Source organism: Pseudoalteromonas phenolica, from assembly GCF_005876835.1.
GTDB classification, from domain to species: domain Bacteria; phylum Pseudomonadota; class Gammaproteobacteria; order Enterobacterales; family Alteromonadaceae; genus Pseudoalteromonas; species Pseudoalteromonas phenolica_B.
The window spans coordinates 173,014-230,684 of the sequence record NZ_PPSW01000014.1; the positions used below are offsets into that span (position 1 = coordinate 173,014).

51 protein-coding genes and 1 other RNA gene (2 of these 52 only partly in view) are annotated in these 57,671 nt (G+C 40.6%); 25 read left to right on the forward strand and 27 right to left on the reverse strand.

Going from position 1 to position 57,671, the window contains the following annotated elements; translation table 11 throughout:
• Window positions 1-1,167 carry the 3' portion of a sucrose phosphorylase gene (gene gtfA, locus C1E24_RS10240; RefSeq protein WP_138481121.1) on the forward strand. It extends 303 nt beyond the left edge of the window, so the window shows 1,167 of its 1,470 coding nt (coding positions 304-1,470); its start codon lies beyond the left edge, outside the window; it ends in the stop codon at window positions 1,165-1,167.
• A gap of 92 nt (window positions 1,168-1,259) precedes the next feature.
• Here gtfA and C1E24_RS10245 read toward each other — a convergent pair whose 3' ends face one another.
• Complete coding sequence (locus C1E24_RS10245; RefSeq protein ID WP_138481122.1) at window positions 1,260-2,303, reverse strand: LacI family DNA-binding transcriptional regulator; 1,044 nt, start codon at window positions 2,301-2,303, stop codon at window positions 1,260-1,262.
• A 146-nt stretch (window positions 2,304-2,449) separates the two neighbouring features.
• Between C1E24_RS10245 and C1E24_RS10250 the strand changes: the two genes are divergently transcribed.
• Window positions 2,450-3,325: a LysR family transcriptional regulator gene (locus tag C1E24_RS10250; RefSeq protein WP_138481124.1), complete on the forward strand. Its 876-nt coding sequence runs from the start codon at window positions 2,450-2,452 to the stop codon at window positions 3,323-3,325.
• A gap of 54 nt (window positions 3,326-3,379) precedes the next feature.
• Here the strand turns inward: C1E24_RS10250 and C1E24_RS10255 are convergent, their stop codons facing one another.
• Together C1E24_RS10255 and C1E24_RS10260 are read right to left on the reverse strand one after the other, a co-directional pair.
• A complete protein-coding gene (locus C1E24_RS10255; RefSeq protein WP_138481126.1) occupies window positions 3,380-4,546 on the reverse strand; it encodes a DUF1624 domain-containing protein in 1,167 nt (388 codons plus the stop codon).
• Window positions 4,547-4,688: 142 nt separating this feature from the next.
• Window positions 4,689-6,797 carry a TonB-dependent siderophore receptor gene (locus C1E24_RS10260; RefSeq protein WP_138481128.1) on the reverse strand — a complete coding sequence of 703 codons (2,109 nt, stop codon included), beginning with the start codon at window positions 6,795-6,797 and terminating at the stop codon, window positions 4,689-4,691.
• A gap of 427 nt (window positions 6,798-7,224) precedes the next feature.
• On the opposite strand from C1E24_RS10260, the gene C1E24_RS10265 reads away from it, so the two are divergent.
• The 3 genes from C1E24_RS10265 to C1E24_RS10275 all read left to right on the forward strand — a co-directional run bounded on the left by C1E24_RS10265 (window position 7,225) and on the right by C1E24_RS10275 (window position 9,811).
• Window positions 7,225-7,758 (forward strand): endonuclease V, encoded by a 534-nt coding sequence (locus C1E24_RS10265; protein WP_138481130.1) that lies wholly within the window; start codon window positions 7,225-7,227, stop codon window positions 7,756-7,758.
• Window positions 7,755-8,174, forward strand: coding sequence for a GNAT family N-acetyltransferase (locus tag C1E24_RS10270; protein ID WP_138481132.1), 420 nt, complete (start codon window positions 7,755-7,757; stop codon window positions 8,172-8,174). Before C1E24_RS10265 ends, C1E24_RS10270 begins: the two co-directional genes overlap by 4 nt.
• Window positions 8,175-8,350: 176 nt before the next feature.
• Window positions 8,351-9,811 carry an amidase family protein gene (locus C1E24_RS10275; protein ID WP_138481134.1) on the forward strand — a complete coding sequence of 487 codons (1,461 nt, stop codon included), beginning with the start codon at window positions 8,351-8,353 and terminating at the stop codon, window positions 9,809-9,811.
• 197 nt (window positions 9,812-10,008) lie between these two features.
• On the opposite strand, the gene C1E24_RS10280 is transcribed toward C1E24_RS10275, so the two are convergent.
• Window positions 10,009-10,962: a LysR family transcriptional regulator gene (locus C1E24_RS10280; RefSeq protein WP_138481136.1), complete on the reverse strand. Its 954-nt coding sequence runs from the start codon at window positions 10,960-10,962 to the stop codon at window positions 10,009-10,011.
• A gap of 132 nt (window positions 10,963-11,094) precedes the next feature.
• Here C1E24_RS10280 and C1E24_RS10285 point away from each other — a divergent pair, with 132 nt between their 5' ends.
• Window positions 11,095-11,907: an enoyl-CoA hydratase/isomerase family protein gene (locus tag C1E24_RS10285; protein WP_138481138.1), complete on the forward strand. Its 813-nt coding sequence runs from the start codon at window positions 11,095-11,097 to the stop codon at window positions 11,905-11,907.
• 77 nt (window positions 11,908-11,984) lie between these two features.
• Here the strand turns inward: C1E24_RS10285 and C1E24_RS10290 are convergent, their stop codons facing one another.
• Complete coding sequence (locus tag C1E24_RS10290) at window positions 11,985-12,581, reverse strand: OsmC family protein (protein ID WP_138481140.1); 597 nt, start codon at window positions 12,579-12,581, stop codon at window positions 11,985-11,987.
• 138 nt (window positions 12,582-12,719) lie between these two features.
• On the opposite strand from C1E24_RS10290, the gene C1E24_RS10295 reads away from it, so the two are divergent.
• Window positions 12,720-13,184: an Lrp/AsnC family transcriptional regulator gene (locus C1E24_RS10295; protein WP_138481142.1), complete on the forward strand. Its 465-nt coding sequence runs from the start codon at window positions 12,720-12,722 to the stop codon at window positions 13,182-13,184.
• Window positions 13,185-13,203: 19 nt separating this feature from the next.
• Here C1E24_RS10295 and C1E24_RS10300 read toward each other — a convergent pair whose 3' ends face one another.
• Window positions 13,204-13,569 carry a winged helix-turn-helix transcriptional regulator gene (locus tag C1E24_RS10300; protein ID WP_138481144.1) on the reverse strand — a complete coding sequence of 122 codons (366 nt, stop codon included), beginning with the start codon at window positions 13,567-13,569 and terminating at the stop codon, window positions 13,204-13,206.
• A gap of 107 nt (window positions 13,570-13,676) precedes the next feature.
• Between C1E24_RS10300 and C1E24_RS10305 the strand changes: the two genes are divergently transcribed.
• The 3 genes from C1E24_RS10305 to C1E24_RS10315 are packed head-to-tail and all read left to right on the forward strand — an operon-like array spanning window position 13,677 to window position 15,198.
• Entirely contained in the window at window positions 13,677-14,258 is a 582-nt protein-coding gene (locus C1E24_RS10305) for an NAD(P)H-dependent oxidoreductase (RefSeq protein WP_138481146.1), read from the forward strand.
• A gap of 21 nt (window positions 14,259-14,279) precedes the next feature.
• Window positions 14,280-14,822, forward strand: a complete 543-nt coding sequence (locus C1E24_RS10310; protein ID WP_138481148.1) for a redoxin domain-containing protein — start codon at window positions 14,280-14,282, stop codon at window positions 14,820-14,822.
• Window positions 14,823-14,826: 4 nt separating this feature from the next.
• Window positions 14,827-15,198, forward strand: a complete 372-nt coding sequence (locus C1E24_RS10315) for a hypothetical protein (RefSeq protein ID WP_138481150.1) — start codon at window positions 14,827-14,829, stop codon at window positions 15,196-15,198.
• Between the two features lie 86 nt (window positions 15,199-15,284).
• Here the strand turns inward: C1E24_RS10315 and C1E24_RS10320 are convergent, their stop codons facing one another.
• Window positions 15,285-15,896, reverse strand: a complete 612-nt coding sequence (locus C1E24_RS10320) for a TetR/AcrR family transcriptional regulator (RefSeq protein ID WP_138481152.1) — start codon at window positions 15,894-15,896, stop codon at window positions 15,285-15,287.
• A gap of 172 nt (window positions 15,897-16,068) precedes the next feature.
• On the opposite strand from C1E24_RS10320, the gene C1E24_RS10325 reads away from it, so the two are divergent.
• The 3 genes from C1E24_RS10325 (at window position 16,069) to C1E24_RS10335 (ending at window position 22,334) form a co-directional block, all read left to right on the forward strand.
• Window positions 16,069-17,163, forward strand: a complete 1,095-nt coding sequence (locus C1E24_RS10325; protein WP_138481154.1) for an efflux RND transporter periplasmic adaptor subunit — start codon at window positions 16,069-16,071, stop codon at window positions 17,161-17,163.
• A gap of 2 nt (window positions 17,164-17,165) precedes the next feature.
• Complete coding sequence (locus C1E24_RS10330; RefSeq protein WP_138481156.1) at window positions 17,166-20,210, forward strand: efflux RND transporter permease subunit; 3,045 nt, start codon at window positions 17,166-17,168, stop codon at window positions 20,208-20,210.
• Between the two features lie 183 nt (window positions 20,211-20,393).
• On the forward strand, window positions 20,394-22,334 hold the full coding sequence (locus C1E24_RS10335; protein WP_138481158.1) for a tetratricopeptide repeat-containing diguanylate cyclase: 1,941 nt from the start codon (window positions 20,394-20,396) through the stop codon (window positions 22,332-22,334).
• A gap of 49 nt (window positions 22,335-22,383) precedes the next feature.
• Here the strand turns inward: C1E24_RS10335 and C1E24_RS10340 are convergent, their stop codons facing one another.
• Together C1E24_RS10340 and C1E24_RS10345 are read right to left on the reverse strand one after the other, a co-directional pair.
• Window positions 22,384-23,361 carry an MDR family oxidoreductase gene (locus tag C1E24_RS10340; RefSeq protein ID WP_138481160.1) on the reverse strand — a complete coding sequence of 326 codons (978 nt, stop codon included), beginning with the start codon at window positions 23,359-23,361 and terminating at the stop codon, window positions 22,384-22,386.
• A gap of 339 nt (window positions 23,362-23,700) precedes the next feature.
• Entirely contained in the window at window positions 23,701-24,345 is a 645-nt protein-coding gene (locus C1E24_RS10345; RefSeq protein ID WP_138481162.1) for a TetR/AcrR family transcriptional regulator, read from the reverse strand.
• Between the two features lie 119 nt (window positions 24,346-24,464).
• Here C1E24_RS10345 and C1E24_RS10350 point away from each other — a divergent pair, with 119 nt between their 5' ends.
• The gene (locus tag C1E24_RS10350) at window positions 24,465-25,133 is read left to right on the forward strand and encodes a DUF1826 domain-containing protein (protein ID WP_138481164.1); all 669 of its coding nucleotides are present in this window, start codon (window positions 24,465-24,467) and stop codon (window positions 25,131-25,133) included.
• Between the two features lie 145 nt (window positions 25,134-25,278).
• Complete coding sequence (locus C1E24_RS10355) at window positions 25,279-26,700, forward strand: alpha-amylase family protein (protein ID WP_138481166.1); 1,422 nt, start codon at window positions 25,279-25,281, stop codon at window positions 26,698-26,700.
• 76 nt (window positions 26,701-26,776) lie between these two features.
• Here C1E24_RS10355 and C1E24_RS10360 read toward each other — a convergent pair whose 3' ends face one another.
• Window positions 26,777-27,175 (reverse strand): hypothetical protein, encoded by a 399-nt coding sequence (locus tag C1E24_RS10360; protein ID WP_138481167.1) that lies wholly within the window; start codon window positions 27,173-27,175, stop codon window positions 26,777-26,779.
• A 140-nt stretch (window positions 27,176-27,315) separates the two neighbouring features.
• Here C1E24_RS10360 and C1E24_RS10365 point away from each other — a divergent pair, with 140 nt between their 5' ends.
• The gene (locus tag C1E24_RS10365; RefSeq protein WP_138481169.1) at window positions 27,316-28,089 is read left to right on the forward strand and encodes a MipA/OmpV family protein; all 774 of its coding nucleotides are present in this window, start codon (window positions 27,316-27,318) and stop codon (window positions 28,087-28,089) included.
• A gap of 38 nt (window positions 28,090-28,127) precedes the next feature.
• On the opposite strand, the gene C1E24_RS10370 is transcribed toward C1E24_RS10365, so the two are convergent.
• Complete coding sequence (locus C1E24_RS10370; RefSeq protein WP_240721985.1) at window positions 28,128-28,526, reverse strand: hypothetical protein; 399 nt, start codon at window positions 28,524-28,526, stop codon at window positions 28,128-28,130.
• Between the two features lie 158 nt (window positions 28,527-28,684).
• Window positions 28,685-28,900, reverse strand: coding sequence for a hypothetical protein (locus tag C1E24_RS10375; RefSeq protein WP_058030433.1), 216 nt, complete (start codon window positions 28,898-28,900; stop codon window positions 28,685-28,687).
• 459 nt (window positions 28,901-29,359) lie between these two features.
• On the opposite strand from C1E24_RS10375, the gene C1E24_RS10380 reads away from it, so the two are divergent.
• The 3 genes from C1E24_RS10380 (at window position 29,360) to C1E24_RS10390 (ending at window position 33,238) form a co-directional block, all read left to right on the forward strand.
• Window positions 29,360-30,568, forward strand: a complete 1,209-nt coding sequence (locus C1E24_RS10380) for a YncE family protein (RefSeq protein WP_138481173.1) — start codon at window positions 29,360-29,362, stop codon at window positions 30,566-30,568.
• Between the two features lie 202 nt (window positions 30,569-30,770).
• The gene (locus tag C1E24_RS10385) at window positions 30,771-31,154 is read left to right on the forward strand and encodes a hypothetical protein (protein ID WP_138481175.1); all 384 of its coding nucleotides are present in this window, start codon (window positions 30,771-30,773) and stop codon (window positions 31,152-31,154) included.
• Between the two features lie 104 nt (window positions 31,155-31,258).
• Window positions 31,259-33,238, forward strand: a complete 1,980-nt coding sequence (locus tag C1E24_RS10390) for a TonB-dependent receptor plug domain-containing protein (RefSeq protein WP_138481177.1) — start codon at window positions 31,259-31,261, stop codon at window positions 33,236-33,238.
• Between the two features lie 89 nt (window positions 33,239-33,327).
• Here the strand turns inward: C1E24_RS10390 and C1E24_RS10395 are convergent, their stop codons facing one another.
• The 3 genes from C1E24_RS10395 to C1E24_RS10405 form a co-directional block, all read right to left on the reverse strand.
• Entirely contained in the window at window positions 33,328-34,131 is an 804-nt protein-coding gene (locus C1E24_RS10395) for a DODA-type extradiol aromatic ring-opening family dioxygenase (protein ID WP_138481179.1), read from the reverse strand.
• Window positions 34,132-34,223: 92 nt separating this feature from the next.
• Window positions 34,224-34,787: a YceI family protein gene (locus C1E24_RS10400; protein WP_138481181.1), complete on the reverse strand. Its 564-nt coding sequence runs from the start codon at window positions 34,785-34,787 to the stop codon at window positions 34,224-34,226.
• A gap of 88 nt (window positions 34,788-34,875) precedes the next feature.
• Entirely contained in the window at window positions 34,876-35,403 is a 528-nt protein-coding gene (locus C1E24_RS10405; RefSeq protein WP_138481183.1) for a cytochrome b, read from the reverse strand.
• Window positions 35,404-35,554: 151 nt separating this feature from the next.
• On the opposite strand from C1E24_RS10405, the gene C1E24_RS10410 reads away from it, so the two are divergent.
• Window positions 35,555-36,463: a LysR family transcriptional regulator gene (locus tag C1E24_RS10410; RefSeq protein WP_138481185.1), complete on the forward strand. Its 909-nt coding sequence runs from the start codon at window positions 35,555-35,557 to the stop codon at window positions 36,461-36,463.
• A gap of 24 nt (window positions 36,464-36,487) precedes the next feature.
• Here C1E24_RS10410 and C1E24_RS10415 read toward each other — a convergent pair whose 3' ends face one another.
• Together C1E24_RS10415 and C1E24_RS21090 are read right to left on the reverse strand one after the other, a co-directional pair.
• The gene (locus tag C1E24_RS10415) at window positions 36,488-36,994 is read right to left on the reverse strand and encodes a GrpB family protein (RefSeq protein WP_138481187.1); all 507 of its coding nucleotides are present in this window, start codon (window positions 36,992-36,994) and stop codon (window positions 36,488-36,490) included.
• A gap of 39 nt (window positions 36,995-37,033) precedes the next feature.
• Window positions 37,034-37,942, reverse strand: a complete 909-nt coding sequence (locus C1E24_RS21090) for a hypothetical protein (RefSeq protein ID WP_240721986.1) — start codon at window positions 37,940-37,942, stop codon at window positions 37,034-37,036.
• A gap of 223 nt (window positions 37,943-38,165) precedes the next feature.
• Between C1E24_RS21090 and C1E24_RS10425 the strand changes: the two genes are divergently transcribed.
• Together C1E24_RS10425 and C1E24_RS10430 are read left to right on the forward strand one after the other, a co-directional pair.
• Complete coding sequence (locus tag C1E24_RS10425; RefSeq protein ID WP_138481189.1) at window positions 38,166-39,167, forward strand: helix-turn-helix domain-containing protein; 1,002 nt, start codon at window positions 38,166-38,168, stop codon at window positions 39,165-39,167.
• A 123-nt stretch (window positions 39,168-39,290) separates the two neighbouring features.
• A complete protein-coding gene (locus C1E24_RS10430; RefSeq protein ID WP_138481191.1) occupies window positions 39,291-40,061 on the forward strand; it encodes a DsbC family protein in 771 nt (256 codons plus the stop codon).
• Between the two features lie 198 nt (window positions 40,062-40,259).
• On the opposite strand, the gene C1E24_RS10435 is transcribed toward C1E24_RS10430, so the two are convergent.
• From C1E24_RS10435 to C1E24_RS10445, 3 genes are all read right to left on the reverse strand, one after another.
• Entirely contained in the window at window positions 40,260-40,871 is a 612-nt protein-coding gene (locus C1E24_RS10435) for an SLATT domain-containing protein (protein ID WP_138481193.1), read from the reverse strand.
• A 142-nt stretch (window positions 40,872-41,013) separates the two neighbouring features.
• On the reverse strand, window positions 41,014-41,727 hold the full coding sequence (locus tag C1E24_RS10440; RefSeq protein WP_138481195.1) for a hypothetical protein: 714 nt from the start codon (window positions 41,725-41,727) through the stop codon (window positions 41,014-41,016).
• Entirely contained in the window at window positions 41,724-43,349 is a 1,626-nt protein-coding gene (locus tag C1E24_RS10445; RefSeq protein WP_138481197.1) for an RNA-directed DNA polymerase, read from the reverse strand. Before C1E24_RS10445 ends, C1E24_RS10440 begins: the two co-directional genes overlap by 4 nt.
• Window positions 43,350-44,156: 807 nt before the next feature.
• Here C1E24_RS10445 and C1E24_RS21095 point away from each other — a divergent pair.
• Window positions 44,157-45,896, forward strand: a complete 1,740-nt coding sequence (locus tag C1E24_RS21095; RefSeq protein ID WP_240721987.1) for an alpha/beta hydrolase family protein — start codon at window positions 44,157-44,159, stop codon at window positions 45,894-45,896.
• A 312-nt stretch (window positions 45,897-46,208) separates the two neighbouring features.
• On the opposite strand, the gene ffs is transcribed toward C1E24_RS21095, so the two are convergent.
• Window positions 46,209-46,305, reverse strand: an RNA gene (ffs, locus tag C1E24_RS10455) — signal recognition particle sRNA small type.
• Between the two features lie 130 nt (window positions 46,306-46,435).
• Complete coding sequence (locus C1E24_RS10460) at window positions 46,436-47,326, reverse strand: DUF3014 domain-containing protein (protein ID WP_138481199.1); 891 nt, start codon at window positions 47,324-47,326, stop codon at window positions 46,436-46,438.
• A gap of 151 nt (window positions 47,327-47,477) precedes the next feature.
• On the opposite strand from C1E24_RS10460, the gene C1E24_RS10465 reads away from it, so the two are divergent.
• Window positions 47,478-48,629, forward strand: a complete 1,152-nt coding sequence (locus C1E24_RS10465; protein WP_138481201.1) for a patatin-like phospholipase family protein — start codon at window positions 47,478-47,480, stop codon at window positions 48,627-48,629.
• A 50-nt stretch (window positions 48,630-48,679) separates the two neighbouring features.
• Here the strand turns inward: C1E24_RS10465 and C1E24_RS10470 are convergent, their stop codons facing one another.
• Window positions 48,680-50,653, reverse strand: a complete 1,974-nt coding sequence (locus C1E24_RS10470) for a cation:proton antiporter (protein WP_138481203.1) — start codon at window positions 50,651-50,653, stop codon at window positions 48,680-48,682.
• Between the two features lie 144 nt (window positions 50,654-50,797).
• On the opposite strand from C1E24_RS10470, the gene C1E24_RS10475 reads away from it, so the two are divergent.
• On the forward strand, window positions 50,798-51,694 hold the full coding sequence (locus tag C1E24_RS10475) for a GGDEF domain-containing protein (RefSeq protein ID WP_138481205.1): 897 nt from the start codon (window positions 50,798-50,800) through the stop codon (window positions 51,692-51,694).
• Between the two features lie 49 nt (window positions 51,695-51,743).
• Here C1E24_RS10475 and C1E24_RS10480 read toward each other — a convergent pair whose 3' ends face one another.
• The 4 genes from C1E24_RS10480 to dnaE all read right to left on the reverse strand — a co-directional run.
• Window positions 51,744-52,085 carry a hypothetical protein gene (locus C1E24_RS10480; protein ID WP_138481207.1) on the reverse strand — a complete coding sequence of 114 codons (342 nt, stop codon included), beginning with the start codon at window positions 52,083-52,085 and terminating at the stop codon, window positions 51,744-51,746.
• Window position 52,086: 1 nt separating this feature from the next.
• Window positions 52,087-53,412: a tRNA lysidine(34) synthetase TilS gene (gene tilS / locus C1E24_RS10485; RefSeq protein ID WP_138481209.1), complete on the reverse strand. Its 1,326-nt coding sequence runs from the start codon at window positions 53,410-53,412 to the stop codon at window positions 52,087-52,089.
• 216 nt (window positions 53,413-53,628) lie between these two features.
• Window positions 53,629-54,585: an acetyl-CoA carboxylase carboxyl transferase subunit alpha gene (accA, locus tag C1E24_RS10495; protein WP_130257115.1), complete on the reverse strand. Its 957-nt coding sequence runs from the start codon at window positions 54,583-54,585 to the stop codon at window positions 53,629-53,631.
• A 14-nt stretch (window positions 54,586-54,599) separates the two neighbouring features.
• Window positions 54,600-57,671 carry the 3' portion of a DNA polymerase III subunit alpha gene (dnaE, locus tag C1E24_RS10500; protein WP_138481211.1) on the reverse strand. 420 nt of this gene lie beyond the right edge of the window, so the window shows 3,072 of its 3,492 coding nt (coding positions 421-3,492); its start codon lies off the right edge, out of view; the stop codon is at window positions 54,600-54,602.

The following is a 57,671-nucleotide window of genomic DNA, read 5'->3' on the forward strand; positions in this document are numbered from 1 at the left end:
AATGGCACGGCATCTAAGTATTGGAATATGTTTTTAAAAGAGCAAGATGTGTTTCCAAATGGCATCACAGACGAAGAAGCCGCCGCTATTTTTAGACCTCGACCCACCAGCTGTTTTACACCAAAAACATTGGCTTCAGGCGAAGTTGTTAATTTCTGGACGACCTTTACCGATAACCAAATTGATATAAATGTTGAAACCGAAGCGGGTAAAAATTACTTACATAAAGTACTCGACTTATTTGCCAACAATGGCGTGAAGATCATTCGTTTAGATGCAGCAGGTTTTGCCATTAAGCGTGCAGGCACCAGTTGTTTTATGACCGATGAAGCCTTTGCTTTTATTAAACAACTCTCAAAACAAGCCAATGAGATGGGCATGGAAACCATTGCCGAAATTCACAGCCATTATCAGACCCAAATTGCGGTTGCAGAAAAAGTTGACCGAGTCTACGACTTTGCGCTGCCACCACTCATCTTACACACTTTGTTTACGCAAAATGTGGATGCCTTGGTGTCTTGGTTGACCATTGCCCCACGTAACTGCTTGACTGTGCTCGACACCCACGATGGTATTGGCATTGTTGATGCAGGTCCTGAAGGTGAAAAACCGGGTTTGCTCAATGCAGCACAAGTCGACAACTTAGTTGAACAGATCCATGAAAATAGCAATTCACAAAGTCGTCAAGCGACCGGCGCAGCAGCCAGTAACGTCGACTTATACCAAGTAAACTGCACCTATTATGATGCCCTCGCCCGCAATGACTTAGACTACCTAACAGCAAGAGCTATTCAGTTCTTCTCACCGGGTGTACCGCAGGTTTATTACGGTGGTTTACTTGCACTGCATAATGACATGGCATTACTTGATAATACCAATGTTGGCCGCGATATTAACCGCAGCTACTTAACGCCAGAAAAGGTCGATATTCAATTACAAAAACCTGTAGTGAAAGCACTGTCAAAACTCATTAAATTGCGTAATGAAAGCCAAGCTTTTAATGGTGCATTCTCTTTGCAAGGCGCTGATAGTTTATTGATCATGGAGTGGGAAAATCAGCAACACATAGCATGTTTGAAGGTTGATTTTGAAACACACTTAATTGAAATGACCTTTGCTGATGAAAAAGGCACTAAGCGTTTTAATATCGCGGATTTACTTAAGTAACCTGAGCTCTGGATAAGTAACCTGAACTCAGGATACTTATCTCATAATCGAAGCTCAGACTACTTGGTATCTGTGAAATTACGCTAAAAATGTTAGGTCGACTGACCTAACTTAAGATTGAAAGGCAGCATAACTTGCTGCTTTTCTTTATTTATAAACAGCTCAGCAGCTTGTTGCCCTTTATTCTCACTGTTTTGATGAATGGTGGTAATGGCAGGTTGAAAAAGCTCTGCTTCATCAATACCGTCAAAGCCTACTATTTTTAGCTCTTCGGGGATCTTAATGCCCTGTGCTTGGGCTTCTCTCGCTGCGGCGAGTGCAATTAAATCACTCATACATAACAACACATTGGGTCGAGGCGATGTATTTAATGCTTCTTTGGCAGCAATGCGCGCATAACGTTCGCTACTCTCAGGTATATTCCAAGTTTTATCATCAGCAATAACGACACCCAACTCATTGATAGCCTGGCGAAATCCAGCCAGACGTTGATGTGCAATCGAAGTATTAAGTTCAGGCAAATGATGGTCATACACACGACAGATAAGCTCAGTATCAAGTAAGCGTAAGCCTAAAATAGCTGCCTCAATGTTATCACTTGTCGTTTCAGAACCTGTAAATGCTTGTTTCGCGACAGTGTAAGCGGCCTCATGATTATTGATATTCACACTGGCTTTGTTGTCTAACTCAAAGTCGACTGTCACTACATGCTTGCTGAGCGCTTCAAGGTGGGTAATTAATTTGGTATTACGAGGGCGACCATAGCAAATAAAGCCATCAACAAAATCGACAATGTCATTGACGCTTTCAGCATTACCCGAGAAAAGTAGTAAATTAATGCCTTGAGGCTCAAGCACTTTGGCAACACCGCGCATAAAGCTGCTCGCCACCGGATCTGACACCATGTATTCAACGCTGTCAGGTAGCACAAGCGCGACAATGTTGAACGTGCCTTTTCGCAACGAACGTGCCGCTTTATTTGGCCCAAAGTAACCGAGTTCATGGCACGCAGCGAGGATTTCTTCACGCTTGGCTTTCGACAGCTGATCTGGTCGATTAAAAGCATTTGAAACAGTGGCATTCGATACCCCTAAGTGGGCAGCGATACTCTTTAGCGTCCATTTTCTGTCGGTCATTAACGTTGAAACCCTGAGCAAATAATACTTGTAAGTGAAGATAGTAATAAATTTAACTATTAAAAGACAGCCAATCTTCTTTGCTATTTAGGGTAAGTGATTGTTAAATAACACCTGTAAATATTTACCACATAGGCAAAGTAGTGATGGACAGTTTTGAAGGCATTTTTGAGTTTGTGGCTGTTGCCGAAAGCGGTGGCTTTTCGGCGGCTGCAAAAAAGTTAAACTGCTCCACCAGCCATGTCAGCCGACAGATTTCTCGCTTAGAAGAACGCTTAGGCTCGCGCTTATTAGCACGTACCACTCGCCAAATTAGCCTGACTGAAAATGGCGAGTTTTACTACCAACAGTGCAAGCAACTCGTCACTGGCTTACAACAAGCCAACGAACAATTAAGCCAGCAGCAATATCAGTTATCTGGCACACTTAGAGTCAGTGCTGCAGGTGGCTTTGCCGAAAGTTACATCGCCCCTGCTCTTATGGAATTTGCCAAACAGCACCCCGAGCTCAATATTGAAATAGACTTTAATTCTCGACTGGTTAATTTTGTTGAAGATGGTATCGACTTTGCTATTCGCTATGGCGAATTGAATGATTCAAACCTCATCGCTCGTAAGTTAATTAGCCGCTCTATGATGGTGGTTGCCAGCCCTGAGTACCTCAAAACCTATGGTACACCAAACCACCCCAACCAATTAAAAAGCCATCGCTGTATTATCGCCAATAACGACCACTGGGCGTTTAATATCGACGGTACTAAACAAAGTGTGAAAGTCACTGGTAACTGGCGTAGCAATAACGCCAATGTGGTACTTGAGGCCTGCGAACAAGGTCTAGGTATCGCCTATATGCCCGAAAGCACCTTCACAGAATCAATCGAACAGCAAAAGCTGGTACCGCTTTTAGACTCATATTGCATTAAAGGCGCAACCAGTTGGATTGTCTATCAAAACAAGCAATTTATGCCGCTCAGGGCACGCCTAGCCATAGACTTTTTATTAGAGCGGTTTGCAAAATGGTAAATGACTTTGTAGAAATGAGGGCAATTATTCAATTGCCCTGAATAAATTGAACTACTAAAAATACTTAACCCAGCGCGCTGATGTTTTGCGCTTATAACTCGCAAACCATTTGCAGAGTGGGTATAAAATTACACTTAAACAGATCGCAAAAAGCCACACTTGCCAGACGTGATAAAAGCCAAAATATGCAGTCTGATCACTGCCATAATGCATATTTGTGCCAAATAGCCACTGTGCCACTATGCTAGTAACAAGCAGTGCGTATAAATGCGTGATATAGAAAAACATAGGGGCAGAACCCAATATTCTTACTGGCTCTAACACCTTGAATACGCTCGTTTCTAACACGGCTAACACAAAGGCGCCAACTCCCAATGTTAGTAGAATAAAATCAAGAGACGGTGGATACTTGGTGAAATTAAAGAAGTCCATCACCGTCAAAAGCGCGATTGCCTGTTGAGACCAACCAAGGGTTTCGCCGTAAATGTTTAGCCCTCTTAACATTAATAACCCTAATAAAAGCGCGGCGCCACTTTGCATCAAAATCGTTTTACGCTTTTTCGAAGGTATCGAGCTTGAAAATAAAGGCCCCACCGCATAGCCACACAAAATAACACCGATCCAAGGTAAAACTGGGTAAGAGGCTTTTACCTTAATGAAAGCATCTGTGACTAAATATCCTCGGTCATGCAAAATCGTCCATAGCGAATAACCCAACTCATTTGGCGCAAATTCAATGGGCGATAATAAGTTATGACCTGCGACTATGCTGATACCTAATATGGCGATAATGCTTCGAGGTAAAGCGACCACAATGGCTAAAGCCACCATGCTCACCCCTATGGCCCAGATGACTTGCAAGTACAATGTTTGATAAGCGCCAAACCAAGAGAAATTGACTAATGTCATTTCAAGCAGAATTAAAAATAAGCCACGTTTTAGCAAAAATGATTGAGCTGAACGCTTTGCACCGTTTGCGGGGTTTTCATATAACCACGCTGATAGACCGGTCAAAAACACAAAAATTGGCGCACAAAAGTGAGCACTTAAACGGGTAAAATAAAGATCAGGACTCGTCGTTTGAATGTCCATTGGATCAAGCACTTGAGCATGTAAGAAAAAACGCTCTCTGACATGATCAACCAACATGAATAACATCACGATGCCACGAAGTATATCGATGGACGGCAAGCGCGTTTTACTGTTTTGAAGATGATTCATTACACTCTTTCTCGTGTTAAAAACGAAAAAACAGCCTAAATAATCACTTAACCAAGGTTTGGTTAAGTGCGATTACTCAGGCTGCTATTTTTTAATTACAAAATGACTTAGAACACATTAAGACATTAACTAACAGTGAAGATCAGAACTGATATTTAATCGTTGCACTGTAAGTTGTCGGTGAGCCCGGCATAGTCCAAAGTTTGTGGTAAGAATTTTCAAAGTAAGCTTTATCAAACAGATTGTTGATATCGAACTTCATACTTACCTTGTCATTTACCTCAATCGACGCTGACAAGTTAACGAGCGTGTATGATGGCAAAATAAAGTTTGCATCTGTTGTTTCGCCCAAACGATCACCTACATAATTCACAGTTGCACCAAGGTAAGATGCTTTACCTAACAATGTGGTGTAATGCTTTATTGAAACATGGCCGATATGATCAGCAATATTAATTAAGCGCGAGCCTTTTGGAATTGGTACACCCCAATCGGCATTAATCACATCATTTGCTGTTTTTGCATCTGTATAAGCGTAAGCAAGTTCAAGTACGGTGTTATCTGTCAGCTCAGTGGTTAGCTGAAAATCCACACCTTGGCTTTCAACTTCGCCTAATGTTGCTGATAACCCCGTATCTGGCTCAGCAGTGAGCATATTAGTTTTTTGCGCATCAAAAAGGGCTATGCTACCCGAGAAACGCCCAGCAATACTTTGCCACTTTGCGCCAATTTCGAATGACTTAGTTTCTTCTGGTTCGAACGCATTGCGGTTTGAATCAAGACCCGGATTTGGCCTAAAACCTTCGGCATAACTCGTATAAAGATTAACTTGATCATTCGCACTATAAATAAAGCCTAAGCGCGGGGTAAATTCGGTTTGCTCTTGGCTTTGCGCTTCATCGCTGCGTAAGTTAAGAATGTCTTGTTCAAATTTATCAACACGCACACCCACTAATACTTTTGACTTTTCAGTCAGTTCAATCAGATTCTGGGCATAAAGACCTAAACCTTTTTGATTCTCTTCAGTCAGCGTTTTTTGTACTGGCTCAGGTTGAGCTTGAGTGTAGTCTGGATTGTTAGGGTCAATGGTATAAGTCGTATCGCCTGAACCCCAAGCTGTGCGCCATACTTTGTAGTCGGTATCAATATCAAAATTATAGTGATCCACACCCACTAAAATATTATGCGTTAGACCGCCCTGCTCAACTTCACCACTTAATTCAAAACGGGCTGAAACATCAAGCGCTTGATAATCACGAACACGTCGTTGGCGAGACAGTAGATTTTCGTCGGTGTACACAAGCTGTCTACCACCTGATAATTCAGTATCAGAAGATACACCTTTAAACGAAGAATCTCGGTAAGCAAAGCCTGTCAGTAAATGCCAATCGTCGTTTAACTTATGATTTAACACTAGCTGATGACCAAGCGCTTCAACTTGATGCGCGCCATCACGGATATCCCCGTAAAAAGCATCAGCTTTCACACCGTCAAAGTCATTATTCAGAATGTATACACCCCTATCTAAAGGCTTTTTCTGATCTAGCACTTCCATTTCGTAGCTCAGGCTGGTGTCATCAGAAATGTTCCACAATACCGATGGCGATAAATGTAAGCTTTCGATTGAAACATGATCTCTATGTGTATCTGAGTCTTCATACGAACCATTTAGTCGATATGCGGCCTCTTTATTCAGTGCGTTAGAGTAATCAAATTCAAACTGCTTTTTACTGTAATTACCAAGCGTTGCTTGAACATAACCTTGCTCATTAAACTGCGGCTTTTTAGTGATGATATTAATAGTACCACCCGGCTCACCTTGCCCATAAAGTGCAGAGCCAGGGCCTTTCATCACTTCAATACTTTCGATATTTGCGGTATTTCTATTGCCGTTATAACCGCGAGAGTTAAAGCCATTCACAAGGTAACCCGATGGATTATTTTCGTCTCCCGAGAAACCACGAATAGCAAAGCTATCGAACATACCACCTGAATTATTCTGCCTAACTATACTCGGTGAAAGCTCGAGCGCTTCAATAAAGCGGGTGATACTTTCGCTTTCAAGCACATCAGCACTAATCGTGTCGACTGCTTGCGGGGTTTGAACTAAAGGAACATTACCACGGTAAGGTTGCCATACACGCTTAACTTCAATGTGTTCTATGTCTTCGTTTGAGTTAGATTTAACTGTTTCTTGCGCAATGACACCATTCGATGCCACCAAAAGTGAGAGTAGTAATTTCTTTTTCACACAAATCTCTATTGTTAGGAATGATAATTCCGATACACTATAACATATCACTTTAAATTATTGTCATTTCATAAAGAGTGAGTTAACTCAGTTTTTATGCGCTTAATCGAAAATTTTAGAGTATTTAAAGTTGCTATAAGTAGCTGCAGGAACGCGATTTGTTTATTTGAATAAACATGACTGTTTTCAGTCACCAAAACAGTCATCATAAAAATCTATAAATAATAAACGATATAAATTAAACGTAGCTTTTCAGCCCATGTAAGCAGGATAGCCCACAAAACACTGACTTTTCGGCTAAAGACCTTCATAAACTCTAGCTCTTTTAAACCATTAACTTTGAACCTAACGCATATATACCTGCTATTGATTCTTGAAATTGCTCAGAGGTGTACCTATTAAAAAGTTTTAAATGTAGGATACCTTTATGATCGTCGCCATTGATGTGCAATACACTAACGATAAAGCATTTGTAGCTTGTGTGGCCTTTAATGCTTGGCAAGCTGAGTCTCCATTCAAGGAATACACAACGGTTGTAAACCATGTCGAAGAGTACGAACCCGGTGCTTTTTACAAAAGAGAGTTGCCTTGCATCCTAAAAGTGCTGTCTGACCATGCTCTTAAACCAGATACCATTGTTGTTGACGGGTATGTGTATTTAGATACTCATCAAAAGCCCGGCTTAGGTAAGCATGTGTTTGATGCCCTTTGTGGTGAATCGTCTGTTGTAGGAGTCGCGAAAAAGCCCTTTTCAGATATTGGTGATGAACATGCTATATATCGAGGAGAAAGTATTAACCCCCTCTATGTGACCAGCACTGACTCAACACAAGTCGCAAAACAGCATATTTTACATATGCATGGTAAACATCGAATTCCAACGTTATTGAAACGTGCTGATCAACTTTGCCGTGAGTTTGCCAAAAGTAGCCAGAATTTTAGCGAAGAGTTTAATGTATGAATAAAGCCATTTTCAGACTTGCAGTAATTGATGATGCAGAAGAGATAAACTCTGTATCAACACATCTAGGGTATCAAAAATTGTCTGAAAATCAGGCCTCAGAAAAGTTGCTGTCACTACTGAATTCTGAAGCTGATCAGATTTTTGTAGCCGAACTAAAAGGTAAAATAATCGGTTGGATACATCTATTTTATGCACGCCGACTAGCATCGAATGACTTTTATGAAATTGGTGGGTTGGTCGTAAATCCTGAGTATAGAGGTCAGGGTATTGGTAAAAACTTAGTTAAGTTTGCGACATCTCAAGTAACTAAGGAAGTTCGTGTTAGGTGCAATGAAACTCGACTAGAAAGCCACCTTTTTTATAAACTGCAAGGCTTTAAAAGTACTAAGTCTCAACGTGTATTTGTAAAATAAAAACTCGGCTTAGCGCAAAACAGTAGCTAAAAACCTATTACTTAGCTTTTACTGTCATCCAAAGTTATTTATTTACAAAATATATTGGCCTAATACATTTATTAAATTTTCTAGAACAATTGCAGTTTAAAAATCCATCAGATACCATCGAATAAATACCTAAAAGGAATACATTCATGATAAAAAACTGCATGGTCGTGCTGTCTTTATTAATTTCAACCTCAGCGCTATCACAACCAAAAGACTTTTCTGAGCTGACAATTAACCAGCTTCATCAGGGGGTAAAAGCAGGTCAGTTTACTTTTGCCGAAGTTACCCAGTATTACTTAAGCAACATACAAAAAAATAACCCTCAACTAAACGCAGTGATAACTGTCAATCCCGACGCCTACCAGCAAGCTTTGAACAAAGACAAACGCTACAAAGAAAATGGAAAACAAGGCATTTTATTTGGTGTCCCCGTTTTACTAAAAGACAACATAGATACCAAGATAATGGCAACCACTGCCGGGGCGCTCGCGTTGCAAAATCATTACCCAAGCAAAAATGCACCTATTGTTGAGAAGTTGCTTTCAGAAGGCGCAATCATTTTAGGAAAAGCAAATTTAAGTGAATGGGCAAACTTTAAATCTTCACCTAGCTCGAGTGGTTATAGCCATGTCGGTGGTCAAGTAAAAAACCCTTACGATCTGACGATGACTCCTTGCGGCTCTAGCTCTGGTTCTGCTGTAGCAGTTTCTAGTAACCTAGCACTGGTCAGTATTGGTACAGAAACCGATGGTTCAATTCACTGCCCAAGCGCGCTTAATGGTGTTGTTGGTTTTAAGCCGAGTATTCATCATATCTCCCAAACAGGGATCATTCCGATCGCACATTCTCAAGATACAGCAGGCCCTATTACAAGAACCGTGACTGATGCTCAGCTTACTTATTTAGCAATCTCGGAGTATGCTCACAAAGAGTCACCTTTAACTCATTCATTGCAAGGTAAACGCATTGGAGTTATCCCGGGCATAAACCAGTTTAATCAAGCTTATAAAGCTGAATTCGAAGACACCTTAAAACGCTTGGGTTCAGCGGGTGTAACTATCGTTAACGATATCCAGTTCAACAATATGGACAAAATATTTCCTGCTGAATTTGATGTACTGTTATACGAGTTTAATCATGGTGTAACTGCTTATTTAGCAAATACTGGCGATGGTGTCAGTGTTAAATCACTCGCTGAATTAATTGAATACAACAAAAAATTGAACGATCAAAAACAAGAGCTCTTACTTGCCTCACTTCAAGCAAATGATGAAGCTAAATACAAGCAAGCCGTCGCTGCGATAAACAAATACGCTAAGCAACAATTAAAGGAAATATTCAAACAACATAAACTCGATGCCATCATTGCACCGAGTGTTGGCTCTGCATGGAAAATAGATCCGATCAATGGAGACAAATTTACAGGTAGCAGCTCAACACTTGCCGCTGTCACTGGCTCACCAAGCATCACTATCCCTATGGGGTTAAAAGACGGGATGCCGTTTGCTGTAAGTATTATTGGTGACTTAGACCAAGATATGAAAGTCCTTGAAATCGCAAAGTTGCTTGAGCAATTAACTCAGGGGCGAGTCGCACCTAAGCTATAAAATGGAAAAGCATAGTGCTAAGCAAGAATCTTAAAGATTTTTTTAAATTAACTGATCTTTTCTAATAGCAGCTGCGTTTAACATATTGAAGGGTCGAAACGGTGTTGCATTCACCAATAACTAGTCCTTGCATTTAGTAAACCCCTTCACCATTCGCAGAAATTAAGCGCACTACCCTACAGTGCGCTTTTTCTGTTTTAAGGCTCATCAAAACCATACATTTTATTAAAGCCTGGAATTCTACTTTCCCAAACCGGTGTTGCCGCTCCAACAATATCAGTGAGTATATCTAGAAATAGCTGAGTCTTTAATGCCAAATCTCTATGTGGATAAACAGCAAAGAAGTTACCGTAATTACTGAGCTCTATACCTGTCATTATTGGGATCAGTTCACCGTTTTTAACTTCGTCCCCGAGCATTTGCGCGGTTGCTGCTGTCAGCATACGACCATTCAAAGCTGTTTTAATCAGTAACTCGGCTTCATTCACTTTATAAGCCGTATTCAAATGAAGAAACGCTTGTTTACCGCTTTCATCTATATACTTAATTTTATCTATGACTAAGCCGGGGGCGCAATAAACCACTGCGGGCAGTTGTTCTAATTCTGCAATACTTTCTGGCTCACCAAATTTTGCTAGGTACGCGGGAGAAGCCAACAGCAGTAAGCGATTTCGTGCAATTTTTCTAGCGATCAGATTTGACTCTAAAGGCTCTCCCATCCTAATACCCAAATCAAACCCTTCACCGATCACATCAACCAGCCTGTCTTCAAGCAAAAGCTCAATCGTGACATCAGGATATTTCTCTTGGTAAATCGTTACGGCTTGCTGAACATATTGGCGACCAAACAAGGTTGGGCTGGCTATTTTTAACTCCCCTCTTGGCTCGGTATGATAATTCTGTGCTAAACGTTTAGAGTTACTTAATACAGTGCGAAGTTGCTTCGCTTGATTTAGCATCTCAACCCCTGCAGCGGTAAAAGAAATCGCCCTTGTTGAGCGATTTAATAAGTGTACCTCAAGCTCTTCTTCAAGCTTCGTTATTTGCTTTGAAATCGCGGAACGATTGACATTACGGTATTCCGCGACTTTAGCAAAACTGCCCAACTCAGACACTTCCAACAGTAATAATAATCGACTTGCCAGATCCATAACCCACCCAATTGATTCCTTTTTGGAATCATTATAGTTCAATTTAGCTTGTTTTTAGATAACAAATTAAACCTTAAAGTGTGCTCAACAACACGGCAAATTGCCACTTAATACACGTAAGAGGGCCATCTCATGTCTAAACTCGCAATTACAAAACAAGCTGGTGTCGCAACTGTTTTAATTCAGAATCCGCCAATCAATATATTAACCAGTGATTTAATAAACGAAATCAATGCATTCGTGCTGTCTTTAAAAGATGACAGAGATACCAAAGTGGTTGTTTTTAAGTCTTTTCATGACACTTTTTTTATCGCCCATTTAGATTTACACGTCATTAATGGCACACAAGGTGGCCAAGCGGCATCAATCGAATTTAATCATATGATTGAAAACATCAAAGCGATGAAGCAATTGTCTATTGCAGTAGTTGATGGCGTGGCTAGAGGGGGTGGCAATGAGTTTGTAATGGCCTGTGACTTGGCCTATGGCACTGAAAATGCGGCATTTGCGCAACCAGAGCTTTACATTAACATACCTACAGGTGGTCAAGGTGCGGTTCAATTCGCAAGACGTTTAGGTAAAGGCAAAGCACTGCAAGCGTTACTCACAGGTGCTGATTTTACTGCTCAACAAGCGGAAGCGCTGAACATCATTACTCAATTTGTACCAAAGTGTGATCTCGATGAATTTTTAGCACCTTTACTCGCACTAGTTAGTCACTGGGAGTTGCGAGATATTGCCATGTATAAAGACATCATCAACACGTCAATCATTGATGAAAATGCGGGTGCAGAATTAGAATTGAGATACTTTTTAGACCGCGCCAAAGAACAAAAAACGCAAACTATCATCAAAGCATTTTTAAAGCATGGTGGCCAAACTGAACGCGAAGCACATGACATTCAGGGGATATTTCAAGATACAGCGGCAGAATTAAATCAATAAATGCATAGAGGCTAATCGAGGTTAGCCTCTTAATTCACTAGCCTATTCATTGGCTGATGTTCTGTCGTAAATCAAGATTATTCACCTGAACGACTGATCGCTTCTTTACCGTTATAAACTAGGCGTGTCGACCAAGGAATAGGGTTGCGAAGCGCAAAGTGTGCCATACAGCCATTTTCAGCTTCATCCAGTAGATCTTTGATTTTCTCTTCAGGCTCTGGGCTTTCGATGATCACATGAGTCTCGACTACATCACAGCCGCCATCTGTCATGTAGCCATGTTCGCGCATGTGGCCCAAGTTAGTACGAAATACGATACGCTGCTCTAGCTTTAAACTATCTACCTGAATTTTTCGTGCCGTCAAAATATCGGTTAAATGCGTCATTAAGCAAAAACCAATGCCTGCAGAGAAAAAAGCCAGTGGCGGTGGTGCAGTATCTTCACCCACAGGCGGTTGTTCGTCACAATATAATTTTACCGGGCTAAAACCTGGAATATTCACAGAAACCACACCGGTTTTACTTTGCATATTGCCTGCTTCTGCACTTAGGTTGACTTCAAAGCGGTACGGTTCTGGATGCTTTGCTTTTGCAAATTTTGAAGGTTGATACTGGGTTGTTGCAGGTTGCTCAGGGCTTCTCTCACCTACGTGATAAAACTTTTGTTCTGTCATAATGATCTCTTTAAACGTGTTTTTTGTTTAAAAATAGCTTATGCCATTTTGTATGCAGGGTGCCGTCAAAATAGCCTGAAATTGAATCCAGTTTGGTGCTATCCTTCACCTCAAACATCAAATATGACGGAAACCACCATGCTTGAGAAACAAGACAAAAATATCCTTTCACAGCTGCAGAGTAACGGCCGCATGTCTATGGTCGATTTAGCCAAAGAAACCCATATGTCTGAATCAACTTGTTTGCGTCGCACTAAAGCACTTGAAGAGAAAGGCGTCATTAAAGGCTACAGTGCTGTACTCGATGCCGAAGAAGCTGGCTTTGGGGTATTAGCCTTTGTGCAGGTGAGCATTGACCAGAAAAATGAAGCGGCATTTGATAAATTCAAACTGGCTGTAATTGAACACCCGCTGATATTAGAATGCTATTCGCTTTCCGGTGCCTATGACCACTTAATGAAAGTCGTTGCGCGGTCAAACAAAGCGCTCTCTCGTTTTATACTCAAAGAATTAAGAAGCTTTCCTGAGATCAAAGAAGCACAAACCCTGTTTGTACTCGATCAGGTTAAACACACCACTGCCTTACCTGTAGAAGTAGATTAAAGTATTGTCTTTTTACACGTTAACTCAATTCAATATCGTGAGATTCTGACCACTGTCGCAATACTTCTAAAATACTCAAGGCTGAGCGCCCAAACTCTGTGAGCTCATAGGTCACAGCAACAGGGCGTTCACTGATTACTTTGCGCAACACCATGCCTTCTTGCTCTAACTCTTTGAGCCGTTGGTCGACCATTTTCTTGGTGGCGCCGCCTAACATACGTGACAAATCATTGAATCTCACTGGCTCATCTTTTAAGTGATAAATAATCGAGCCCTTCCACTTACCACCAATTAAACGCATGCCTTTTTCTATAGCACAGGGTTCAGTACAGGCATCTAAAACTTTTTTTCGCCCTTTACTATCTGTTTTTAATCGACTTTTCATTTTTTGACGCTCATTTTTACTAGGTTACTAAAAGTATACTAATTGATTAAGGTGAATAGGTTCCTAAAATATACCACAAGTTAATTGCAAACACACTGGAGCAAAACATGAGCAATATTTTAATCATCAATGGTCATCAGTATTACCCGTTCTCTGAAGGTAAGTTAAACGCAACCTTGGTAGACAAAGCTGTCAGCATTTTTCAAAGCAAGGGTCATTCAACTCGCGTTGTGACGATGCAAGACAACATCGACGTCGAAAAAGAGCTTGAAAACCACCAATGGGCTGACTATGTATTCTTACAAACACCGGTCAATTGGATGGGCGTAACTTGGTCTTTCAAAAAGTATATGGATGAAGTTTACACAGCAGGTATGGGCGGTGCACTGTGCTTAGGTGACGGTCGAAATGAACAAGCACCTAAAGCCAACTATGGCAAAGGCGGAACAATGACGGGCACTAAATACATGCTTTCACTGACATTTAATGCACCTGAAGAATCATTTAACGACACTAATGACTTTTTTGAAGGTAAGTCAGTTGATGACTTAATGTTCCCTATGCATATGAATTTTAAGTTTTTTGATATGCAACCTATGGCCACATTTGCCTGCTTCGATGTGATGAAAAACGCCGATATTGAGAACGATTTAAAACGCTTTGAAGCACATTTAAACGCACATTTTTAAGATTCACTCTAGGATAATAAAATGAACTCAGATTACACGACTAAACTTCATGCGGGCGCTGTTTTTCCTGACATCACTGCCACTTTACTCAGTGGTGAGTCAGTCAATCTTGCAAAGCCAAAGGCTGGTTTTGATTGGAAACTTGTGCTGGTGTATCGTGGTAAGCATTGCCCTTTATGTACTCGCTATCTCAACCAGCTAGAGCAGTTTAAAGGCGCCCTAGCAGACATTGGCGTCGATATTATTGCCGCCTCTGGTGATAGTAAAACTCAGCTAGAGGCGCACAGTGAGCAATTAGAAGTAAGCTATGACATAAGTTATGGATTAAGCGTTGAGCAAATGAAAACGCTTGGGTTATACATCTCTGATCCACGCTCAGAACAAGAAACTGATCACCCATTTGCAGAGCCTGGTCTGTTCGTAATAAACGCTGAAGGTCATATTCAAGTGGTCGACATTTCAAATAACCCGTTTGTACGTCCTAAACTGCAAGCACTCGTAAATGGCTTAGCTTGGATCAGAAACCCAGACAATAACTACCCTATTCGTGGTATGCACAGGTAAGTTTATGTTTAATAAATTAACTGGATTTTGCTTTCTTTGTTTATTGTTGGTGTTCAATGTACAAGCCAAGCCTGTTTATGAACATGCGCATCTTGCTTCACCTGAGCACTACAGCGTTTTGCTTGAAAACGAACAGGTACTGGTACTCAAAATGGTACTTAAACCCGGTGAGAGTGATCGTTTTCATAAGCACAATGCCAAAACCGTGTATTTTCAACAAGGTGGCCGTGCTGTGATAAAAACTGAAAATGCATCACTCAACATCGATATCCCTGATGGCCACACTATGTGGCACGATCAATGGGTACATCAAGTCAGTAATGTTGGCGACACCGAAATTATTGCGATTATTGTGGAGTCAAAGCAGACAAACTAAGATGTGATTTTAGGCAACAAATTGAATACCAAAACAAAAACGCCTTTTAGTGCGAGCGCTAAAAGGCGTTTTTAATATTTATCAGCCTAAACTTCGTAGTAGGCCAAGAAGAAGTCGATGGTATCTTCAGCCAATTTAGTGATCTCTTGCTCAGTCAATGACTCTGCTTGATGCAAAATTTGCGGCCAAAATGCTTGGCCTTTTAATAAGCTCACCAACTGCTCGTGCGCTAAACGTGGCTCAGCCTCTTTTATTTTGCCATCCTGCATGGCCGACTTTAACCATCGGATTGTTGTCGTTTCTTGTTCGAAAAACTCACCAATGTTATCGACAAATTTGTCTGGATTGAATAAACACACACCCATTGCAACGCGAATAAGCTCGTGCATTTTTTTGTCATTCATGAACTGAATTTCTTTCACCACCAGCTCATGAAGTTGCGCTTTTACAGGGGTCGTCGCATCGTAAGGAAAGTCGTGGTTTACGAAGTTTTGGCTCCAAATATCTTTAATTATTTCAGTAACTAAAGTTTCTTTATTTTGGAAATGATTGTACACGGTACGCTTCGACACGCCAGCAGTTTCGGCCACTTTGTCCATGCTGGTATCGCTCACACCATATTTTTGAAACGCTTCGACTGCACCATTCACTATGGCTTCGCGCTTAAGCTCACTTCGTGTTTTTTTAACTTCGCTCATAACTCACTCTCAGATATCTGATTGAGTTATTTTTACACTAATTAGTTTACTTTTCAAATTTCACCAGTAAACTACACCGTACAGTTTACTTGCAACTTTACTGTTTCTGCTTGAGATCCAGCAACAAGCAAGTCGAAAAAATTAATTTAACTTATTGGCGAGCCTATACAGTATGAAACTTAATGCTTTAGTTAATCTTACGACTCTCAAAGTCACGACTGCATTTATTATGACAATCGCTATGACGTCTGCCCTCACCGCTTGCGCGCCTGCCAACGAGCAACAAACAGACACGCAAGTTGTTCAAACGGTAAAACTTGCCCCTGTTATGACCAACGCGAAGCAATATACCCGCACTTTTCCTGCTGAAGTTGCGGCAGTTAAAACCATAGATTTAAGTTTTGAAGTGTCAGGTCGTCTTATTAATACCAAGCTGCAAACTGGATCTGTGGCGAATGAAGGTGAGATTTTGGCGCAAATCGACCCAACTCTTTTCAAACAAAGAGTACAAGAAGCCCAAACGCGATTGAACCAAGCCGCAAGAGATTTAAAGCGTATTGAAGCGACAGCTAAAAATGGTTTGGCCTCTCAAAGCCAATTAGACAATGCGAAAACTAACTTTGAATTGGCTGAAATCGCCCTGAGTAAAGCCGAGCAAGACTTAAGTTACACCACGCTTTCGGCGCCATTTAATGCACAAGTATCTGAACGCTTAGTCGAAAACGGTAACTATGTAAAAGCTGGCGACATCATCGCCAAATTGCAAGATGTTTCGCTATTTTACTTCAACGTGAATGTGCCTGAGCGCCTGCTTAGTAGCTACCAACAAGGTAGTTTAGTCAAAACTGAAGCCCATATTATTTCTACTCCAGAAAAGAAGTATGAACTTACTTACATAGAGCATGCCACACAGCCTGATCCCATTACACAAACATACAAAGTCGTATTTGCTGCACAGGTCAGCGACAACAGTTTAACACCCGGTGCTCGCGCCATTGTTAAAGTCAGCCTCGAAGACAATGAAAACGATGATGTGATGTTAGTGCCTTTTAATGCACTGCAAGGTAGTAACGCTGACGGCTTTCATGTTTGGGCATACGACAAAGCCAATTCAACCGTGCAAAAACGCAGCGTCGAGGTACTTAAAGTTGATGCCAATATGGCTGCCATTGCTAAAGGTTTAAATAAAGATGATTTAGTGGTTGCAGCCGGCGCACCGAAGATGCGTGAAGGTTTAGCGGTAAAACCGTATAAAGCGGAGCTATAACCATGGATATCGCACGTTATGCCATAAAAAATCCAGTCAATATCTGGTTACTGGTAATAGTCTTTTTAGTCGGTGGTGCCGTTGCCCTTGGTAAAATTGGTCGCTTAGAAGATCCCGCCTTTACCATTAAACAAGTGCAAGTCGTCACCCAGTTTCCCGGTGCCAGTGCCGAGAAAGTAGAGCGCGAAATCACAGAGCCTTTAGAAATTGCATTACAACAAATGCCGCAATTAAAGCGGTTAACCTCAATTTCTAAACCGGGCATTTCTGAAATTTCAGTCGAAGTGCAATCACATTTTGATTCTGATGTACTCCCCCAAATATGGGATGAACTCAGAAAGCGCTTAAGAGATGCAGCAAAACAATTGCCTACCGGCAGCCACGCACCCAATGTGTATGATGATTTTGGTGATGTATACGGCATGTATTACGCACTCAGTGCCCCTGATTTTTCGCTTCACGAATTACGTGAATTTGCCCGCGTTATTCGCCGTGAACTGTTAGTAACTGAAGGCGTTGCAAAAGTGCAAGTTAGCGGTGTTCAGCAAGAGCAGTTAGTGGCTTATATCAACCCTTTTCAACTATCGGGTTTAGGGATCTCTTTTCCTGATTTAACCAGACTATTGCAAGAAAACCTGCAGCCATTTAACGGCGGCCGCGTTGAAGTGCAAGGTCGTCAACTTCGCTTAGTTGTTGAAAACCCGGTTGACCATATTGAAGAAATTTATAACCTCACCTTAGTCGTACCAGGAACGAATCAGTCAATTAAAGTTCGTGACATCGCCACTTTAAAGTTTGAGCCAGTCGACATTCAACCTGTGCTTATTCGTTATCAAGGTCACGATGCCATTACTCTGGCTGTTTCTGCCATTAATGATGTGAACATTGTTGAAGTAGGCCAACGTGTTAACGATAAAGCCAATGAATTACTGACAAAATTACCCGCAGGGATCACCCTCACGCCTATTTATGACCAAGCAGCCATTGTCGATGAGTCAGTAAAAGGCTTTATTAATAACTTGGTGCTATCGGTTGTGGTTGTAACATTAACCTTGATGCTATTTATGGGCTGGCGCTCAGGCGTGGTGGTTGGCTCTGTGCTATTAGTGACCGTGATGGGCACGGTGTTAATCATGTGGTTAATGGGATTACAGTTAGAACGTATCTCGTTAGGCGCGATGGTTATCGCGATGGGTATGCTGGTTGACAATGCCATCGTGGTTGCCGAAGGTATGATGCTGCGCATGAAGCAAGGTAAAAAAGCTGCTGAAGCTGCAAGCTTTATTGTTAAAAGAACACAGTGGCCATTACTGGGCGCAACCATTATAGGGATCGCAGCATTCTCTGGTATTGGTTTATCTGACGATGCGACCGGTGAATTTCTGTATTCTTTATTCGCCGTTGTTTTAGTGTCTTTAATGCTGAGCTGGGTGCTCGCCATCACAGTCGTGCCGCTGTTTGGTAAGTACTTTTACAAAGTTGAACAAAACCAAGCTGACCAACAACAGCATAGTGCATTTTACCGTGGCTATGAAAAAGTACTTCGTGGTGCGCTTAAGTTCCGCTGGCTCACCGTCGCTGGCTTATTCGCAATCACAGTTGTGGCATATGGCAGTTTTGGCTTAGTCAAACAAGGGTTCTTTCCGCCATCAAATGCGCCATTGTTCTTTGTGCATTATTGGGGCCCGCAAGGCCAAGATATTCGCGAGACCACCCGTAAAGTCGCGCTTACCGAAGCACTTATTTTAGAGCATGATGAAGTCGAGTCTGTAACGAGTTTTGTTGGTCGAGGGGCCGATAGATTCACCCTAACTTATGCGCCACAGCAACCAAATGAAAGCTATGGCTACTTCTTGGTACGCACGCACAATCGCGATGAAATCGATGGTCTGATCCAAAAGCTCAATAGCAGTATGCCTGCGCTCGATTTAAATGCCGATTTTTATACTGAGCGTATGCAATTTGGCCCAGGAGGAAGCGCAAAACTCGCGGTTAGATTCTCAGGTCCAGATGCCGAGGTACTGCGAGAACTTGCCGAACAAGCCGAACTGTTGATGATAAATGATGGTCAAATTCGAGATATTCGTCATAACTGGCGTGAAAAAGGGCTTGTGCTGAATGCCCATTACGACTCTGTCAGCGCAGGTATTGCTGCTGTATCTCGTAACGATTTCGCACAAGCCATTCAATACGCATCAAATGGACTTGAGTTAGGTAAGTTACAAAATGGTGATTACAGCTACTCAATCAAAGCCAAAGTGGCAGGTGTTGAGCAAAACGATATCGAAGCCATTGAAAACAGCCAAGTTTGGAGTTCATCACAGCGCACTTATATTCCCTTTAAACAGGTTTCAAAGGGAGTTGAATTAGAAAATGAAGAAACCCTAATTCATCGTCGAGATCGTGTTAGAACCATTACCATTTCGGCAGAGCCAGGCTTTAACGAAACCGCTGGTAAAGCGTTTGCACGCATTAAGCCACAAATTGAAGCCCTACCACTGCCTGATGGCTACAAAATTGAATGGGGTGGCGAGTACGAATCATCAAGAGATGCGCAAGAAGCCCTAGGAACAGGTCTACCAGCTGGTTTCTTAGTCATGTTACTCGTGTCTATTTTGCTATTTGGTCGCGTACGTCAGCCGCTCATTATCTGGCTTGTGGTGCCAATGGCCGCAGTAGGTGTGGTAACAGGCCTGCTCGTCACTGATATGCCGTTTGGCTTTATGTCACTGCTCGGATTTTTAAGTCTATTTGGCATGTTGATTAAGAACGCCATTGTGTTACTTGAAGAAATTGACCTGCAAATTGCCGAAGGCATCGAGCCAAGAGAAGCGATTGTTTCAGCAAGTAGCTCGCGTTTGCGCCCTGTTGCACTGGCTGCAATTACTACTATTTTAGGTATGGCACCACTATTGAGCGATGCGTTCTTTGCGGATATGTCAGTGACCATTATGGGCGGTTTAGCATTTGCAACCATCTTAACCTTGATAGCAGTCCCTGTGTTTTACAGTCTGTTTTATCGATTAAGTTATCGTAAAACCGCTTAACAACTCCGCCTTCCCCAGCCACAGTGGGCTAACGATATTTGTTAGCCCATTTTTATTTAAAAATGCCAAATATGAAGCCTCATCAACACTGTTGAAAAATACTCAACAGAAACAACTCTAGTGCGTAATATAAAATAATGTTTTTTGGTATATACTTTATTAAAATAGTTTCAATCATTCGGCATGTTAAAAAAATACTTTTTTGCACTGTTTCTCTTGCTTATCACATTGTTGCTGATTGCCACCTTAGAAACCTTTTTACCCAATCAACAAACTCCTAATAGCCCACACAATAACACCACTTTGTCACCGGAAGTCCAGTTGCAAGAAATCAGTAAGCGGCATCCTCTGCTGAACTTATATCAACTTGCTAAAAGTGAACCTGAAGCCGCTTTAATCGCTCTGAAAAGTTGGCAATCTAAGAACCAGAAAGCGCATAAAATAGAGTTGATATATGCCTTAAAGATAAAAAGAAGAGTTTCAATATATGCGCCAAAAGCTGTCTCTAAAAAACAAATAGAAATTGAAATTAAAGAGTTTTCTCAACAACATGATCTAAATTGGTTAGGAGCTTGGTTGACACATTTACAAGCAAAATCACAAATAAGAGAAGGAAACTTAAATGACGCGAAGAAAGGCATAGATGAAGCTCTAAATATCGCAGAACAAGAAAACCTAGAATTTTTATTAGTAGATTTTTATGTCACTGCAGGGGTCATTTATAATGCAGATAATCAACTAGCCCAAGCACAACAGTATTTTGACCTTGGCCTGTCCATTGCTGAAAAGCAAAACGACATATATAGACAATCAGTATATAACAATAATTTAGGCCTACTTTATGTGCATCTTGAACAGTGGCAGAATGCATTAGACTACCTCATCAAAGCTGAATCACTTTACAGTAAAATCGATAGTCCTGACCTGAATTTTCATTTAATTATTTTATTTAATCAATCGTTTGCACATATACAAGCCGGGGAAATAGAAACCGCTTGGGAAAAACATAACAAAGCAATGTCACGCTTAGCGCAAAATAAGCGCCCTTACCCTTATATTATTTCTCTAAAGAACCTTGCACGTTTATATTATTCACAAGAAAACTATAAAGAATCAGTGCTCGCTGCCTCAAATTGCTTAGCGCACGAAAATATAGAGAAATATAAAAAACAACATGCAATCTGTGCTTTTGAACATGCAAAGGCACTATATGCAATGCAACGATTATCCGAAGCAGAAGCATCTTTATCACTGTCTATTAAACTCTTTGAAGATATAAAACATGACCGCTTTTTAACAAAAAGCCTTTTGCTTCACGCAAAAATCAATGAGCAAGGTGCTAATATTGAAAAAGCATATACATTATATAAGCAATATTACAGCAATGAACGCGCATTTTTAATTGAAGATCTCAGGCTACTTGGTAATGTATTACAGCTTCAAAAAGTGACACAAGAACGAGATTTACTTGCCTCTCAAAATGCGCTTTCAGCGTTAAACAAACAAGTCGATGAACAAAAAGTAAAAATGCTCTGGCTTTGGCTGTTAGTTATTCTTTTCGCTTTAACATGGCTAATTTGGCATTTTTACAAAGTCAAAGACGACAATAAACAATTATATCAATTGAGCTTTAAGGACCCTCTCACTAAAGCATCAAATCGGCGTCATTATCATCAAGAATTAGAGAACCCTCAGATCTTAAATACTGAACAACTTTATCGATTAGTTGTTATTGATCTTGACCATTTTAAGCAAATAAATGATGAATATGGCCATGACTCGGGTGACCTTGTTTTAAAGGCCACTGCGAAGTTACTTTTAAACACACTTGAGAGTGATGAGTTATTTGTTAGATGGGGCGGTGAAGAGTTTTTAATGATATTAAAAGATACAAGTAACTTCTCTGAGCGAGTTTGCTCTTTTATATCACTCATTGCTGATACACCTATTGATGTTGCTAATAAGACCATCAATGTAACGACATCTTTGGGCTGTAGTAACGCAGTATTAATCAGTGATTTAAAATCATCTGATAAAGCATTCAAACTCGCTGATAAATGCCTTTATCAAGCTAAAAGAGATGGCCGAAATCGTGTTGTTATGCCTGAAGCACTCGTTAATTAGCTGCAAATACCATAACCATTTGCAGCTATAAGAACTATAATCTAAGACTCTATAGCGTCACCACGACACGCCCTCTAACTTTGCCTTCTAATAGTTTCGAAGCGGTTTCAACGACTTCGTTTAAACCTATATCAGCCGCAACGGCCTCAAACATGTCTGGTTCAATAATATCTGCTAAACGTGACCAAGCTTCTATTCTGTCTTCAAGCGGACGCATTACACTGTCGATACCCGCTAGCGTCACACCTCTTAAAATGAAAGGCGCTACAGTTGCAGGAAACTCCATGCTTTGCGCCAAACCACATGCAGCCACAACGCCACCATATTTAATACCTGCACACACATTAGCTAAAGTATGACCCCCCACAGAATCAATTGCCGCAGCCCATCGCTCTTTGCCAAGTGGCCTACCCGGCTCAGATAATGTATTTCGATCAATCACGTCACTTGCGCCTAATTTGGTCAAGTAATCTGATTCGTCCATGCGACCCGTTGAAGCAACCACTTTGTAACCCAACTTAGCCAATATGGCGATAGCAAAACTGCCAACACCACCATTTGCTCCTGTAACAAGAATATCGCCTTTTTCAGGCGTAATACCCTGCTTTTCAAGAGCTAAAACACATAACATAGCGGTATAACCCGCTGTGCCAATTGCCATGGCTTGTTTCGCAGATAAAGACTCAGGCAAAGGGATCAACCACTCACTTTTGAGTCTAGCTTTTTCAGCTAGCCCACCGCAGTGTGCTTCACCAACACCAAAGCCATTGAGTAATACTTTGTCACCAACTTTGAATTTGTCAGAATCTGATTGCTCAACCTCGCCAACTAAATCGATACCAGGGATCATCGGAAAAGTACGAACGACGGGCGCTTTACCTGTTATTGCCAATGCATCTTTGTAGTTCAACGTGCTGTGAGACACGCTTACAGTGACATCTCCTTCAGGTAAGACCTTGTCATCAATATCAGTAATTGACGCCTGATAACCTTGTTCATCTTTATTGATCAAAATACCTTTAAACATCGTTCGCTCCTAATTTAGACCGCTCGTCTATAAGGGCCTGTGATCCTTTTCCGTCCGAGTTTTGCTCTCTCTGAGCGAGCTTTGAACGCGACGCTCGGTTTGATGCTTAGCGAGCTAAGTACAAATCGAGCAACAATGTGCAAAGTTTGCTCAGAAGAGCCCTTTGGGCAGTGTTTGACTGGCATTTCTACTGCGTTATCGCAAGACTCACATGGAATAACCATGCTACGCTTGCTCCGCCTTGTATAAAAACCAGTCAAACTTCTGCAAAAACGAACTTAAAAGGTTAACAGGCCCTCAGTTAAAAATTTTACTTTTTTCTTTTGAAAGTGGACCTTACTAACTTTGAGATGCGGTAGGTAACCCCATAACAAAACACTTAAAATAATTATCGAGTGGTTTCACCGAAGCCTCTAAACGAGCACGGCTAACAGCGCCTTCCCAGCCAATCCAGAAATACTCAGCAAGCAGCGCGCAATCTGCATTTTGGCTCACTTGCCCTTGTTTTTTTGCCTCTTCTAAACACGCCGCGACTTCACATTGCCAAGTTTCAAATATTGCCACCAGCTCTTTTCTGAAACTGAGGGGTAATAAATCAACTTCTTGCCCCAAATTACCGACCAAGCAACCGCGTTTAAAATTATGCTTTTGTATACCTGACTTGGCATCTTCGACGAAATTACTCAGCCTAGACAGAGGCGCTTCATCACTTTGCGCTAAATGCCTTTTTAGCTTTTTCAAAAAATACGCGGCATAACTTTCAAGTACGGCCAAACCAAAGGCCTCTTTGCTACTGAAATAATGATAAAACGAGCCCTTTGGTACACCCACTCGCTTTAATATTTGTTCAATACCTGAAGCGGCAAAGCCAGATTCTGTTAGCTGCTCAAGTCCAGCTCGAATTAGCTCGGCTCTTGTATCTTGATTTTCACGCGCCACTTTGGGTGGGCGACCTCGTCGAGGCTTTGCTGTTTTTTCGATCATGAAACGATATTAGACCGACTGTCTAATAAAAGCAATTCTCATTTTTCAACTACCAAAACTTTAAATGAGAATTATTTAATGTTAGTTTTGTTATATTGTATCAATCAAACAAAGTTAACATGAGTCATAACACTGCGGCCCCACTTGAATACTCTGAACTAAACCAAACAGCTAGTTGCCAAATAAGCGCCTCTGCGAATGTTTTAAGCAATATTTACAATAAGGAAGTCACACTGACTTGCTTCTCAAATAAATCCAGTTGGGCGATATCACATGCAGCACAGTTATTTGCCAAGCAAAATCTAGGTACTGTGCTCCAATATCAGGGTGAGATAAATAAAGACTTATTTGAAGAGATTCTATTTAAGCTTGAGGGCAGTACGCATGCATCGTTACTAGCACAACATATTGAACTCATGCTAGAAATGTTTCAGGTATTATTCGAGCCTAAAGAAATCGGGTTAAGACTGATTGCCTGCGATACCTCTTTAAGCCCTCATTTCCATCAACCGCAGAACCTTGTAAGAATGGTTTCTACATTAGGCGGCCTAGGTGAGAGATGGGTTGCTCCCGATGAAGTTAAGTTTTTACCATTAGAACCAAACCAATTAAAGCCCGAAATTAAAGCGCCTTTACCTCATCATGTTTCTCAATTACAAGATGGTGATATTGCACTTATGAAAGGCTCTCAATGGGTTGATCATGAACAAAGCGCAATTACGTGTGCCTCTCCTGCATTTTATAATAACGAGTTCAAACTTTGTATATACATTGATTTTATTGAATAAAATCTGTGCAAACTCTTCTGAAGTTTTGATTATTGAGAAAAGACTTTTAATGAATACGTATGCATAACATTTCATTAACTTAGTTTATATGTGAGTTTTATGTTTCCTATTTCAACACGCAAGGAATGCGATAAAAGGTAAACACATGACAACACATATAAAATCAAATAAACAACTTAAAATTGCAGCGCTTGTACTTGGTGCTGTTAGCTTCCAAAGCAGCGCAGATGTTATTTTACATGCATTTAACTGGCGCTATGATGACGTTGCGAGCAAGGCTCAAGAGATTGCTGAACTTGGGTATAAAAAAGTACTCGTCTCTCCTGCTTATAAATCGACTGGAGATGCATGGTGGTCTCGTTATCAGCCACAAGATCTTCGTGTCATCGATAACCCTTTGGGCGATACCAATGATTTTAAGGCCATGGTGCAAGCGCTTAAAGCGCAAGGTGTAGAGACATATGCCGACATTGTTTTTAATCATATGGCAAACGAGCAATGGAAACGCGCTGATCTTAACTATCCAGGAAGCGAAATTTTAGCCGACTACGCCGCTGATATTAACTATTACAACGACATTACTTTATTCGGTGATGTTCAAAATGGTTTATTCGGGGCTGGCGATTTTCATGGTACATATGACCAAGGAGGTCCAAAATGTATCAGTAATTACAATGACGTTGGCGATGTACAATACAACCGACTGTGTGGCGCTGCCCCCGATCCAGGCCTCCCCGATTTAGACCCTAACAATTGGGTTATCACTCAACAAAAAGCGTATTTAAATGCGTTAAAACAAATTGGCGTAACGGGCTTTAGAGTTGATGCCGCAAAACATATGACCAACTACCATATTAATGCCGTGTTCGATGCCAACATTAAAAAAGGTACGCATGTATTTGGTGAAATTATAACGACAGGTGGTTCAGGTAGCGGTGATTACGATAACTTTTTAGTGCCTTACTTGGCACAAACAGGCCACTCAGCTTATGACTTTCCTTTATTTGCACAGATCAGAGGCGCATTTAATTTTGGCGGTTCAATGAGTCAACTTGTTGACCCTGCAGCCTATGGCCAAGCATTGGCCGGTAACAAAGCCATTACGTTTAGCGTTACTCATGATATCCCATTAAATGATGGCTTTAGATATCAAATTCTGGATGCCACCGACGAAAAACTTGCGAATGCATTTGTTTTGGGCAGAGATGGTGGCGTACCACTGGTGTATTCGGATAATAACGAAAGTGGTGATAACCGCTGGAATGACCTTTACCGCCGTGAAGATATCAAAGGCATGCTTAAATTCCACAATGCCACACAAGGCAGTAGCATGCAGGTGCTAAGCCACAATAGTTGTATTTTATTATTTAAACGCGAGCACAAAGGCGTGGTTGGTATCAATAAGTGTGGCACTGGCCAAGATATCTGGGTAGATACACAAGCCGATAATTTATGGTGGCACCGCAACTACCGAGATACATTAAGCAACGATGTGCAAAATATCTCGAGTCAGTGGCATAAGTTTTACCTACCAGCGAGAACAGCAAGAATGTGGTTGATGGAATAACCCTCAAACTCTATTGCTTTCAGATTAACTCCCTAGAAGTAACCTAAGGTCGCATTTATGCGGCCTTTTTTTGCTTTCATTTTAAAAGATCAAACAATATATCGAGACCATTAATTCTATCTGCGGTATCTAGAACTCGAATATCTTTCGCATCTCTGAAATTATGTAAGAAACCTTTTAACTCACCTTGCTTAAACCACGCACCAAAGCAGCTATGACAGTAACTAAAATGACTATTTTCGAAAAAATGTCGATGCAATTTACCACAGCCTGATGGACAAGTTAATTCTGTTGTTTCTTTCACTTGGCTTTGTACTTGACCAACAAATGCCATGTAATCGAACTCTTTGACGGTGCCGATTGCTTTTAGAAATTTCGCTGGTAACCAAGCTCCATGACATGCTGAGCAGCCATAACCTGTGTGAATTTCGGTTAAGTCATATTCAAGTTTTGCATTACATTGGTAACACTGCATACGTTACTTCCTTATAAACTCTTAATACCAATCTGATAATACATAAAACCTAAAAAGGTACAAACATAAAAAATGTCATAACACTGATCTAAAATGATTTTTCATCCATACTGATAGTCTGACAACAAAAGGACCTCAAAATGCTCAGAATTATAAAAGCCTTAGCCATTGCTTCATTACCCGTAATTTTTTCTTCAAATGTCTCTGCTGATGAACGAGGTGATGTGCGTGCTCAACTTGAACCAAAAGGTTACTTGTATGGCATTGGTCTTGGCTTAAGCCAAGAGATTTATAAAGGTTATGGTAATCGAGTAACACCTTTGCCTATTTTAGGTTATCGCGGTGACAAATTATCGGTATATGGTCCTTTTGTAAGTTATGAACTTTTAGAGTTAGGTGATATCGAATTCGAAGTGCAAGCTTCTCCTCGTTTTCAAGGCTTTGACGAATCAGACAGTGATGTCTTTATCGGCATGGAAGAAAGAGACTTTTCAATGGATTTAGGCGCAAATTTTAAATATGAGCGAGATAACTGGAAATTAAGCATTGGCTTTTTACACGATATTTTCAATAAATCTGACGGCTATGAAGTAAAAGCCAAAATTGGGAAAGCGTATCGATTTGGTCCTGTCTTCTTTGAACCAAATTTATCAATAAACCATTTAGATAAAAATCATGTCGATTATTATTATGGTGTAAGAGACTTCGAAGTCTCTCAAAACAGAGCATTTTATAAAGGTGATAGCGCTATAAACCAATCAATCGGTTTTTCAGTGTCGACCCCTATTTTCTTCGGTGGCTTCACTCAACTTGCAGTTGATTACACCATGTATGACAGCAGTATCACCGACAGTCCGTTAGTTGAGCGCGATAATAATTTAAGCATGAGATTGTTATTTAGTAAGTTTTTCTAGTCAAATAGATACTTGCTACAATAAAGCAGTAGCTTAACTTACTGCTTTTTTGTTTTAGGCATAAAATACTGTTCTAGTTTAACGTTTCGAGCTGCATTCTCGACTTCTTGACGCTCACTTTCTGACAACACTTTATATCCTCGCGGATATGGCCAACCATAGCCCCAGCGAAAAGGTGTTGGTAAGTAAGGGCTCCCGCCGACTCTAACTCCTGCCAACATCATGCTAGCGATAATAGGCTCGCCAACCTCTTTAACACATTGTTTTAATCGCGCGTCAGATTGTTCTCGTTGCATTACTGTACCACCCTGCCAATAATCAAAGTCATGGGCTACACAACAAGCTAACCATAATTTTTGCTGGTTAAAGGTACCGTCGGGAAACAAACTACATCCATCACTTTTAAATGGCTTTAATTCATTTGCATTTAAAGACATAGCACAGATAGAAAGTGTTAAATATAAAAGCCCTTTATTTAGCATAATATTAAGAAGTTAGATTAAAACAGGAAGGAGTTTAAATGAATTGACGCCATTAGTCTCATAACAGACACTTCCTTGGCGAAGATTAAAAAGATAGTTCAACTGAACAGCATTTATCCTTTGAAGTGGCTATAAGCAGCACCCACAGTAAAATGACCGCTTTCCAATCGTTTTACTAATTGTTGTGCTTCAAGTTCACTAAGTACTTGGTATAAACCATCACCATAAGTGTTGATACTATCTGCAGACAGTAAATCTACCGGTTCAGGAAAATGTTGGCTTACATCACTTAACACCATTCGAACCATTAGTTTCTCTACTCTATCCATATACTTACCCTCGATTAAAAAGATAATGTGTTTAAAGTAAAAATTATTTACTAACCGAAACGCAACAAAGCGCTATGGTTTAAGTTATGTCAACTTAGCGAAGTACGTTTAAAAAAGGAAGAAAAAATAGACAACTTTTTACAATAAATAAGCACAACAAGCGCCCTTTTTATAACCAAACGAATGCGTGTTATTGGCGACATCTAAAATGATAACAACTTATAAAACAACCTAAATTAGGGTCGCCGGACTGCTACATTGTGGATTTTATACTTAAAGTAAAACATCAAAACTTATAGCTCGTTATCTCTTTTAGTGCTTTATTGCATTGCAGTTTGCAAATGCACGTTAATTGAAAATTTCTAAGTTGATTAAGCCACTGTAAGTATTGAAAATAAGAAAATGAACTTTCGGTTTGATTTTTGCATAGTTTATAATGAATTAATCAGGATAATCATTATGACTTTAAGATCTTTGTTCAGCACCAATAAACTTATTGCTTTAGCACTTACTTTAACTTCCTCTTACGTGAGTGCAAATGATGCTTGTTTAGAAGGGCTATTTGCGGTCGACAGATACGCAGAACAAGGAAAAAATTCGCTATATCACATAGATTTAGAAAATAAATCTTATAGCAGAATGCCAGGCGCTTCTCTTCCTGTTAGCAACCTAGCTGCAACAAACAATCAATTGATTATGATGCAGCGATTAAATAAAGAAACGAATGCGTCAAAAATTTATCAGTACGACTTATCTTCTGGTGAGACGACTGAAATCGCAGATACAACAAGCTATCCAATAAAGCGTTCTGTTGTTTCACCTGGTGGCAGTTTTTTACTCGCCACCAGCCAAACTTATATGTATCAATTTGACTTAGAAACGGGCGACAAAACTGTACTAGGTAAAATGCAAACAAACGATGCAAGTTGGGATGATTTCGCCCATGGTGACATCACTTATTCAATTGATGGTAATACCGTCTATGTTCTAAATGCCAAGTCACTTTACATCCTTGATGAAAGCAACATGCAACTAGATAAAATTGGTGAACATAACTTAAATTGGCCATCTGGCATTGCGGCAGCAAACGATGGTCAACTATACGTTTCTGCAAGAAATAGTGGCGAAAATGCCAAAATCTACAAAATAAACCCGCAAACAGCTGAAGCAGAGCTTGTGATGGAAGGACCAGAGCATATTGCGGATCTAACTTATGTGTCTGAATGTGGTAACCCGCTGCTTACTATTGCCGATGAGTTTCAACAAGAAGTAAATGCGGCTAAAGCATTTTGGGAAGAGCAAAATATTGGCGGTGCGGCTGCAAACGTCACCTCATTTAAGGACGGCTCTTTTAACTTTAACGAAAGTGGCTATTTAGTTGAGAGTAAAGACAGGCTAAACAAACACAACAAAAATACCAAAAAGCCGAACTCAAACCGCTGTGCCAGACTTTGGAATAACTTGCTAGATCATAAATATACTCTAAACCGCTCTGGCGCAGGCCGTAAGAAATCTAATGGCGATACTAAATGGTATCACTCTACTGCAGATGGCGCTTTCAAAGTATCTAAAGCCAAAAAAGGGGTATGTACTTATACTCTCAATGACAACGACAACCTTAAATTAAACTATGACTCTAATACTGGCCTAGTGAGCATAGCTAAGTAAATTTATGACTTTAAAGCCCCAAAGTTAACGCGATATTTTTCGTTCAATTTTGGGGTTTTAAATTTAAGCTTGGCTATCAGTTTTTATAAGAAACCTGTTTAATGGGTTACTTTCGATATAAGTGCCCTACTCTTCAACGCTTAAATATTCACATCTAGATTAAATTCAATTAAAGTAGCGCTGTCTAACCATTGAGAACTTTATGTTTAAGCCACTTTCAAAAGTCTTCGTGACACTTGTTATTTTGATTGCCTTTATTGGGCAAGCATCGGCTTATAGCTTTATGCCCTCATTTGAGATCTCATCAATACATTCAGCACAATCACAATCAAGCAATTCAATTGATAGCGTCTCGAATTTATCTCTAAGCTCAAACAGTGACACTGAAGATGATTGCTGCGAAGTAGACTGCTGCGAATCCGAATGTATTTGCCCTGCAAATGCCTGTGCTGCCTTTATATTTGTCAGTAGCCTTGGCTACTCTCAGCCAATGATGCGTTTTACAGAGTCTATTGTGAACTCGCATTTAAATATGCCAAATAATATTGTCGAGTCGTTATACCGCCCCCCCATTTTTACCTCTTAGGGCAGATCCGCCCAAAACACTCCTATTCAGAATAATACCAATCCGCAATAACACTTAATCAATGACAGCTGAACATACTGTCATGTGTACACTTTGAGGTAAAAATGCAATTTAAACTTTCTAAACTGGCTTTGTCTGTATTTCTATTTTCACCCCTTTCTTCATATGCTGGCGGGCATGAAGAACATGAGCACGACCATCATGGTCATGAAAAAAAAGCCATAGAAAAAATTCAGGTCACCGCATCAAGACTAGGTCGCATAGTCACAGAATCGGCAACTCGTACCGAAGTCATTATTGGTGAAGAAGTTCAAGAAAAGGCGTTAATGCGCCCTGGTAATATTTCTATGCTCGTCGCTGAAACCGGTGGTGTACGAGTCCAAAATACCTCTCCAGCACTGGGCAGTGCTAACATTCGCTTGCAAGGTTTATATGGTCGCTATACTCAGTTACTGAGTGATGGCCTGCCACTTTATGGCGGACAAACCGCTTCTATCGGGCTACTGCAGATCCCCCCTACCGACTTAGCCAGTGTTGAAATTATCAAAGGTTCTGCATCGTCTATGTATGGCGGCTCTGCACTGGGTGGTGTGATTAATCTGATCTCTCGTACGCCTTCGGATGAATTCGAGGGTGAAGTATTATTAAATGCAACATCAAAAAATGGTCAAGATGTTACCGCCTATTTAGCCGCGCCTGTTTCTGAGTCAATGGGCGCTTCAATTACCGCAGGTGCACATCATCAAGAAGAACAGGACTTAGACGATGACGGCTGGCTCGATATGGCCTATTACGAAAGAGCAACAGTGCGACCACGTATATATTGGTCAGGTGAAAATGGCGCTAATTTGTATATGACCATGGGCGCCATGAAAGAGCGCAGAAATGGGGGGACCGCTGAAGGAGCACTTATGCCAGACGGTCAACCATTTGTGCAAAATCAGGATTCTTTGCGTCTCGATGGCGGTTTGATATTCGAGCAACCTTTAAATGACACTCTAAACTTAAATGTGCGTGGTTCATTGATGCAACAAGAGCATGAACACCAATATGGACGTGTGTTGGAAGATGACAAGCATAACAGCTACTTAGTTGAATCTTCAGTCACAGGCTTCACCAACAAGACAGCCTGGATTGTGGGTCTTGCGTATCAACAAGAGCAATTCGAGTCAGAACAGTACAATGAATTCGATTATACATTCGAAGTGACTGGTTTATTCTCACAGCTTGATTATGACGCGACTGACGAATTGGCGTTGTCTCTAAGCGCCAGAACAGATTGGCACAGCGAATATGGCACTCAATTTAGCCCGAGAGTCTCAGCACTATATAAACCAGAAAATTGGTCCGTGCGTGGCTCTTTCGGTCAAGGTTACTATGCGCCAACACCTTTCATCGAGGATATTGAAGACGCAGGTCTGTCACGATTAGCACCACTAGACAACCTAGAAGAAGAAACAGCCACCACTGCGTCTGTTGATTTTAGCTATACCGTCGATAGCATTGAAACAAGCCTGACACTGTTTGCGTCTGACATCGATAATGTCACTGAATTAGAAGAAATGAACTGTATCGGCTGTGACAAAACAGTACGCATTGTCAACGCAGCTGGCCAAAGTGAAATCAGAGGTGCCGAACTACTTCTTCGCTTCCGTTGGCATGATATTAAATTCACTACCAGCTATTTATACACAGATGCGAGCACGCAAGATGATACAACCGGTTCAATCTCACCTATCGCGCTAACACCCAGACATTCTGCGGGCGCAGTGATCATGTGGGAAGAGCATGGTAGTCATCTACTTGGTTTTGAAGCTTACTACACCGGCACGCAACAGCTCGAAAACAACCCATATCGCGCACAGAGTGACGCCTACTGGCACTTGGGGCTGTTAGGGCAGATTACATTTGGCAATGTAAGCTGGTTTGTAAATGCTGAGAACCTACTGAATGTTCGTCAAACAAAAGACGACCCTCTGGTTTTACCTGAGCAATCAGCAAGTGGGCGCTGGACAACCGATATTTGGTCTCGTAATGATGGCTTTACCGTCAATGCAGGTGTTCGAATTCAATTTGGCCATTAATACTCGCCTTCACTAATGCTTAGTCAAAAGGCTTAGTCAAAAGTCTAGGTAACGCATTACTCGATATAAAGTCAATTCGGGTAATGCGTTCATTTGTACCATGCAAACATGGTCGAGTTTCGATTCAAAATCTTAACGTCTAACTGCTCATCAGCAGCACTATAAGCTAACCCATAACACACATGCAGTGGCATCAAATGCTCTTCGCGAGGATGACAAAACCTTGCATGAGGTGCATTTGCCCAATCTAAGAGTCGGCTTGCTCGATTACTTTCATCAAGTGTTTTATTACTTACTGTGTCTCTGAGCCAAGTCTCAAATGCCAAATTTTTTTCATCAACTTCTCTGTCACCTTGCGAGAAAAAAGCACGCATATTATGAAAAGAGAACCCAGAACCAATCACTAATAAATTGTCATACTCTAGTGACTGTAGTGCTTTACCAATATTGAGGTGTAAGCTCGGCTCTAAACTCTTCGCCAATGATAGCTGCACACAGGGAATGTCACCCTCTGGAAACATGATTTTCAAGGGGATAAACATGCCATGGTCAAAGCCGCGTTGCGCATCGAGTTGATGTTCAATACCCGCTTGCGCTAGCGCCTTTGCCACTTCAGATGCTAACTTAGGCGAGCCAGCACATGGATACTGAATGTTATATGCCGCTTCAGGAAAACCAGTGTAGTCATAAATGAGCTCTGGTAACTCTGAAGAGGTAATTGTCGGCACAGCCTCTTCCCAGTGGGCGCTTATCAACAAAATAGCACTTGGCTTTTCAATACTTTTCGCCAGTTTCTCTAGTGTATTTACCATTTCTGTGTGGCTAGGGTCGCCCAATAAAGGCATCGGTCCCCCGCCGTGAGAGATAAAAAATGCATTGTGTTTTGTCGTCATAGCGCACCACCAAGATTAATAACTAAGCACTAACAGTAAAGTGCGTTTTATATCAATCCTCTTAATTAACTGATCAATTTTGAGGATGGGTATTACTTACGAATACCTTCAACATGCAAGTCGAGCATCACGGTTGTTGGACCTAGCACTTCTTTCATACCATAGTCTGCTAAACGAATTTCAGTGGTACCAGAGAAACCAGCTCGGTAACCGCCCCAAGGATCTTTACCTTCACCAATTTTTTGCGCATCAATGACAATATTCTTAGTCGTTCCATGCAATGTGAATGCGCCCTTAACTTCTAGTTTGCCATTACCTTTATCGATAATTTTGCTGCTTACAAATTTCGCAGTTGGGAATTTCCCAACATTTAAAAAGTCACCACCTCGAAGGTGTTTATCACGCTCAGCATGATTTGAATCGATACTCGTAGTATCAATATTCACTTCAATTTGTGCGTTGTCATAACTTTTACCATCGTAGTTAAAAGAACCTTCAAATGTGTTAAAACGACCCGTTAACCAAGACACACCTAAATGCGATGTTTTAAAGTTAATAAAGGCATGTGCTCCTTTGGTATCAATCTCGTATTCAGCAGCACTTGCCGTTGTTGATAACGCACCTAGAAACGCTGCAGTTAAAATAAGCTTTTTCATTGTAATCTCCTGTTTAGAAGCCAAAATATTTAATAAGTTAAGGTGAAGGCACCTACTTGTTTTAAAACACTTACTTTTGTGAAGTGTCTTAAAGCATGCGCTTCAATGTATTGTCTTTATCTATGAAATGATGTTTGAGTGCAGCTAGTGCGTGTAAAAGAACTAACCCCATCAAACCATAAGCACTGAATTTATGAATGAGTCCGGAGGTATCTGCTTGTTGCACAAATAACTCACCAAAGCTTGGCAACACAAACCAATTAAACACTTCAATGCCGCGACCGTCTGCTGTCGAGATTAAGTAGCCACTGACACAAATCACAACAATCAGCAGGTATAAAACGGTATGCGCAGCTTTTGCCATAAATTGCTCAAATGCGTTACCCACAGCATCTGGACTCATGTTATTTGCTTTCCAACATAGCCTTAACAGGGTCAATAGCAGTAAAAGTACACCGACACTTTTATGAATAAATGGTGCTGTTCTGTACCAATCACTGTAATAATTCAGCTCTACCATCCACCAGCCGGACGCAAACATGCCTATGACGACCACTGCAGAAACCCAGTGCAGGCTTTTAGCTATCCAACCATAGTTTTGTGTCGTGTTTTTCATTCAAAACCTCATTCGTTTGTTAACTCAATCAACAAACCTCTTTTTCAATGCTCGCTATATTACTATTACGATTTTTTATGATTAAGTAGAGCTATGTTGTATTATTTACAACGTTTCGTTGATAGTGGGTTGTTATTTGAGGGTTGTGATAATGATTAAAATTGAATTGCTCAAAGTGTTTTTAAGCGTTGCAGATGAAGGCAGTTTTACCAAAGCGGCTGAAAAATTAGAGATGTCGAATCAACTGGTAAGCAAATACATTTCGAAGCTTGAAACACACCTTAATGCCCGCCTGTTCAATCGAACGACCCGTAAAGTAAGCCTCACGGAAGCGGGCGAAAAGTGCCGCCAACATGCGAAACAAATATTAGAAAATGTAGATAACTTAGAAGCACAATTTGGTGAGCTGCAAACAACAGTCACAGGTACTTTGAATATCAGTGCGCCCGTTTCATTTTCGACTTTACATCTATCAAAATTCATCAGTGTATTTAGAAAAAAGTACCCTGAAATAGAGCTCAACATTCAGCTTAACGACCGTAAAGTTGATGTGATCGAAGAAGGTTTTGACGTTGCGCTACGAATTGGTCAATTGCAAAGCTCTTCTTTGGTTGCGAAGAAAATAGCGCCTGTACGCTTGGTCTTATGCGCTTCTCCTGAATACTTAATACATAATGGCACGCCTTCGCACCCGAGCGAGCTCAACCCTAAGCACTTTTTGCATTACAGTTACTCTAGCTATGACAAAACCGACAACCTACTTTTAAATACCCTAAAATCAATAAGCCAAAACAAACACCCCACTATTATCTCGAATAACGGTGAGCTGCTGATGGCCGCCGCCATCGCCGGAGAAGGCTATTTGGTGCAACCCACGTTCATCGCAGGTCACGCACTCAAAAAAGGAGATTTGCAAATATTCTTAGAAAACTATGAACCTGAGCCCATTGCGTTATATGCAGTTTATCCGCACCGTAAACTGCTCTCTTCGAAAGTAAGAGTCTTTATTGACGAGCTCAGTGATTTTTTTGGTGAAAAGCCGTATTGGGACGAGTTTTAAAACATTAATACACTTAGCTGCTTGCTAAATGTATTTACGCAATACTTCTTTGATAAACGGCCACTTTTCTCTTGTATAACGTTCTCTGTCTTCATGGTGAGCTTCTGCGAGCTTAAACTTTAACGCTTGGTAGGCTTTTGCGATGTCAGGGTTATTTCGCAAACTATCTCGAAATTGAATACGCTCTTTCCAAAGAGGGCTTTGAAATGGGATCAAATGTAAGTGATGAGTGCGCACTTCGGGCGTAGGTTTGCAAAACCAATGCATCACATCTGCTTTATAAGGGTAATAGCAATAACCAGATTGCTCTAATTCTTTTATCGCCGGCTGCGAAGCGTCTAACGATTTAACCCCAACCATAATATCAATAATGGGTTTAGCCGCTAACCCTTCAACAGACGTGCTACCAACATGCTCTATTGAGCCATGTAGCCAAGGTGAAATAACTGATTGTAACAACGCTTTTTCAGCTTCAAACATCTCGAACCAGTGTGGACTAAACTCAACTATCTCTATCTTTGCATCAGCCATCTATATTCTTAATCATATTCTGTTGTAACACTAACTTACTTAATCTTGGCTTGCTTCAAACATAAGCTTCAACCATCTTATGTCTTCAGGTCCAAGCTCTGCTTGTTTATGTAAATGTGGTGCCGCCACAACCTCTTTGTAAACGTGCGTAATGGCAACTTGAGTGAGCTCACGCCAATGCTCATTCTTTAAAGCTGGGATCGATAAGGTCGATAAGTCAAAATCTAAAAGAGGATCATGCTCACTTTCAGTTGTCTCAAGCGCAAGTTCCAGCTCTTGCAAAATAGGGTTAATAACTTGAATTGCACTCGATTCTTCAAATTGTTTAATCACATTTTTTTGCGCTTCTTCAATCTCTTTATTCAGTTGATAAGCCGATAATTTTTCACCCGTTAAACGTAATCCATATTTGCTTAGCAGCCCTGTCACGCTAGGTAGCATTGCTTTGGCAGCAATACCAGCGCCAACAAGTGGATTCACTAAAGCAGCAAGCCCACCAACCAATAACATGCCATAAGTTAGCTTTTTGTCTAACGCATCAATTTCATTTGCAAGAGACTCTAAAGAATGCGGAGTTTCTAAGCTGCGCTCTCGAACAATATCACCAACACTGCTTAACATATATTCGCGTAACTGATGCTCTGCATGTTCATTTGGAAAGTGAAATACCCGCCTTTTTGGTAAATTATTCACTTCCGGCACACCCTTCGGTAAGCATCTCATGGTGTGAAGTGCAAACTGATGCTCTGACAATTTAAATGGAATAACAAAATAGTGCTTTTCGTCGTAATCAATGTGAACATCACTGTCTGTTCTTTCTAATGAGACCCAAATCGGCAGACCATTAATTTTGTCTTTAACTATCGAAAAACCTGAAGCTATGTCATCTGAAATTTTTGCAGAGGCGGACTTTAGCGTTTCTAATCCTTTATTTAAAACATCTTTCATACTGTCATATTCTTACTGTCGGGTTCGTTAAATTGAACAGAAAACCTCAAAAAAACAATAGATTTATTTCATTGTAATTGAAATACATAAATGAGAACCTGCGCATAATTACATATGGTAAATGCAAAGCCCAATTTAAATGACTTTTAGAAGCTCTACCAACTTGCTCACACATAAATTAAGCATTATAAAGGTCATCTAACTTGCGAAAAAAGGATAACCCGTGGCAACTTTTAAATTTTTAAAATTCACCTTTTGTGATCAAAGCTACCAGTTACGCCACTCAGGTAAACCCATAAATATCCGACCTAAGACAGCGCAAGCAATAGAGCTGTTTGTTAATAACCCTCAGACTCTAATCACCAAAGGTGAAATGCATACTGCTTTATGGGGCACTCCGCAACACCAAGATTATCGCCTTTTTCAGGTGATCAGTGAAATACGCAAGCTTGCGCCCAATAATGACCTTATTCGCACTCAACCTAACCATGGCTATTACTGGTTAGCTCCTACTGAAAAATTAACAGTAAAAAAATCAAATAAAGTGACACACTATGCCATTGCTGCATGCCTAGCCATTAGTTGTATCACTGCAACAAGCTTGTTAATTAAAGAAAACAATACGTTTGAGCCTGCTTTACCACCCACTTTTAGCAGTTATACAAATGCAGTAGACGCTTATCGTTCACAAGACTATGCGACAGCTCAAAAATGGCTTGAGTTCAGCCTAAAAGAAAACCCATATTCTCAAGAAGCCAAGCTGCTGTTAGCTGAAATAAAATTCAGTCAACAACAGCTAGCCCATGCTAAGCAATTAGCACATGAACTCGTGCTAGAAAATGAATCACAAAGCTATTATCGAGGACAAGCGTTTTCGTTGTTGAGTAGGATCGCCGCAATTCAGAATAACTTTAATGATGCGCTAGATTTTGCAATTCAAGGCAAAGAGTCCGCAGAAGCTGGTTTTGCAAGCTGCAGTGCACACATGTTCGAACAGCAAATCGCCGCCTTAGTCAATAAACAGCAAGATACACCGCTTAACTCAAAGGCACGACTGCAAATCGACAGTGAACAGGCACTTTCAAATAGCTCTGAAAACACAATAGAAAAAAGCGAACATGCGCAACTTTGTAAAGAACTAAAATACTCTGTGACATCAAAACGAGAGTGTAAAAATGTTGAATATACAGCCCAATTAATAGGCTTTAGACAATTCATAGCCTAGGCATAAGTTAATGATAATAATGCTAATATATATAATTATAGAAACTTAGAGGCATTTATACTGACATAAAATGCGCAGCTCACTTTATAAAGGTATTCACTTATCTAATCTTGTGAGCAGCCAATGAAAGCATTTAATAAATTATCAATCTTAGCAATTGCCACTTTATCCTTTATCAGCCCTAACGCCCTATCTGAAGAGGTACCTGACAATCAATCACCCAGTTATTCAAACTCAGCTCTAAGTGCAAAACTACATCGATTGCTTGGTCCTAAGGCAAGCTTTGAAATCACATCATTTAATGACTATTTCGAGCGCGTCACAATCGACAATCAAATCTTACTTGCTAGCAAAGATGGGCAGCATTTGTTTTGGGGTAAAGTGATCAACACCTCTACAAGCGAAGACCTGATTGAAAAAGCAAACCAACAACATAGACAAACATTATTCAAATCTATTCCTCGGGAGAAACTACTCACCTACTCAGCAAAAGAAGAACGACATCAAATAACTATTTTTACCGATATCGACTGCCCATTTTGCAGAAAACTCCACACTCAAATAAAAGACTTAAACCAGCTAGGTATCAGTGTCGATTATGTCATGTTGCCGAGAGGAAATGCTGGTAGCAAAGCCTTCAATAAAACCGTGAATGCGCTTTGCGCCACAAACCCGCGAGCCGCGATGGACTCCGCAATGCATAGGGGGCGTTTTGAAACGAATAATCAAGTAACTTCAGAATGCATCAACAACCTCAACATTCAAAAAGCTTTGGCACAAAAATTTGGTTTTAGTGCTACCCCTACTATTTTATTTGCCAATGGAGAAACAGTACCAGGCTTTATAAGTACAGAAGACATTTCGAAAATCATTCAGAAAATAGAATCTATTTAAGAAGGTTACTTTGCTGTACAGAGAGTAAATATATAACCCCGAGAGAAATACTACCAAGAATGAAATTTATCATAGTTATAAATTACCGCTTATACTGCTTACCCTATAACGTTTACCGTAAAGGGCAAAAAATAGCTGGCTAAAATTAGCGATGAAAGAGCACAAGCCTGCTGTTCCGTTTTTGGTTTAACGGCTTTGTTAGCTACCTATTGCAGTAATTGTTGCACTATAAGTTTGGAAGCATGCCCATGATAAAAGAGAAATAGCGATAAGCATTGTTAGTATGTAACCTAAAAACTCTGTGATAAATAATTTAATCGAATAATATTTATGTTCAACTCCTTCACTACTAGATACGTAATAATCAATTTGGTCATGAACTAAATTTCTGTTCAAAATTTGGGAGTATTTACTACTGTTGCATTCATAAAGATCTTGTTTACTTGCTAGGTCATCTTCTTTATCAATCAAATGCTTAAATGATAAACGAAGCTCATTAATTTCCATTGCTTGCCTTCTAAATTTATCAGCCTTTAAAGAGAAATTACTTTTCTGAACAACAACAGCAATAACCATTGCAAATATTGATATAGAAGTGATAGAAAAGCCTAGGAAGCGACTATATTCAACGATAAAACTATTGTGTGCGTACAACTGAGTTAGAAGAGAAATAACAATAAGGCTGAAAGCTAAGATAGTGAGCGACCACAATGATAAAGTATTATGCCTTTCAAGTCTTCTATTTGCTTGAAAGCAACTTTCTTTCGTTATCCCTGCTCTCCTATATAAATTTTCAAGTTGTGATTTCACAAATAACTCCTATATATCCTTGAGATAAAATTTCGGTGTGAGTAGCAAAAGCCTTACTAATAGGCGAAAAATGCTTGGCTATAATTAGCGACGAAGGAGCGCAAGCCAAGCGTTTTGCGTCCTTTTAAGTAACTTGTTAGCTTTACCTAAAATCGTCAGGTGAATCAAAAAAATTAATGAGTTCATTGAAGCAGTCAACTGTTGATTGACCTGATGCTAATTCAATAGCGTCTTTAACTGAAAGAACAATGTAATTTCCTAACCTAGGATTAATTAGGCCTATTTGATTAATACTATTTTGGTGTAAGGAATAGTTTAAAGTTAAATAAATCAGAATTTGCTTTAAATCTGCAATTCTAAAATCTCTTTCTCCAGACTTTACTTCATAAAGCGTAGTACCAGCTAAAATATCTCCATAGCAATCAGATACTAAGCCACAGCCTGAGAAATGTGGAGATATCGTAATTGACTTACCTTTCTCGTAGTAAAAGAAATAGTGAAACAGATTTCCTGCGATTAATTTAGACTCATTAATTTCTTCTTCGCTCAAAGGAGCTAACTGTTCAGGATTAAAATCTAAATTTTTAATGTAAGAGAAGGCTGTATTTGCAACCTCTGTTATGACTTCTTGAGTTAAATCATTAGTTTTATTAATTTGGCTTTCCATCATTTTTTTATATAGATAGAAACCTGTTTCATTTATTAGCGCACGTCTAGTTGGTTCCGATGTAGAAAAAATACCATCATCAAATGTTTCTTTTTGAAGATTACATTTTTTAACTAATCTATTCAAAAATGGAAAGGTTTTTCTCCATGTTGATGGGTAGTTTCTAGACAACTGGGTAACAGTAATCATAAAAGTGTTCCCCAACCATTACTATTAAAGCGTTCACTAAACCACTTAATCAATAACGTATCTATATCAGGAAGTTCACCTTTTACTTTATCGCGCCAGTGCTGTCCTTCGTCGCCCAAAATATAAGAAGATATTAAAAGCGAACGTTTTTCCCACCTACTAAGTGAAGAAAATGATTTGAGTTTATCCGAAATCCAATAATCTGAATCATGTTGTGCCATAGCAAGTATGATTTCAGAGGTAATAACTGGGTTTACTTGGTTCTTATACGCTTTTATAAGTGCAAAATCCGCTTCTTCTGACTTGTCATGGGCTAGAATTCTAACGGCATACATGAGGTTTATTGGGACCTTAGTAATATATGACTCGTTATTTAACAAATTTCGGAGATCTTCAAAGATTAGTTCTCGTGAGTCATTATCAAGATCGCTAATAATTGAGCGGCAAAGCAACATCACTGATGGAAAAACAGGATATAAAACGTCAAGATTGGATTTAGCTTCATCTCGTTGGCCGAATAAGGAATAAATAGCTGCTTTTCGCTGTTGCGGACTAAGGTATTTAATTGAGTTTATAAGCCTTCTCGTTAAAGCTTGATTAATACGGCTTTTACTAATTTCTTTACCTAGCATACCTACAATATCAAACTTTTCTAGCTCACTTTTCAAGTCATCATAATCGGTATCCGCAGTTGGAGAATAAGGGTCATAAAACAGTCTTAGTTTTAAAAAGTTGTCAGCTTGAATATTATCTTCATTGGAGTCATTTGGATTTCCAAATTCTGATAGAGACAAAAACTCACTCGAAGTCATTATTTGAGTTTTTGATTTTTGGATCGCTAAGCCTTCATTCTCGGTTAACTTTTCGCATAAATATATAAGGTTACCATATGCTTCTTCAACAGAATCAGTGAAGATTATATAATCATCTGCATACCTACAGAACTCTATCCCTTCAGATAGTAGTAATCGATCTACTCTATTTAACAGTAGTTCGCTTAATATTCGAGCAGCTGGTCCACCAACAGGAAGACCATAAGAAACTCCTTTAGAAATCTTTGAAAGCAGCTTAACTATGCGTTTTACAGATTCAGTGTTTGTTGTTGCTTTACGCAAAGCATTTTCAATTCTATGGTGATAAACGCTAGGATAAAAATTTGAAATGTCGCATTTTAAAACAACAGGTTTTTGCTTAGCCAATTCTATGGCTCTTTTGTTAAATTCAGACCAATTATATTCACGGTCGAAGAGATATTTTTTATCCTTGTCGTAGCTATATCGATAGGAGAAAACCTTCTTTTTAGATGTAGGTATTCTCGCAGTTTCAATCTCGTCAGAGATGGATATAACTAAAGCTAAGAAATATGCGTTCCATAATGGGTCTATTTGAGTACCATATCTGAAGCCATGGTAACCCACAGCTTGCAATGCCTTTTCATGTAAAACAGGATACTCAGATAAATAGTCTTCAAACGAAGAGTGAACCTTTTCTAATAAATCTATAGTTTCAGTTTGCTTATCATTAAACAGAAGGTTCTCAATAGGAAAAGGGAAAATATCCGTATCTCCATGGGCAATGATATTTTCCACAGATTTCTTTAAGTATTGTCTAAATTTGCTCATCACGTTCCTTATGTTGCGGATGTAAACTAGGTAAAGCTAACAGCCTTTTCAAAGAAAAAACACCTGATTTTATCGGCACAAAATCGGGAATCCTTTCTATTTTTTCGCTAACATTACATTGCTAATCTATAAGGATCAACAACTTGTTGACTCCACTTGAAATAGTCAGGCATTGTAAATATCGAAAATCAGGAATAGTTAAAAAATTTGGATTTTTATCAAAAGTCCCATTTTACTGAAGCTCTGAACTGTAAAGACTATATTTAACACTCTAGCCTTATCTACACGAGTTAATGTTTGTCTAGGGTTTGAGCAGTAAAAGCTATCTGCACTTATTATTCTTCCTCCCAAGATAATTTTAAAGCTAGCCTAAACCGTTCTTTCTTGGGTCAAAATGAAAACAACCACCCAGTGTTTTGGGCAATTCAACGAGTAGGCTATGTAGTTTTTAAGGTTTTATTACCAATGATGTTTGAAGCTAAAAGTGATTTATTTAAGAGGCTTTCTCTGAATTGGCACCATGTCAGAAGCGGATTTTGGTACTAACTTGTTTCCTCAGTAATGTATGTGACCACAAACATGCAAAGGCCAGCTTTGAGCGAGAAACAGAAGTTGTAGGCCATAAGCGCTGTATTAGTGTTTTACTTTAAGTGCAACCTTCAGGCTTTTATTCAAACACTAATTTAAACCTTTTTTGAGCAACTTGCGTCTCAGAGAGCATAATTATAAAAAACTGTATTTTTTTATAGCAAGATCAATTTGATATACAATACCGCGTGCTGAATTTTGACATTAGGGACAATTTTGATGCTTACTCGTTTTTCGTGTTTTTTTGCCATCCTATCCATAGTTACTGCCTCTTTTTCGACATTCGCTTCAGATGTTTTAGAGTGTGTTATTGAAAGATATAGTCAGCCAAATAGTTCGTTTACAGGTTTACCTAATCCTGCTGAACTGGGCGAACATAAATACAAAATAATGAACTATGGCGAACAACCCTTTTTATTTGCTATCTCAAAACCTGATGTCATTGCTCCAAATGTGAGCCTACCGAGCTTTCTTTCAGACTATTCTCGCAACCAAGGATATGAAGACAATGCTTACCACGAATTTAAAAGTGGTAATTTACCTTTGCAGGCTAAAGTTTGGCTTCCGTTGGGAGCCCAGCCACTGCCGTTAGTGTTATTAGTCCATGGAAATTCTGCGCCTGGGTTTGATTATCTGGGTGAGTTACTCGCCAGCCGTGGGCATTTTGTGGTGCAAGTAGATCAAACGTATTTGAATGGTTTATGGGGTGAAAATGGTGCCCGTGGTTGGATACTACTTGAACATATCAAACTGCTACAAAAATGGAATGCAGAGCAAGTCCATGCTTTTTATAACAAGCTAGATTTAGAGAATATCGCTTTAATAGGCATGTCTAGAGGGGGTGAGGCTGTTGCTTTAGCTGCATCATTTAATCAATGGAAAACTTTACCTGATAGTGCTGAATCAACAGGGTTTGGTTTCAACATTAAATCCGTTGTCGCATTAGCCCCAATGGACGGGCAATATCAACATGCCGATGGCAGAAATATCCTGAAAAATGTTAACTATTTAGTGTTACAAGGAGGCCATGATGCAGATGTTTATCAGTTTCTTGGTAGCCAACAATGGCATCGCACTCACTTCGATGCTGATAAAGATTTATTAAAGCAGTCCATTTATATTTATCGTGCTAACCACATAAACTTTAATCAAGACATGTCTGATGATTACCATTGGGGAAGCAGCAAAGATTTTTATTCAAAGCTATTAACCCCCAAACAACAAGAGAAGTTAACTAAAGTGTATGTTTCAGCTTTTTTGGAAGCTACATTGGCGAACAAAAAAGCGTATCGAAAAATTTTTAGACAACCTGTGACTAGTGAGTTTGGCCTTCCTGACGATATTTATATCAGTCGCCATATGACATCTGATTTCAAAGTTATAGAAGACTTTGAGGGTGACGCTGAAAAAGAAAGCACCGTTAAAGCCCTATCTGGTAAAAAATTAGAAGAAGTGCCAATCGACATAGACTCAGAGCGTCTAAGAAACGGCACTAAAACCTCTAATAATGTATTGAAGGTTCAACTTAAGAAACAAGTTGAAACACGGGTGAGCATTAAGTTCGCAGGTACTGAGTTGTTTCAGCAAAATAGTAAAGGAAAACCCTACCTAAGCTTCTCACTGGCTAGAGCTGATTCAGGAGAAGGCGAAGAATGTGGATCATACAATTTGTTATCTGATACCAAGGTAGAGCTACTTAATAAGTCTGATGTTATGTTTAAAAAAAGTTTAGCCGCATCTGGCAGTGTCTCGCCTTTGTTAATTTCTGACTTCTCTGAATTGGAAAAAGGTGGTGTGAGATATGCGCCAACGGAGCCAGTTTTGCAAACCTTTACGCTCCCTATTGAATTGAATAAGCCAATCAGTGCCGAAAGCGAATTAGAGCTTGTCTTTATTTTTGAACCGACGAGAGATGTAACTATCATCTTGGATGATATTGGAATAACGAGCGCGATATAGCTAATCAGCTTTATTTTAAACAAGCGAGTCATTCACGCATTAGAAAAGCGAGCTTACCTTGTGGTGAGGCATAAAATCGTTTTTAACGGCAGCGATTTCATAAAGCTACCATTAGTCTCTAACACGTTTTATCCAAAATAGTGTTAGAGCGACTCACCACTATTTTCTCTCTTAGAAGCTCAGCTAAATAGTAAATAAGGACATTGGTTTAATTTAAGAATGAATATAAACGGCTTCGATTAGCTAAGGAAAGAAAAGTATATTATTTTTTTGGGAGTATAAATTTGAAATCTTTGAAGGATTGGGTGGTAGTCTTACCAGCCACATCCCGGCACACAAGTCATTCGCTGTGGCTGCTTCCTTCCGGACCTGACCAGGTTCACGAACTATTGTTGCGAGAGGACCAATAAGACCACCATAGTGGGCCTTGTTAGGCGCGGGAAGGATTATCTCTATTATGTGCTTTAGATTCAAGGAAAAACTGAATTAATTAAACCGATTGCCTAATGCTTAAACAATCGGTTTAAAATATGGCGAGATTAATTTGCTAATGACTTCTTCACAGCTTCAAGCTTAGTCTTAACACGTTTCATGTTAGCAGGACCCATACGTAAGAACTGCTTTTGCGCATCTGATAACTTTTCCCACTCTGGATATGCATAGCTATAAGTCACCGAATCTTTAATAAGTGGCAAGCTTGTTTCTGGAATTGGCGTGTCTAAAAGCTCAATGATCGCTTCATTTAAAGTGTAATTAAAGTCTTCGCCCTCATAGCCAATTTCTTCATAGGCTTCAAAAATAAGTGGCTGAAACTTTTTATACACACGTACGATTTGCGCATTGCTCATCTGCGTTAGCATATCGACATAAGGTGTATAACGCTCAAAGCTATTTGGATCTGTAATGATGATGTCTGACTCAAGCGCCATAAACTTATCAACCGGTGCACTCACTGGCGCATGCTTTTTCGCAAGCTTGCCTTGCGCTAAGTTATCTACAAATACAACGGTTCTGCGCACCATATCTTCAGTCACTAACAAACCTAAAGATTGCTCAGTGAGGTATTCACCTAAGCTTTGTTTCACTTCTGCATCACTCTCATCCAACGATGGAAGCTGAGGCTCAGCAGGCTTTGCTTCAACGATTCGCTCTGCAACAGGCTCAGGGGTCGGCTCTGGCTGCGGTTCAGGTTCATATGTTTCTACAACCTCAGGTTCTGGCTCAGGCTCTGGTTGACTTTGCGCCGTATTGACTGGTTTTACCGGTTCTGCGGCAGGCACGACGACGTCTTGCTTGAACTTTTCATTTTCTACAGGCTGTTCAGATTTGCTTGAAAGAATAAAAACAGCAACGACGATTAACGCCATAACAACAACGGCTGCAAATAGCAGCTGGGTTTGGGAAGGCTTTGAAGAAGGTTGTTCTGACATGTTTGCTCCGTTTAATGGCTGAACACAATATTCCGTTGAATATTCTATAATTAGTTATAAAGTAAAGATATATCACTGAGTGATTGTTGCAAGTGATATACGGTAACTGATGGCATTCGCAGCAAAAAGTTCATAATAATTAAGGGCGAATATGGAAAAAAAACCGCAAAATACTCAGCATTCAAAAATGGCTTTGCTTCTGACCGGTGGTGGTGCAAGAGCTGCCTACCAAGTTGGCGTGTTAAAAGCATTGGCTTTGAGTATGCCTCGTAATGCCAAAATTCCTTTTCAAATTATTAATGGTACCTCTGCGGGCGCAATTAACTCTGCTGCGATGGCGTGTTACGCTTCATGTATGCACTTGGCGGTACGCAAAATAGAATGGGTATGGCGCCAGTTTCATACTCATATGGTCTATAAGAGCTCTTTCACTGGCGCGTCGAGTTATATTCTTGGCAATATGATGCGTAGCTTTCAATCTGACTATTTAAATCACCCGCCCGCCAGCCTATTAGACAACTCTCCGCTTCGAGCATTGCTTGATGATGTTTTAGATTTATCTCGCATTGATAGAAACTTACATAGAAAATACTTAGAGGCGGTGTCTGTTACGGTATCAAGTTATTCAACCGGAAAGTCAGTGGCTGTCTTTCAGTCGAATAATGCTGCCCCTTGGCAACGCGCCAAAAGAGAAGGTGTCGCAGGGCAAATCACCTTAGACCTACTCATGGCCTCAAGTGCGATCCCTATGGTTTTCCCCAGTGTTAGAGTGAAGCACCACTACTATGGTGACGGCTCTATCCACCAGCTCTCACCTCTTAGCCCGTCAATTCATTTAGGTGCCGATAAAATATTTATAATTGGTGTTGAGCAACCAAAACGCCAACGCGCCATAGGTTACGAACCTCATTTCCCTGGTGTATCTACGGTTGCTGGCCACTTGCTAGATAGCGTTTTTGCTGACACGCTACAATCAGATTTAGAACGTTTAGAACGAGTTAACCGAACCATAGGTTTACTGCCTTCTAACTCAAAGAATAAACACAAAGAGCTAAAACAAGTTTCAACACTCGTCATTAACCCGACGCAAAACTTTAATGAAATAGCGACCGAATGCTATGAACATATGCCACTGGCAGTCAGAATGTTATTACGTTCGATTGGTATCAAAAAGCACTCGGAGTCGAGCTTAGCGAGTTACTTAATGTTTGAGAAAGCCTATACCCGAAGGCTCATTGAATTTGGTTATCAAGATGGGCTAGATAGGCTCGATGAAATTAGAGACTTTCTAGAGCTTAATTAGGCTTGCACTTAGCTCTATTAACGCTTTAAAAAGCATCAGCAAACCTCGCTTTATGACAACCCCTCTAGCAAGAATTGCTCTGCTCGCTCTACGCGTCTGGGCTTACCTTTTAGCAATAGAATGTCGTTTGCTTGCAATATGACGTCGTCGTCAGGAGATTCAATTTCTTGCCCGTCTCTTCTTAATGCGGTGATCACGACTCGCTGTTTGTTTAAATTCAACTGCGCTATTTGTTTATCAATGGCAAAGGCTGATTCTGGCAGGGCAATCGCATGCAGATATTCTAAACGCTCTAAAGGCTCGCTATTTTGCTCCACTGAGCCGTCGGTAAAAAAGCCATGGAGAAACTCATAACGATTTTCACGCTCTTGGCTTACTCGGCGTAATATACGGCGCATCGGCACGCCAGACATATGCAGTACGTGAGAAATAAGCATTAAACTTGCTTCAAGTGCTTCAGGCACAACTTCTGCCACCCCCATCTTTTTAAAGTCTTCAAGGTGTATATCATCTGTGGCACGAACAATAATTGAGACACCCGGCGCGACTCTTTTTATCGCATCTATCACAGGTTGATTTTGTTCAAAGTCAGACATAGTGACTATCACCAGCTTAGCCTGTTCAACTTTGGCTGATTTTAAAATGGTATTTTGCGCAGCATGCCCAAATAAAACAGGTTCTCCCGCGTTTTGTGCCTCTTGTACAAGAAGTGGATTTCGCTCAATGGCAACATAGGGAATGGCTTCAGGTTTTAAAAAACGCGTAATGGTTTGTCCTACCCGTCCATACCCAAGAATTAGAACATGGCCATTTAAATTATGACTGCCGAACGTTTTTTGAAATTGTTCGTTACCCTGTTCGCTATCGATATTTAACACGCTCAAAATACGGTCTGTTTGACCGATTAAATATGGTGTGAGTGCCATTGAAAACACACCCAGCGCGATTAAAAATGATGCGGTCGTTGAAGCCATTAATTGATGTGTTGAAGCCAACGCGATAAGCACAAAACCAAACTCCCCCATCTGCCAAAGCAATATGCCGGATGCAATAGCATCTTTTTTACGCTCTCCAATTAATTGCGCACAGCCCCAAATAAGTAGTAGCTTCAATACAAATAAAACCACTAAGGCAGCACAAATATACCAAAACATTTCAATAACAAAGCCGACATTGAGCTGCATACCAACAGTGACAAAAAACAGCCCCATTAATATGTCTCTAAAAGGCCGGATCTCAGCTTCTAATTGATGTCGATACTGACTTTCACCTAACATCATGCCTGCTAAAAACGCGCCCAGTGCCATAGACAAACCAAATAAGTAAGTCAGGCCAGCCGCACACAAAGCAACCACTAAAGTAGACAGCACAAATAATTCATCGGTTCTGACTTGTGCCACTTCATTAAAGACCAGTGGCAACACCCATTTGCCAATGGCCCACAGCAAAATACAGACAAACGCGCCTTTCGCTAAGGCTATCGCCAATGTGCTTGCCAACATTTGATTATCGGCTTCAGCAAATAAAGGAATACAAATTAGAAGTGGAACAACAGCTATATCTTGAAATAGAAGAATACCGACAGAGAGCTGACCTCGCCGCTGGTTTAACGCAGCATTCTCTTTGAGGATTTTGACAACTACAGCCGTCGAAGATAAAGTCATGATACTGCCGATTGTAAAAGCACTCAGCCAGCCATAACCAAAAAACTTCACAATCGGGATAGCGACTAGAATTGTTACTATTACTTGAAGACTGCCAAGCCCAAACACCAAGTTACGCATTGCCATCAACTTAGGTACTGAAAACTCTAAGCCAAGACTAAATAATAAAAAGACGATGCCGAGCTCAGCAATAAAGTGCATCTCATCGCTCATACTCATCCAGCCAATACTCGGACTACTCGCCAGTACCCCTGTAACTAAATAAGCTAAAATTGCCGGCAAGCCAATGCGCTTGAACAACCAAACCAAAATCATTGCGGCAAGTAATAAGGCAAAAACTTGACTATAAATGCTCTGCAAATGACCTCCAGAGAGTCAATTTTATTGATGTTTATAATTCGACTTTAATTAACTATAGCAAGCGATTGTTTTTCAGCCAGTTTAAAAATTTGGCATAAAATTAGCTTGTATGAACTCAGTTATGATAATTAGGGGTTCTAACTAATGGAAAACGTCCATATTCTGACGCAAAGGTTAACGACACGCGGCGACTATTTGCCGTTTAATACCGAGCAATATATTAATCAAGAGCCAATGTTTGCTCATCGTCTGGTTGAAAAGCTGCAAACGACACTTGATATAGAAGAGCTGCTAGCCATTTATGCAGAGCATGCAGAACGTATCATCAAATTGTCTGGACTACAGTTTCACACCGCATTAGGCGCTTTTCAGTTAAAAGACAGTGATAAACAGTACACACCTTTTAGTTTTGATTTAGACCTCAATGGCGAGCATTTAGGTAAGCTGGTGTACTTTTGCCAATACCAGTTGAGCCCTGCCATTAAAAGCAAGCTGCAATCTATACACCAAGTTTTAGCTTACCCATTGCGAAACGCATTGATGTATCAACGTGTTTTACAACTGGCAACCAAAGACTCATTAACTGGTTTATATAACCGCAGCCAATTTAATGACAATCTCGTTCAGAAGATTGAAAACGGACGTCGCCATCAACGTAAATTTAGTTTGATGCTGCTTGATTTAGACAACTTTAAACAAGTGAATGATAACTTTGGTCACAAAGCGGGTGATGACGTGCTTATTGAGTTTTCAAATATTTTGAAAGCCTCTATTAGAGCGACCGACAGTGTATATCGTTTCGGCGGAGATGAGTTTGCAATTCTGATTGATGATCCAGAATTTGTTACTAATAAGTTGATTGCAGAACGTATTATGGCGTCTGTCGAGCACTGCGATCTGATGGCTAAATATGCAGTAACGACCAGTATTGGCTTCACGTTAGCCGACAATGCAGACTGCGAAGATAATATTTTTGCAAGAGCCGATAAAGGCTTATATAAAGCGAAAGCAGCAGGCAGGAACTGCGCTCGCGCTATCTAAACAATTCGCCAAAGCAAGCCCCTAACTTGCTTTGGCTCTTACACCCTTTCTATTTCTTTGATTTGCTCCACAATAAATAAGCGAACAAACAACTCGAAGCACCAAAGAAAAAAGCATTGATCAGCCACGCCAATGCAACAAAACTCGGTAACTCAGCAATCACAACTAAAATCAATGGCATTAAAAGCGCGAAAATAAAAAAGCTACCACCTTTACCATGCCAATAACTCAACAATAAAATCACTGTCACCATACCAAGTGCTATCGCTGAGATTAAATTACCAAGTATTAGTTCGCTATTTACAGCCAAAGGAATAAAAAGTAACAAAGTAAATACCATGCCGATAGGTGACTTTTGTGCCAGTGACTGTCCAACTTCTCTCTGTTGCATATTAGGTTAACTCCCAAGAAATACCGCTACCCTCACTGATATAGTCAGCAGATACAAAATGACCCACAACCTGTACAAGGTTGTCGTCGTAAAACACTAAGGGGATATTATCTCGCTGCCATGTGGGGACTTTTAATTCTTTAAGCCAATATTTTAACGTATTACTCCGTACTTTCTTATATGGTTTTATTTGTGACTTTAACAGTCCAAAACGGATAGAAACACGCTCATTCTCAAAAGGCTGTCTTAGTAATCCACCAGACTCGCGTTTTAACGTCGTTTTATCATTTAAGACTAGTATTGTGCTTTCGATGTTTTCGACGTTATTTGGAGTGCCGTCCTGCGCATCAAAATATAACTTTTCTCTGTAACGTCTGATCGCCCCTTTCGATAACTGCACTTGCATTTGTGCATCTTCACGACTTTCTAGGCTTTGCGTTAATATCTGTGACATTTGCGCTTTTGAAGGCATGACTACACCTAAGTCACTTAACCATGCTCTCACAACATTGCTCTGCCTAAGCGCACTAAACTGCTTTAACTCATTGAGTTTTAGTGTGGCAGGCACATCGTTTTTATCTGCACAGAGCAACAAATCCGCTTGGCTTATTTCGTCAATTAAGGCTTGCTGCTGCTGTAACAGCTCAATACTGCGCAGCGTACTTTTTAAAAAACCATTAAAGCGTTTTTTAAGCGGCGGAATAATTTGGTTACGTAAAAAATTGCGGTCGAATTTATCATCTTGATTCGACTCATCTTCGATATGCGCTAAAGAAAAAGTGCGAGCAAATGCTTCAATGTCTTCTCGTGAGATGTTCAAAAGAGGCCTAATACACTGCCGCCCAGATGATAAACGCACTTCGTCATGCATTGCACTGAGCCCTGTAAGGCCAGAACCACGCTTGAGTCGCAATAAGAAGGTTTCTAACTGATCGTCCGCATGCTGACCTAATAAAATTAGGCTGCCCTGCTCTGCTAGCTCATCAAGTGCCTGATAGCGCGCATCTCGTGCAATTGCTTCAAGGGATTGTCTCGCTTTTGGCTGAACATTCACGCGCTTGGTTTTAAAAGGAATATTCAGAGATAGACAAAGCTGCTCGCAGAACTTCTGCCAGTCTTGAGCGTTTTCAGATAAACCATGATTTACGTAAATAGCTTCGACTAGAATAGACTGATTTGCATCTAGACTCTCAAGGTAGGTCTTACACAAATGTAATAACACAACAGAGTCGGCTCCACCCGAAAGTGCCACCGTTAGGCCTGAGCCTAAATGCAATTTGGGCTCTAATGCTGTTTTAAACTGTTTAAATAAAGTGGTTTGTATCATACCAATACTCAATAATACTCAATCATTTTGAGGGACTAAAACTGACGCTAACTTCGTTGAAAACTTCTCATTTAGAACAACTAAATAGCAAAATTTCCGCCTCGTTATCGACTAGTTTTTCTTGCCTTAAAATAGACCGCTTAATTAAGCGGATTGGTATCATAACTCTAAAACGCAAAAAAGCCGCATAATGCGGCTTTTTTCAAAAGCTTAAGTTTAGCAGTAACCAAACGACATGAGTCGCTTGTAACGCTGCTCAAGCATATCTTCTGTGCTTAATGCTGTTAGTTCAGCAAGGTCACGGTTAAGTTGAGCTTTTAAGTTTTTAGCCATCTCATCATAGTTACGATGCGCACCACCTAGTGGCTCATCAATGATGTTGTTGATCAGGTCTAGCTCTTTAACTCGCGTTGCCGATACACCCATGGCTTCTGCAGCAAGTGGCGCTTTTTCAGCACTCTTCCAAAGAATTGACGCACAACCTTCAGGAGAGATAACAGAGTACGTGCTGTACTGAAGCATGTTTACACGGTCGCCAACACCAATGGCAAGTGCACCACCTGAACCACCTTCACCGATAACCGTACAAATTGTTGGTACTTTTAACGCAGCCATTACTTTTAGGTTACGTGCAATTGCTTCACTTTGGCCACGCTCTTCAGCACCAACACCAGGGTAAGCACCCGGCGTGTCGATGAAAGTGATAATTGGCATTTTAAAACGCTCAGCCATTTCCATTAAACGAAGGGCTTTACGATAACCTTCTGGCTTAGGCATACCGAAGTTACGCTTAATTTTTTCTGCTGTATCACGACCTTTTTGCTGACCGATAACCATAACAGGCTTACCGTCTAAACGTGCAACACCACCTAAAATGGCAGGGTCGTTTGCGAAAGTACGGTCACCCGCAAATTCGTCAAACTCAGTAAAAATGCGCTCGATGTAATCACGTGCATATGGACGTAACGGGTGACGTGCAAGTTGAGAAACCTGCCATGCACCTAATTCAGAGAATACTTTTTCAGTTAGCTCAACGTTCTTTTCTTTTAAACGAGAAATTTCTTCTTCTAAGCTCAGGTCTAAACTGCCTGAACGGCTAACATTTTGTAATTCTTTAATTTTTGCTTCTAATTCAGCAATTGGAAGCTCAAAATCAAGATAATTGAGGCTCATGCTCTACAACCTAATTAATTAAATTCTAATTCTATATCTTGTGCCGCTAACTGAGATAATCGCGTTATTAGATCATCTGTTGGCGTCACACACCATTCTGTACCTAACGTTAGTTCTGCTAACGCATCAGGACGCTGATATTGAACCTTAACTTCGCAAGTACCGAATTTATAAGGTTCTAAGACTTTTCGTAAGTTATCGAAGAAGTTCGCGTCAATTTGCACCATATTTAGAGTCATTTTTATCGCTCTGATGCGTTTTTCACGCGCCTGAGCTATGGTACACACGTCTCTGGCTGTCATTGTAATGCCACCAGAGAAGTTATCAAAGCTGACCTGTCCAGATATTACCAAGATTTGGTTAATTTGCAGCAATTCTTGATAAGTTTCGTACTGTTCAGGAAATAAGCGTACATCAATTCGGGCACTTTTGTCATCTAAAGTTATTAAACCCCAACGTTGATTTCGTTTATTAATCAGCGTTCTTGCATTAATCACCAAACCAGCAGCCGTAGAGCTAACATCTCGGTTAGTGGGCTGTAAGTCAACGAGTTTACCGGATGTATAGTGTTTTAACTCTTTACGATACTGATTTATTGGGTGACCCGTTAAATATAAGCCTAAGGTTTCTTTCTCACCGTTTAGCCACTCTTTGTCTGGCATAGGCAAAGCAGTTTCAAATGCTTGCTCCACTTCATCTGGCTCAGTCGCAAGTAAGCCAAATAGATCACTTTGACCAATCGCTTCTGCTTTATGATGCTGTTCGGCAGCTTTCATAGCAGCAGGTAGACTAGCGATTAGGATTGAACGGCCAGCTTGATTTTGCTCAGGCCCAAGTTTATCTAGAGCACCTGCATAAATCAGCTTTTCAACCACACGCTTATTTAAACGCTTTAAATCAACACGAGCGCAGAAATCGAATAAGTCTTTAAACTCACCACCTTGTTCACGTGCTTCTAGAATAGCTTCAACCGGGCCTTCACCTACCCCTTTAATCGCACCGATACCGTAAACAATTTCGCCTTTCAAGTTTACGGTAAACTTATATAAGCCTTCATTGACGTTAGGCGGTAATAAGGCCAACTTCATGTTTTCACACTCATCAACCAGGGTAACGATTTTATCGGTGTTATCCATATCCGCCGACATTACCGCAGCCATAAACTCGGCTGGATAATGGGTTTTCATCCAAAGCGTTTGATATGAAACCAGTGCATAGGCTGCTGAGTGAGATTTGTTAAAGCCGTAACCTGCGAACTTTTCTACCAAGTCGAAGATCTTCATGGCGAGCTCGCCATCGACGCCGTTATTCACGGCACCCTCTTCGAAGGTTGAACGCTGTTTCGCCATTTCTTCAGGCTTTTTCTTACCCATCGCACGACGAAGCATGTCAGCGCCACCTAGCGTATAACCCGCTAGCACCTGCGCTATTTGCATTACCTGCTCCTGATAGAGGATGATCCCGTAGGTTGGCTCTAGAATAGGTTGCAAACTATCGTGCTGATACTGTGCATCAGGATATGAAATGTCTTCCCGGCCGTGCTTACGGTCGATGAAGTTATCTACCATGCCCGATTGCAGAGGACCCGGTCGGAACAGGGCTACCAGTGCGATCATATCTTCAAAGCAGTCGGGTTTAAGACGACGAATTAGGTCTTTCATACCGCGTGATTCAAGCTGGAACACTGCGGTGGTTTCGGCGCGAAGTAAAAGCTCAATACTCGGCTTGTCATCAAGCGGGATGGCATTAATATCGACATGCGGCTTGCCTTCACGATCAAGACGCTCGTTGGTCATATCTAGCGCCCACTGCAAGATTGTCAGTGTTCTTAGACCTAAGAAGTCAAACTTAACCAAGCCCGCAGTTTCAACGTCGTTCTTATCAAATTGTGTAACCGGGAACTTACCTTCTTCATCGCAATACAACGCGGCGAAGTCAGTAATGGTGGTTGGCGAGATAACAACACCACCGGCGTGCTTACCGGCGTTACGTGTACATCCTTCAAGGATGCGGCACATGTCAATCAGATCTTTTACTTCTTCATCACCATCATAAGCTTCTGGTAGACGCGGCTCTACATCAAAGGCTTTGGCTAGGGTCATACCTGGATCTGGTGGTACTAACTTTGATATACGGTCAACGAAACCATACGGGTGACCAAGTACACGACCTACGTCACGTATTACTGCTTTTGCGGCCATAGTACCGAAAGTGATGATCTGAGATACCGCATCCCGGCCATATAACTTAGCTACGTGGTCGATTACCTCGTCTCGTCTATCCATACAGAAGTCGACGTCGAAGTCGGGCATCGAGATACGTTCAGGGTTTAAGAATCGCTCGAATAGTAGGTCGAATTCAAGTGGATCAAGGTCTGTGATCTTCAGTGCATAAGCCACTAATGAGCCGGCACCCGAACCACGCCCAGGCCCTACTGGAATATTGTTATCTTTACTCCACTGGATGAACTCCATTACGATCAAGAAGTAACCTGGGAATCCCATTTGGTTGATAACGTCGAGTTCGATTTTAAGACGTTCATCATACTCAACGCGTTTTTCTTTACGATCGTCTTCGTCAGGGAATAAGAACTGCAAACGCTCTTCAAGGCCGTCTTCTGAGACCTTAACCAAGAAGTCATCGATTTTTAAATCACCAGTCGGGTAATCAGGTAAGAAATAAGTCCCAAGCTGCACGGTCACATTACAGCGTTTTGCAATTTCAACCGTGTTCTCGAGCGCTTCAGGAATATCACTGAACAAATCAATCATTTGCTCAGGCGTTTTTAAATACTGCTCTTTTGAGAATCGTTTTGGACGACGTTTGTCTTCAAGCGTGTAACCATCGTGAATCGCAACGCGAATTTCATGCGCATCAAAATCGTGTTCATGTAGAAACACCACTTCATTGGTGGCAACAACTGGCAAGTCACGTTGCTCAGCCAGTTTTACCGCTTCATGTAAGTAATCTTCTTCGTCTGCACGACCCGTTCGGATCAGCTCAAGATAGAAATGATCTTTGAAGTGTTCTTCATAAAAAGCAACCGTATCTAATGCCAACTGATGATTATGCTTTAATAGCGCTTT

Coding starts and splice junctions, on each gene's coding strand:
- C1E24_RS10365 (WP_138481169.1), top strand. CDS start 27,316: ATGCTCAGAATTATAAAAGCCTTAGCCATTGCTTCATTACCCGTAATT.
- C1E24_RS10295 (WP_138481142.1), top strand. CDS start 12,720: ATGCTTGAGAAACAAGACAAAAATATCCTTTCACAGCTGCAGAGTAAC.
- C1E24_RS10270 (WP_138481132.1), top strand. CDS start 7,755: ATGAATAAAGCCATTTTCAGACTTGCAGTAATTGATGATGCAGAAGAG.
- C1E24_RS10390 (WP_138481177.1), top strand. CDS start 31,259: ATGCAATTTAAACTTTCTAAACTGGCTTTGTCTGTATTTCTATTTTCA.
- C1E24_RS10385 (WP_138481175.1), top strand. CDS start 30,771: ATGTTTAAGCCACTTTCAAAAGTCTTCGTGACACTTGTTATTTTGATT.
- C1E24_RS21090 (WP_240721986.1), bottom strand. CDS start 37,942: ATGAAAGATGTTTTAAATAAAGGATTAGAAACGCTAAAGTCCGCCTCT.
- C1E24_RS10400 (WP_138481181.1), bottom strand. CDS start 34,787: ATGAAAAAGCTTATTTTAACTGCAGCGTTTCTAGGTGCGTTATCAACA.
- C1E24_RS10250 (WP_138481124.1), top strand. CDS start 2,450: ATGGACAGTTTTGAAGGCATTTTTGAGTTTGTGGCTGTTGCCGAAAGC.
- C1E24_RS10350 (WP_138481164.1), top strand. CDS start 24,465: ATGAGTCATAACACTGCGGCCCCACTTGAATACTCTGAACTAAACCAA.
- C1E24_RS10370 (WP_240721985.1), bottom strand. CDS start 28,526: ATGTCTTTAAATGCAAATGAATTAAAGCCATTTAAAAGTGATGGATGT.
- C1E24_RS10265 (WP_138481130.1), top strand. CDS start 7,225: ATGATCGTCGCCATTGATGTGCAATACACTAACGATAAAGCATTTGTA.
- C1E24_RS10380 (WP_138481173.1), top strand. CDS start 29,360: ATGACTTTAAGATCTTTGTTCAGCACCAATAAACTTATTGCTTTAGCA.
- C1E24_RS10335 (WP_138481158.1), top strand. CDS start 20,394: ATGTTAAAAAAATACTTTTTTGCACTGTTTCTCTTGCTTATCACATTG.
- C1E24_RS10290 (WP_138481140.1), bottom strand. CDS start 12,581: ATGACAGAACAAAAGTTTTATCACGTAGGTGAGAGAAGCCCTGAGCAA.
- C1E24_RS10280 (WP_138481136.1), bottom strand. CDS start 10,962: ATGGATCTGGCAAGTCGATTATTATTACTGTTGGAAGTGTCTGAGTTG.
- C1E24_RS10375 (WP_058030433.1), bottom strand. CDS start 28,900: ATGGATAGAGTAGAGAAACTAATGGTTCGAATGGTGTTAAGTGATGTA.
- C1E24_RS10395 (WP_138481179.1), bottom strand. CDS start 34,131: ATGACGACAAAACACAATGCATTTTTTATCTCTCACGGCGGGGGACCG.
- C1E24_RS10345 (WP_138481162.1), bottom strand. CDS start 24,345: ATGATCGAAAAAACAGCAAAGCCTCGACGAGGTCGCCCACCCAAAGTG.
- C1E24_RS10300 (WP_138481144.1), bottom strand. CDS start 13,569: ATGAAAAGTCGATTAAAAACAGATAGTAAAGGGCGAAAAAAAGTTTTA.
- C1E24_RS10410 (WP_138481185.1), top strand. CDS start 35,555: ATGATTAAAATTGAATTGCTCAAAGTGTTTTTAAGCGTTGCAGATGAA.
- C1E24_RS10480 (WP_138481207.1), bottom strand. CDS start 52,085: ATGCAACAGAGAGAAGTTGGACAGTCACTGGCACAAAAGTCACCTATC.
- C1E24_RS10465 (WP_138481201.1), top strand. CDS start 47,478: ATGGAAAAAAAACCGCAAAATACTCAGCATTCAAAAATGGCTTTGCTT.
- C1E24_RS10430 (WP_138481191.1), top strand. CDS start 39,291: ATGAAAGCATTTAATAAATTATCAATCTTAGCAATTGCCACTTTATCC.
- C1E24_RS10255 (WP_138481126.1), bottom strand. CDS start 4,546: ATGAATCATCTTCAAAACAGTAAAACGCGCTTGCCGTCCATCGATATA.
- C1E24_RS10440 (WP_138481195.1), bottom strand. CDS start 41,727: ATGATTACTGTTACCCAGTTGTCTAGAAACTACCCATCAACATGGAGA.
- C1E24_RS10315 (WP_138481150.1), top strand. CDS start 14,827: ATGTTTAATAAATTAACTGGATTTTGCTTTCTTTGTTTATTGTTGGTG.
- tilS (WP_138481209.1), bottom strand. CDS start 53,412: ATGATACAAACCACTTTATTTAAACAGTTTAAAACAGCATTAGAGCCC.
- C1E24_RS10340 (WP_138481160.1), bottom strand. CDS start 23,361: ATGTTTAAAGGTATTTTGATCAATAAAGATGAACAAGGTTATCAGGCG.
- C1E24_RS10310 (WP_138481148.1), top strand. CDS start 14,280: ATGAACTCAGATTACACGACTAAACTTCATGCGGGCGCTGTTTTTCCT.
- C1E24_RS10355 (WP_138481166.1), top strand. CDS start 25,279: ATGACAACACATATAAAATCAAATAAACAACTTAAAATTGCAGCGCTT.
- C1E24_RS10405 (WP_138481183.1), bottom strand. CDS start 35,403: ATGAAAAACACGACACAAAACTATGGTTGGATAGCTAAAAGCCTGCAC.
- C1E24_RS10475 (WP_138481205.1), top strand. CDS start 50,798: ATGGAAAACGTCCATATTCTGACGCAAAGGTTAACGACACGCGGCGAC.
- C1E24_RS10285 (WP_138481138.1), top strand. CDS start 11,095: ATGTCTAAACTCGCAATTACAAAACAAGCTGGTGTCGCAACTGTTTTA.
- C1E24_RS10415 (WP_138481187.1), bottom strand. CDS start 36,994: ATGGCTGATGCAAAGATAGAGATAGTTGAGTTTAGTCCACACTGGTTC.
- C1E24_RS10320 (WP_138481152.1), bottom strand. CDS start 15,896: ATGAGCGAAGTTAAAAAAACACGAAGTGAGCTTAAGCGCGAAGCCATA.
- C1E24_RS10360 (WP_138481167.1), bottom strand. CDS start 27,175: ATGCAGTGTTACCAATGTAATGCAAAACTTGAATATGACTTAACCGAA.
- C1E24_RS10305 (WP_138481146.1), top strand. CDS start 13,677: ATGAGCAATATTTTAATCATCAATGGTCATCAGTATTACCCGTTCTCT.
- accA (WP_130257115.1), bottom strand. CDS start 54,585: ATGAGCCTCAATTATCTTGATTTTGAGCTTCCAATTGCTGAATTAGAA.
- C1E24_RS21095 (WP_240721987.1), top strand. CDS start 44,157: ATGCTTACTCGTTTTTCGTGTTTTTTTGCCATCCTATCCATAGTTACT.
- C1E24_RS10445 (WP_138481197.1), bottom strand. CDS start 43,349: ATGAGCAAATTTAGACAATACTTAAAGAAATCTGTGGAAAATATCATT.
- C1E24_RS10325 (WP_138481154.1), top strand. CDS start 16,069: ATGAAACTTAATGCTTTAGTTAATCTTACGACTCTCAAAGTCACGACT.
- C1E24_RS10245 (WP_138481122.1), bottom strand. CDS start 2,303: ATGACCGACAGAAAATGGACGCTAAAGAGTATCGCTGCCCACTTAGGG.
- C1E24_RS10460 (WP_138481199.1), bottom strand. CDS start 47,326: ATGTCAGAACAACCTTCTTCAAAGCCTTCCCAAACCCAGCTGCTATTT.
- C1E24_RS10330 (WP_138481156.1), top strand. CDS start 17,166: ATGGATATCGCACGTTATGCCATAAAAAATCCAGTCAATATCTGGTTA.
- C1E24_RS10275 (WP_138481134.1), top strand. CDS start 8,351: ATGATAAAAAACTGCATGGTCGTGCTGTCTTTATTAATTTCAACCTCA.